This is a genomic window from Jejubacter calystegiae (assembly GCF_005671395.1).
In the GTDB taxonomy this organism is placed as follows: Bacteria; Pseudomonadota; Gammaproteobacteria; order Enterobacterales; family Enterobacteriaceae; genus Jejubacter; species Jejubacter calystegiae.
Genome location: NZ_CP040428.1, coordinates 230686 through 288356 on the forward strand (window position 1 = coordinate 230686; position 57671 = coordinate 288356).

A 57671-nucleotide genomic window follows, 5' to 3' on the forward strand; every position below is an offset into this window, starting at 1 on the left:
TCAAAAACCGCTTCATGCAGGGGGCACTCCACCTTGCCATCTTCAACGAATCCCTGGCTTAGCAGGGCATATGCGTGGGGGCAGACATCTTCCAGCGCGAAATATTCGCCATCGACCAGATACACCCCAATCTCTTTCCCCTCTACGCTGCCGCTAAAGGGAAAATCTTCCTGTACTTGTGCAACATCACACACGCCTATCCAGCTCATCGCGATCCTCCAGGCCCTTGTTTCATATATGAAACATTGTTTCTTATTTAATACAGCCAATATAAGAGTGAGGTTTTTCAGGTCAAGGGCCAATGTGATGAATTTGTTAAAAGAAATAAGGAATATCGCACAAGTGTGCAATTGATCACGAAAAATTGTTGGTATATGAAATTGTGATTTATTTTCTGTTTTGTGATGTCGCTTAGTTATATTTATTTTTTCCGCTATCAGATCCGCCCTGTCTATTGACAGTTTTTATTAAAACCCGCTAAACACAGAATATCCATGCGCTAATAACGGTTTAAAATATGAAACCACATAACACTTACCAACTGAAAAACAAAGCATTTTTCAAGATATTTCATTTCGTGTCGAAACTGTCACGATGACTTAAGGTTAATCTGCGGCTGTATCTGTCCAACAGGAGGGAATGCCAATGTTTTCCGCAAGATGGCAAGGCGTACTGGCATTACTTTTATTAATCGTGATCGCTTATGTGGACCGGGTAAATATTTCGGTGATGATTCTTAACCCCGAATTCGCCGCCCACTTCCAGCTTAATGATAACAGGATGTTACAGGGAATGTTAATGACGCTGTTCCTGCTGGGCTACGGTTTTTCCGCCCTGTTATTAACACCTCTAATGGAAAGTAAAATGCATTATCGTCAGGGGCTGCTGGTCAGTATCCTGATCTGGGCAATTATTTGCGCTGTCTCGCCATTACTGGGCTCGCTGATGGGGCTGCTGGTCGCTCGTCTGCTGCTTGGCGTGGCCGAAGGGCCGCTGTTTTCCATGAAAACCCGCTATATCAGCGATCGCTTCGCCACCAACGAACTGGGCAAGCCAAACGCCGTAAGCGCCCTGGGTATCTCTCTGGGCCTGGCGGTGGGCTTTCCGCTGATTACCTGGCTGATGCAGCATCTGGGCTGGACCGGCTCCTTTTATGTTCTGGCACTGCTCAACCTGATTATCGGCGGTGGTCTGGTGTGGGGCTTTCTGCCGCCGCCGCCGGCCCTGCGTCGTCTGAACCGTCTGCGCTTTCGCACCACTTTTCTGCTTGCCTGGCGTACTCCGCTGCTGGGTTGGATCCTGCTGGTAGAGATCGCCACTCTCAGTTATCTGTGGGGCAACAGCGCCTGGCTACCGGCCTGGCTGCGCGACGAACATCACTTTTCACTCCAGGCCACCGGCCTGCTGGCGGCGCTGCCGTTTTTGCTAAGCCTGGGCGCCAAATTTCTGGGCGGCGTGCTGCTGGATAAACTGCCGCCGGACAGGGCTCCCCTGCTGTTTATCGTCGGCGGCGCCACTACGGCCTGTGCGGTAAGCGGGCTCATGCTGAGCCACCAGCCTGGCTGGCTGGCCTTCTGGATGCTGACGGCAAATGCCTGCTGGGGAATTCAGGGGGCGGCGATTCCGGTGGTGGTACAACAGCGTGCGCCATCGGAAGCGGTAGGCAGCGCCTACGGCATTATTAACGGCATCGGCAATCTATGCGCCGCCTTTATTCCAATGCTAATGGGAGGGGTGATGGGCTGGATGGGGTCGGTCAGCGCCGGTTTTTCGGTGCTGGTCGCGTCACAGTTGATAACGCTGGCGGCGGGGACCATGCTGCTGGTGAAAATGCGCCGTTCGGCGGCGCTGATGGCGTAATACTCCCTCACCCCCGTCCCTCTCCCAAAGGGAGAGGGACGGGGGTGAGGGAAAGGGTAATTACTGCCCTTTCTTCGACGCCTGCAGATAGAGCATCTCCAGCGCCAGAGTTGCGGCAGCCAGCGCGGTGATCTCCGATTGATCGTAGGCTGGCGCCACTTCCACCAGATCCATCCCCACGATATTCAGATCTTTAAGCCCGCGCACCAGCTTCAGCGCGCGATCGGTGGTCAGGCCGCCAATCACCGGCGTGCCGGTACCCGGCGCGTGGGCGGGATCCAGACAGTCGATATCAAAGGTCAGATAGACCGGCATATCGCCCACGATCTGCTTCACCTGGGCCAGTACGTCATCCACGCTGCGATCGTTCACCTGCGGGGCATCCAGCACCGTAAAGCCATTGTCTTTATCGAATTCGGTACGGATACCGATCTGCACGGAACGGGTCGGATCGATCAGACCCTCTTTCGGTGCGGTATAGAACATAGTGCCGTGGTCAAACTCGCTGCCGTTGCCGTAGGTATCGGTATGGGCATCGAAGTGCACCAGCGCCATTTTGCCAAAGTGTTTCGCGTGAGCGCGCAGCAGCGGCAGCGTCACAAAGTGGTCGCCACCGAAGGAAAGCATACGTTTACCGGCCGCCAGCAGCTTTTCAGCGTGAGCCTGGAGGTTTTCGCTCATGTTGCGGGCATCGCCGAAGGCGTAAACCAGGTCACCGCAGTCCACGACATTCAGGCGCTCGCGCATATCGAAGTCCCACGGGAAACGGTTACCTTCCCAGGCCAGTTGGGTGGAGATCTGGCGGATCGCCGCAGGCCCGTGACGGCCACCGGCCCGACCGGAAGTCGCCATATCGAAGGGAACGCCGGTAATCACCCACTCTGCATCGCTGTCGTAAGGCTGGAAGTTCAGCGGTAAACGTAAAAAACCAAAGGCATTGGATACCAGGGAGTTGTCAAACTGATGGCCTAAGGTGCTCATGATTTTTCCTCTCGGATAGGTAAAAAAAATCCCTTCCTCGTCGTTAGACCCGACGAGGAAGGGATTGAATATTTATCTTTGCCCTCGAATTATGGCCGCATTCGTCCGACTGTTCAACAGGCAGATAGCCCGCGGCGCGTCGGTGAAGCAAAGAGTGTGAGCCAGCGAAAAATTATCCCTGACTCGCCACGTTTTATTCATCTTCCAGATAGGTGTAGCCATATAGTCCGGCTTCGAACTCTTCCAGGAACTGCTGCTGTAGTGCATCGTCAAGACCGGTCTGTTTCACCTGATCCCGGAAGCGGGTCAGCAGCGTATCAGGGTCCAGTTGCACGTAGCGCAGCATATCCGCCACCGTATCGCCCTCGTCGGAAAGCTCTACGGTCACGTTGCCTTCGGCATCCACAAACACATCCACCGCTTCGGTATCGCCGAACAGGTTATGCATATTGCCGAGGATCTCCTGATAGGCGCCTACCATAAAGAAGCCCAGCAGCGGCGGATTTTCCGGATCGTAATCCGGCAGCGGCATAGTGGTGGCTATCCCGTCGCCGTCCACATAGTGGTCGATGGCGCCATCGGAATCGCAGGTAATATCCAGCAGCACGGCACGGCGGCTGGGGGCATGATTCAGCCCTTCCAGCGGCAGCACCGGGAACAACTGGTCGATCCCCCAGGCATCCGGCATCGACTGGAACAGCGAGAAGTTGACGTAAAGCTTATCCGCCATCCGCTCCTGTAATTCATCGATAATCGGACGATGAGCGCGGTTCTGCGGATCGAGCTGTTTCTGGATCTCATGGCACATGTTGAGATACAGCTGCTCGGCCCAGGCGCGCTGGCTCAGATCGAAGCTGCCGGACGAATACCCGGTGTGGATATCGTGCAGATCCATCTGACTGTCGTGCAGCCATTCGCGCAGCGAACGGCGGTTAGCCGGTTCGTGCATCTCCTGCCAGGTTTCCCACATGCTTTGCAGGGCCCGGGGCGCATCCGGCTCCGGCGCCTGAGGCACGGTATATTCGTTGCGCTCGACCCCGATAATATTAGAGACCAGCACGGTATGGTGGGCGGTCACGGCGCGGCCGGATTCGGTAATCACCGTCGGATGCGGCAGGCCGTGCTCTTCGCAGGCGTCGCCAATGGCCCAGATAATGTTGTTGGCGTATTCGTTCAGTCCGTAGTTCACCGAGCAGTCGGACTGCGAGCGGGTACCTTCATAATCCACGCCCAGACCGCCGCCAACATCGAAGCACTGGATATTAACGCCCAGCTTATGCAGCTCCACATAGAAGCGCGCCGACTCACGCACCCCGGTGGCGATATCGCGGATGTTCGCCATCTGGCTGCCCAGGTGGAAGTGCAGCAGTTGCAGGCTTTCCAGACGCCCCGCTGCGCGCAGCGTTTCGACCAGTTGCAGAACCTGGGTGGCCGCCAGCCCGAATTTGGACTTCTCGCCGCCGGAAGACTGCCATTTACCGGATCCCTGAGAGGCCAGGCGCGCACGTACCCCCAGGCGCGGCACCACATTCAGGCGCTCCGCCTCTTCCAGTACCATGGCGATCTCGGTCATCTTTTCGATAACCAGATAGACTTTATGGCCCATCTTTTCGCCGATCAGCGCCAGGCGGATATATTCGCGATCCTTATAGCCGTTACAGACAATCACCGAACGGGTCATACCGGCGTTAGCCAGTACCGCCATCAGTTCTGCCTTAGAACCGGCCTCCAGCCCCAGCGGTTCGCCGGAGTGGATCAGCGATTCAATCACCCGGCGATGCTGGTTGACCTTGATCGGATAGACCAGAAAATAGTCGCCGTGATAGCCGTAAGATTCCCGGGCGCGCTTAAAGGCTGCGTTAATGGAACGCAGCCGGTGCTGCAGGATCTGGGGAAAGCAGAACAGCGCGGGCAGACGCTGCCCTTTCGCTTCGCGCTCCTTCACCAGACGGGCAAGATCGACCCGCGCCTGCGGAATATCAGGATCCGGGCAGACGCTGATATGGCCCAGTTCATTGACGTCGTAATAATTATTGCCCCACCAGGCAATATTGTAGGTACGCAGCATCCTGCTAGCCTCCTGGGAACTCATTGCCACCTCCTGCATTGAACGGAGTGTGCCCTGTTCGCCTGCTGACGAACCCGAAACAAAAGAAATGTCGTCAGACATTGCGAACCTCAGTGTTGCTGATAAGTGTATAACTATATGCCGCTACTGCGGAAAATAGCGTTCCATCGACATCAGGCCGTCGCCAGCCGTTAGGGGTAAACGATCCCATATTTATCATCGTTAAAGACACCGGAACATCACGAGAAAACCCCGAAAAAACGGAGCGACCTTAATTATGAATTCCAGCCAAACCGGCTCGGGAGTCCTGAGAAGCGCCGGTATGGGGTAACCGACCAGAAAAATGCGGAAGGGAAATATAGGGTGGCGTTATCGCGGCACGCTGGGCGCAAATCATATGCAGGAAACGGTGGTTCATCTGTCGTATCACCTCCTCGCCTTCGCCTGGCGATAAAGTCTCACATCATGCTTTACGCTATATGCCGCGTAGCGGCGATTTATACCGATATCAGCGCCAAAAAGCAAAGCAAAAATAGCCGGAAAATCTCCCCATTTAGGGTTAAACCGTAGGGATAAATGTTTAACACAATGTGTCCATCTTCAAAAATGACTGGAAAAGCGCGGAGGGAATAACCTAGAATAGCCGTCCAGAAGTTAATCCATCTATACTGATTAACACACAGACTTCCTGTGGATTACCTGCGCAAGCCTCCTGACACAGCACATTGCGCTGTTCGGACCTCATTACGCAGCAGTCTAATCTCAACGAATCGATCTTAGGGTGAAGAAATCATGGCAAAACACCTTTTTACGTCCGAGTCTGTATCAGAAGGGCATCCCGATAAAATTGCTGACCAAATCTCCGATGCGGTGCTGGACGCCATTCTGGAGCAGGATCCTAAAGCACGCGTGGCCTGCGAGACTTACGTAAAAACCGGTATGGTGCTGGTCGGCGGTGAAATCACCACCAGCGCCTGGGTGGATATCGAAGAGATCACCCGTAATACGGTGCGCGATATCGGCTATATCCATTCTGATATGGGTTTCGACGCTAACTCATGCGCGGTACTGAGCGCCATCGGCAAGCAGTCTCCGGACATCAATCAGGGCGTTGACCGCAGCTCACCGCTGGAACAGGGCGCTGGCGACCAGGGTCTGATGTTTGGTTATGCCACCAACGAAACCGATGTTCTGATGCCGGCACCGGTGACCTATGCCCACCGTCTGGTACAGCGTCAGGCTGAAGTGCGTAAAAACGGCACCCTGCCGTGGCTGCGCCCGGACGCCAAAAGCCAGGTCACTTTCCAGTACGACGACGGCAAAATCGTCGGCATCGATGCCGTGGTGCTTTCCACCCAGCACGCCGAGGATATTTCTCAGGCCGATCTGCACGATGCGGTGATGGATGAGGTAATCAAGCCGATTCTGCCGACTGAATGGCTGAACGAATCCACCAAATACTTTATTAACCCGACAGGCCGTTTTGTTATCGGCGGCCCGATGGGCGACTGCGGCCTGACCGGTCGTAAGATTATTGTCGATACCTACGGCGGCATGGCCCGCCACGGCGGCGGCGCCTTCTCCGGTAAGGATCCGTCCAAGGTTGACCGCTCTGCAGCTTATGCGGCGCGCTATGTGGCGAAAAACATCGTCGCTGCCGGTCTGGCGGATCGCTGTGAGATTCAGGTTTCCTACGCTATCGGCGTGGCGGAACCGACCTCCATCATGGTGGAAACCTTCGGTACCGAGAAAGTGCCGACCGAACAGCTGACCCTGTTGGTTCGTGAGTTCTTCGATCTGCGCCCGTACGGCCTGATTCAGATGCTGGATCTGCTGCACCCGATCTACCGTGAAACCGCTGCTTACGGTCACTTTGGTCGCGAACACTTCCCGTGGGAAAAAACCGACAAAGCGGCTCAGCTGCGTGAAGCTGCCGGTCTGAAGTAATTCTTCAGCCTGTCGAATCCGGGGTCAGCACTGTGCTGGCCCTTTTTTTGTTTCATCAACTTCAGATAGCCTGAATCTATTCCTTCCCACCAGATAACTCTACGCTGAATAATAAACACCCTGTTTATTAATAAGCACCGTTTACCTTTTTTGAAATCTTATTATCCTTTATTGCTGTGAAATAAAGATTCCTCCTAACATTTATCGCGATCTCAGGATCTTTTTACGGTTCTGTGCAATAATGATCTGTACATCAAGTTTTCCGGGTACCTACATCATAACAAAAGCTCACAGAGACCTTTATTATAAAAATGGAAATAAAACACTTAAAGGAAAAGCTACGCCTGCGTTGCGAACAGGTAAAAGCGCTGCCGAACTTTTATGAGGCCATCAGTCTGCATTACCAAATAAATCAGGAGATTTATTGCAAGCAACCGTTATTCTATAAAATCATTCTTCAGGAAACGCGATTTAACATCGTGCTGGCAACCTGCTGTCTGGTATATGGTCATCAGGCATCGTCAATTTCCCAGATAAAAGAATTATGCGCTCACTATAAAATTGCCAGCCCGAATAGCGTGATTGCTATTGTTAGCCTGCTGAAAGTCAGTGGCCGGTTACGTACCTTCAGGGATAGCCAGGACAGGCGCAAACTACTGATTGAGCCTACGGATAAAGGGTTGAGCGATCTGAAGCACTATATGGAGAGCACCTTCCGGCCCCTTGCCCTGCTGTGCCCCGACCACAACTTCTCCTCTTCCCTGCTCGATCGCAAGCAGCAGCGGCGCGACTTCTTTAACCGAGCCGCCGACTATCTGTTCCGCGGTATCGTCTATAAAAATATGCTGCCAGAAGCCTGCCTGTTTCTGGATAAAGATGCCGGAAGAATGATTATGCTGGAGCTGTATAGCGAAGCGCGCCGCCAAACCCAGGAGCCCAGCGTCATTATCCGCTGCTCCCTGAAAGCACTGGCCCGTAAATTTTCAGTTTCCCGCACGCATATTCGCCGCCTGATCCAGGCTGCCGCAGAGCAAGAATTGCTGAGCGAGTTACCCTCGGGCGATATTTTACTCCACCCCGCCTATTTCACGCTGGTAGAAGAGTATATGGGATTCTATTTTTCATGGGCGTTCTACTATTTAAATATCGAGCCAGAATCGATTCATTCAGGGACCGCCGGCGAACCGCCGCGGCCCTGAACGGAAATTAACGTTCGCGCAGTGCCTCCTGAGCTTTATTCAACGGCTTCAGCAGATAATCCAGAATCGTTTTACTCCCGGTTTTAATATCTACCGTGGAGATCATCCCCGGGAATATCGGAAACTTATCATCGTCCTTGTTGGTCAGATAATTGTTATCAGTCAGGATATAAACCCGGTAGTAGTAAATATCGCGTTTCACCTCATCCTGAATGGTATCGGGGGAAATCATCGTCACCTTCCCTTTCAGGCCGCCGTAGATGGAGTAGTCATAGGCGGTGATCTTGACCATTGCCTGCTGGCCGGGATGAACAAAGGCAACGTCCCGCGGCGAGATCTTCGCCTCAATCACCAACTGGTCGTCCAGCGGCACCAGGCTCATCAGCTTACCGTTAGGCGGAATCACGCCCCCCACCGTGGTGACTTCAATATTTTTCACAATGCCGCGCACCGGCGCGGTAAAGGTCAGCCGGGTCAGGGAGTCGGCACGACCGCGCATCACCGAACGCTGGGTTTCAATTTCAGCATTGGCTTTCGCCAGCTCTTCGCGGGCCCGTACGTAGTACTGGTTATGCATTTCGGTGATCTTATTCTCCAGCTCGTTCTTCTGACGCTGGAGCCGCAATACTTCGACCTGGCTGGCTGCCCCTTCCTTCACCAGCGGTATCGTCATGGTCAGTTCACGCTGAACCAGAGCCACGCCCTGGTTCAGCCCGGCCAGCCCCTTTTCCAGGCTGTCGCGTCGGGACTTCCACAGCGCCGTCTCCTGACGTATCAACTCAGAATCGCCTTCCAGCTCCTGAGGGAACACTGGTTCACTATTACTCACCTCGGCATTCAGACGCGCGGCTGTGGCCAGGGCGGCATTCAGCCGCGATACGCTTTCCAGTACGCTCGATTCAGCCCTGGTACGATCCAGTTGCGCCAGCACCTGGCCGCGCTCCACCAGATCCCCTTCCCGTACCGACAGTTTATGGACGATCCCACCTTCCAGCGACTGAATCACCTGCTCATGGGACGACGGCACCACCTTGCCGCTGCCGGTCGTGACCTCATCCAAATGAAACAGGCTGGCCCAGCTCAGGAAGGCCACCAACAGCGCGGCCAGCAACCAGATAATCAACGACGAGCGCGGCAGACGCTTTTCCCGCAGGTTAGATGTTGTATTCATACGCCCTCCTCCATGATGGCTTCAGTCTGCGCCCGGGTCATCGCCGCCGCCTGTTTCGATACCGGCGCCGGTACGTTCAGCCCCGACTATTTAAGCACCACATCCCGTGGCCCATCCATGACCACGCGTCCGCCATCCATCACGATAATCCGCTCGACCAGCGCCAGAATCGACAGGCGATGGGTGGAGACCACCAGAGTACGGCTGGGGCCCAGCCACTGCTGCAAATGGGCGATAAAGCGTTTCTCGCTGATCTCATCCAGCCAGGCCGTGGGCTCGTCCAGCAGCAGAATATTGGGACGCGCAATCAGCGCCCTTGCCAGCAGCAACGCCTGGCGCTGTCCCCCCGACAGCCCGGCCCCCCCTTCGGCAATGGCGTAGTTCAGCCCCTCTTTCTGCTTGCGTACAAACTCATCGGCGCCGCTGATCAAAAGCGCCTGGTAGATCTCCTCATCGCTGGCCAGCGGCCGCCCCAGGGTAATGTTGTCGCGAATAGAACCAAAGAACAGGCGCGCCTGCTGGCTCAGTAGCTGCATATCGCGGCGCACATCCTGAGGATCCAGTCGCGACAGGCCGGTGTTATCCAGCAGAATCTGCCCCTGCTGCGGTATCTGCATTCCCGCCAGTAACTGAAGCAGCGTGCTCTTACCGGCGCCGTTGCGGCCCAGAATCGCAATACGTTCACCGGCCTTAATTTCCAGCCCCGCAATGGTGACATCGTTCACCTTTGCCTCTTCGTCGTAGTAGAAACCGACGTTCTTCAACTGGTAGTGGCCGCGCAAATGAGCCTTGTGAACCCGCTTACCGTGACCCGGATCGTCGATTGGCCGCTGCATCAGATCGTCCAACCCTTTGCGGGCCACCTTCGCCGACTGCCAGCGCGACAAAATGCCGGAGATTTGCGACAGCGGCGCGATGGTGCGCGAAGCGAGAATCGAGGTTCCCACCAGCGCGCCGGTGGTCATATCGCCGTCGATCACCAGATAGCAGCCCACCAGCAGCACCACGGCATAGACGATGGACTGTACCTCCTGGGTCCAGGTCAGCAGCATGCTGGTGATCCAGCGCTGCTTCATCGCCACCGAGGCGGCCACATCGTTGGTATGGTTCCACTGGTTCTGGAAGCGCTGCTCGGCGCGCTGCAGTTTGATGTCCTCAATGCCCTGCACCGCCTCGACCAGGGTGGCGTTGCGAATCGCCGACTCGCGCATCCCTTCGCTGGAAAGTCGCGCCAGCGCCCGCTGCACCAGTAACCCGGGGATCAACAACAGCGGAATCGCCAGCAGCACCACAAACACCAGCGGCCCTCCGATCATCCACAGAATAAAGACGAACAGCAGGAAGAACGGCAGGTCGGACAGCGCGCTGATGGTGGTGGAGGTAATCAGATCGCGCACCGCTTCCAGCTCGCGAATCTGGGAAATAAACGAACCGGTAGATTTCGGCCTGGCGCCGTTGCGGATGCGCAGCGCGTGGGCAAACACCCGTTCGGAAATTCGCAGATCGGCCCGTTTGCCCACCACGTCAGAAACGTGGGTGCGCAGCATTCGCATCATAAATTCGAACAGAATCGCCAGCATCACGCCGCCGAACAGCACCCACAGGGTGGGCTGCGACTGGGCGGGCACCACGCGGTCGTAAACCTGCATCGAAAACAGCATCCCGGCCAGCGCCAGCACGTTAGCCACCATCGCCGCCAGCATAATATCGCCGTAACGCCGCCAGTCCTTCAGCGCCAGAGACCAGAACCAGTTCTTCTGCCATGGCTTCACGTAGTCGTCTACCCGGGCATCGGGAATGGATTCCAGCGGGCGCAGCACCAGCAACGCCTTCAGGCGTGACACCAGTTCCGCGCGCGGCATGGTGGTTTCCAAACCGCCATCGCCGCTAAACTGCAACACGACGTTCTGGTCGCCGTCCATGCGGGTCAGCACCGCAATCTGCCCCTCGCTGAATTCCGCCACCAGCGGCAGACGCCAGGGGTCAATCAGCGAAACATCGGGCGGTACGCTATGGGCGCCAAGCCCCAGCTGGCGCGCCATCTCTTCCAGCACCTGATGGTGCGGCAGATGGCTTTCGTGACTGATGGCGACGCGCACATGCTCTTCTGAATAATCGAGCCGGTAATGGCGGGCGATATTCAGCATCGCCTCCAGCCAGGGCTCGTAACGGGGGGATGTTGTACTCATTTTTCACTTCCTGTGAACAGACATGGCCGATTCTGCGGCAATAGCGCCTTCCCGAAAGAGGCGCCGGATGATGACAGATCAATACCAAAATCAGTCTGTAGTTATCAGGCTTAAGGTAAATCTTATAAAAGACCCGCCCAGGGGCGGGCCTTTTATCGGGTTACACCAACTGCAACTGGTGGTTAGCCAAAAGCGTAGCCAGATCGGTCTGTACGCCGTTCAGGGTAATCACGGCGTTGGGGTCAAAGTGGCCGCCCGTTCCGTCGCGATCGATCCGAATTTCGGTGTTACTGCCGTTCTGCACCACCTGGATGTAGTCGCTGATGTTGCCCGCGCTGGCATCCAGGGTGGCAACGCCGTTGACGTAAGTCGCCGAACCGCTACCGTTATAGCCGCTGTCGGCCAGTAGCTCGCGCAGATCGATGCGATCGGTATCCGCCGTGCCTTCCCAGGTCCCCACGGTAAAGCCGTTCACCACATCACTACCATTACCGCCGGTGGCATCGTTCGCGTTCAGCAGTTTGTAGAGCAGTGTGTCCTGACCGCCGTTACCGATATTAAAGGTGTCGTTACCGCCGCGACCTTCGAAGGTGTTATCACCGCTGCTGCCGGTAAAGGTGTCATTGCCGCCGCCACCGGCGATGCCCTCAATATTGACGAAGGTCGCCTTGCCGAAGCCGGTATCCTGCTGCGCATCGCTGCTCAGGTCGATGGTCAGCGCCGAATTCCCCGCCAGCCTGTAGTCGACGATGTCCATACCGCCATCGGCGCTCCAGACGTTGGCGTCAGACACCACCTTGCTACCGCCACCGCCGTTGTAAACGTGGGTACCCGCGGTGGCATACAGGGTATCGTTATAGCCGGTGCCCAGAATGCCCACGCTGTTGGTACCGTCGCTGGCTGCCTGGGCACTGTCGGATGCCGCCGCGCCATCTTCCGCCGTCAACGCATAGGCGTGGTTCTTCTCGACCGCCTTCAGCCCGCCCCAGCTGGCGTTGACGTTTTCGATATCGTTGGTCACACCGGAAGAGTCCAGGGTCACCGAAGCGATACCGCCGTAATCATTGCCGTTCGCCAGCAGCACCGCGCTGTAGGACTTATCGGCATCCAGTCCGTAGAAGTAGACCAGCGCCGAAGAGTCGTTCATGTTGACGCCGCCCTGCGGGTTGATCACCTGGGAGCCGACCACCTTGCCGGTCGCCTCATCCACCAGCAGCACCGTGTTGCCGTAAAAGCTGTTTATACCGTTAGCATCGGTGATACGCAGGATAATGCTGGTGCCGTCGTTGATAACGCTGGTGTTCTCGACATACTCCGTGGCGCCGCCAGCGGCGCGGAACATCACCAGATCGCGATCGCCATCGTAGTCCAGATCCAGCGCCAGGGCGCCAGTGGCGAAGTTTCGGGTACCGTTGTTGGCATTGGTAATGAGAGTGCTGGATGACCAGTTCACCTGCCCGGTGGCGCTGTTCACCCCGTTATTCAGCCACAGCAGACCAACGTTAGCCGCGTTGTTGGTCGCGGTATTCCCTGCAGCACCGGCAATTTCGATCAGATCCATCCTGCCGTCGCCGTTCCAGTCCACCGCCAGCGAGGTCATACTGTTAACGTTGTCGCCCAGGCTCTGGAGGTTAGAAGCAGTCCCCGCACCGTTTGTGGCCGCAGTTAAGTTCCCGCTTCCGTCGTTATACAAAACGGTACTGGCAGGACTATAGGTTCCTCCCTGTTTTGTCATGCCCCCCAGGAACAGATCCATATAGCCATCACCGTTCAGATCGGCCCAGGTCATGGTGGTGTAGTAGTTATCTACACCGGAATCACCCCAGAATACGTTAGTGACGATCTGGGTATTGGTCAGCGTGTAGTTGCCATTGCTGTCCTCACCGTTGCTGACCACCACCAGACGGTTCAAAGAGGTACTGGAACCGCCTCCCGACGTTCTGTTGGTACCCACCGTCCCGTGGTAAACAATATCGACATAACCGTCGTTATTCAGATCCACGCCGGAAACTTCACGATCCGGCGTGGCGTTACCGGTATTGGTGGCCGCCACGCCATCCTGACTGGTAGCCGTTTCCACATAGGCTCCGGTCTTATCAAAACCGGTAATGGTGCCATCGGTATTCATCACTATCTGTGAATCATAGCCACCGCGCACATTTGCATCGTTAGGCGTTTCATCACCGTATACCAAGTCGACATAACCATCGCCATTAATATCAATGCCCATAAAACCGCCATACCATGCATAGGCATTACCATTGACATCGTCACTCTGGCCAGCCACGCCGCTAGCCCCCACCTGGAAGGCGGTCCAGGTACCGTCCTCGTTATATTTAAAGGACTGCTGACCGTTAATATAGCTGGTATCCGCCCCCATCAGATCCATCAAACCATCGCGATCGAAGTCGATAAATGACGACTGTTGCTGGGTATCCGTCCCTTTAACCGACACCGAACTAAAAGAGCCCAAAGTCGAAGAGTTGGTGCCGTCCTGGGTAAAGATCGTCGAGTTACTGAGGATCCGCCAGGTACCGTCTTCGCCGATGGTCAGCGCGGTACCGGTATCGTCAGAAGAGGCAGCCGTCGCGGTAAAGGCGATCTCCGGGGTCGGGGAAACCGTCAGTTCGCTGGTGCTATCATCTGCGGTAACCCTGGTGCCATCCGCAGCATACAGCGCTGCCTGTACTTCATAGCTTTTGATGTCCAGCGCGTCGCTATCCGGAATCTGCACATACCAGGTGCTGTTATTGGGATCGATCACCACCGCGCCGGTGCGTGAGCTGTAGGTCACGTTATTAATCGTGACCTCCATGTATTCGCCATCCAGCATCCGGAAGTCGATGGTGCCAGAGACGATCGGCGTGGTGTCCAGGGTATCCTGAGCGTTGACGATCAGCGGCAGATCCACCGTGAAGCTGAATTCCGGGGAGCGGCTGCCTTCGTTGCCTGCGGCATCCACCACCACTGCCTGGTAAGCCGGGGTATCGCCATCGCTGGCGGGTTCAGTCAGCGCAAAGCTCCACTCGGTACCGTTCACCGCCGCTTCGCCCAGCAGCACGCCATCGGCGGTGTAGATGCGTACGATTTCGCCGTAGCCCAGCGCCTCGCCCAGGGTGCCATGCAGCACCGGCGTACGCTCGTCGGTGGTGGTGCCTGCGCCGAAGCGGCCGCGAGAAGCCCCGACATCGTCGCTGTATTGCACGATAGTCGCCAGATTGTCCGGCGGCGTGGTATCCACGGTGACCTGCTGGCTGGTGGTCGCGCTCACGTTGCCGGCCTGGTCCACCACCCGCATCTGGTAAGTGTAAACATCGTCCGCCAGTTCGCGGGTATCGGTGTAGCGCCAGCGGGTGCCGGAAACCTCGACGTCCACCCAGGTTTTACCGCCATCGATACTGATCTGGACATGGTCACCCTGCGCCGGTTCGGCCCCCAGGGTACCGTTCAGCGTCAGGGTCTTATCGCTGGTGATAAAATCGCTGTCGCTAAAGCCGGTGTCTTCCGAGATGCTGTCCACATTGACCGTAATAGCCGCATCCGGCGCGGTGGTGTCCACCGTGACCGTCTGCCGCACCGTCGAGCCCACGTTACCGGCATCGTCCACCACCCGCACCCAGTAGTCGTGGCTGCCCTCTTCCAGGACACGGGTATCGTTGTAGTACCAGCTATTGCCGACGGTAGTCACCGCCAGCCAGCTATTACCGCCGTCCAGGCTTATCTGGACATATTCGCCTTCAATCAGTGATGCCGCCAGCGAACCATGAATCGTCAGGGTCGTATCGCGGGTGACAAAGTCGCTGGCGCTCAATCCGGTGTCATCGCTGATGCTGTCGATGGTCACGGCAGTGGTCGGCGCGCGGGTATCCACCGTCACCACCTGGCTGGTGGTGGCGCTGATATTGCCCGCGTCGTCGATCACCCGCAACTGGTAGTTGTAGTCGCCGTCCGCCAGTTCACGGCCATCGACGTAGGTCCACTCCTGACCGCTGACGTCAACATCTATCCAGGTTTTGCCGCCGTCCAGGCTGACCTGAGCGTGTTCGCCTTGTGAAAGCGCGGCCCCCAGTTTCCCCTTCAGGATGATGCTGTTATCGCTGGTGATAAAGTCATCGCTCGCCAGACCGGTATCCCGGGAAACGCTGTCCACGCTGATGGCGGCGGCTTGCGGTGCCACGGTATCCACAACTACATCCTGACTGTCGGTGGCGCCGACGTTACCGGCGTTATCCACCACCCGCACCTGATAATTCCAGGTACCGTCATCTAACTGACGACCGTCTTCGTAGCGCCAGCTGGTACCGGTCACGGTCAGATCGATCCAGGTGGTACCGCCATCCAGACTAATCTGCGCTTTTTCTCCACTGCCCAGCGTCGCACCCAGCGAACCTTCTACCGTCACCGGTGTGGTGCGGGTAATAAAGTCGGTCGCGCTCAGGCCGCTGTCGCTTTGTAGCGCATCGATGCTGATGGTCATCGACGGCGCATCCAGATCCACTGTGATACTGCGATCGTCGTGGGAGGTATTGCCAATCAGGTTATCCACTTCGGCATAGACCACCCAGGCGCTGCCGTCCGCCAGTGCGGCCACGTCGGCGCTGCCAACGGTGGCGCTCCAGCTACCGTCCGGCTTCACCGTCGCGGTATAGCTCTTACCGTTCAGGGTGACCGTCACCGTCTGACCCACCGCGCCGCCGGAAGTCCCGCTGATAACCAGCGCCGCGCCATGTTCGGCGGCATTGATAATGTCATCCTGGGCGATGGTATCGATGGTAATAGAAGGTACTTCACCGCTCAGGGCAAACTCGTGGCTTCCGGAACCGCCGTTACCGGCTTTATCCGTCACCTTCGCGCTCAGGGTATAGCGACCATCCTGCAGGCCGTTGAAATCTTCTGCCGACAGCGTAATGGACCAGTTACCGCCTTCGCCCACCGTGGCGGTATAGTCGTTTCCGTTAAAGGTCACGATGATGGTCTGCCCGGCTTCTGCCGTGGTGGTACCGCTCACGGTTTGTCCGGTCAGTTGCTCGGCGGCGTTAACCACGTCATCGGTCGCCACCGGGCTAAAGGTGATGGTCGGCGCGGTCAGATCCAGACTCAGGGAGCCGGACTGGGTCACGCTGTTGCCCGCCTTATCCGTTACCGTGGCGCTAAAGCCGTGATTACCGTCGGCCATACCATTAAAGTCGGTTGCCGGAACCGTGACCGACCAGATGCCGCCTTCGCCCACAGTCGCGGTATAGGTGCGGTTATTAAAGCTCACCGTCACCACCTGCCCGACTTCCGCTGTGGTAGTGCCGCTGATGCTCTGTCCGGCCTGCTGTTCAGCAATATTAATCACGTTGTCGCTGGCCACCGCGTTAAAGGTCAGGGTCGGCGCCAGGGTATCCACCGTTAGCGTGGCGCTCTGGCTGGTGCTGTTACCGGCCTTATCGCTCACGCTTGCGGTAACGTTCAGCGCCCCTTCGGCAAGTAACGCCAGGTCCTCTACCGGCACATTCAGCGTCCAGCTACCGTCTATCAGAACGGTGGTGGTATAGCTCGCCTCGCCCAGGGTAACGGTGACGGTCTGGCCCGGCTCAGCACTGCTGGTGCCGCGAATAGTCAGCGGCTGCTGCTGTTCCAGCGCGTTGAGCATATTGTCGGTCGAGATAGCCGCCAGGGTGATCACCGGCGCACTGGTATCTACGGTGATGGCATGACTGGCCGAAGCGCTGTTACCCACCGTATCCTGGGCCGAAACGATCACGCTGTAGCTGCCGCCGTCTGCCAGCGCGGCCACATCCTCTGCCGGAATGGTCAGGCTCCACGCGCCGCTATCGCCAACGGTAACGCTGTAATCCTTACCGTTCAGATTGACGCTAATCGCCGCGCCGCTCTTCAGCCCGTGGCTACCGCCGCTGATGGTCAGTTCGCCGCCCGCTTCCGTAGCGTTAATCACATCATCACCCGCGACAGTATTCACGCTCAGGCTAATTTCGGTCGTGCTGACCACCAGATCATGGCTCTGGCTCGCACTGTTGCCCGCGCTGTTTACCACGGTAGCGTTCAGGGTCAGGGTACCGTCCTCAAGGGCGGCGATAACCTCTGCCGGTACGCCGACGCTCCAGTGACCGGCGGCATCCACCGTGGTGGTCCAGCTGCGATCGCCCAGGGTGAGCGTTACCTTATCGCCGGTATTCGCGCCGGTGACGCTGCCGCTGATAATCTGCGCCTGGTCGTGCTCGACCCGGTTGATCACATCATCCCCCGCCACCTTATTAAAGGTCAGGGTCGGCGCCTGAGTATCCAGAATCACCTGGGTACTGGCGTTGGTGGTGTTACCGGCCTTGTCGCTGACGCTTGCCTGTATCGGATGGCTGGCATCGGCCAGCAGCGTCAGGTCACTGCCAGGCAGCTCCAGACTCCAGCTACCATCGGCCTGTACCCTGGCCTGGTACTGCTTACCGCCCAGGGTTAGGGTTACCGTCTGACCGGCTTCGGCATCGCTGGTGCCCTTCACGGTCACCCCCGCGCCCGCCTCGGAGGCGTTAATCAGGTTATCCCCGGCAATGGTATCGATGGTCAGGCCCGGCAACTGAGTATCGACCCGATATTCGTGGCCTGCCTGGGCACTGTTGCCTGCCTGATTGGTGACGCTGACCTGCACGCTGGCGGTGCCTTCCGGCAGCTTCGCCAGATCCGCCGCCGCAACCTCCAGACTCCAGGCGCCGCCGTCCTCCACCTTGGCGGTGTACGTCTTGCCGCCAAAGGTGATGGTGACGGTACGGCCCGCTTCCACATTGCTGGTGGTGCCGGAGAGCGTCAGGGCTTCGCCGCGCTCCACGGCGTTCAGCACGTCATCCGCAGTGACGCTGTCGATGGTGATTGCCACGACATCCAGATCCACCGTCACCTGGTGGCTGATTTCCACCGGGTTACCGGCGCTGCTTTGCGCACTGGCATCAATCACCAGCTTGCCTTCCGGCCACTGGGCCACATCTGCGGCCTCCACCCCGGTCTGCCAGCTGCCATCGGCCCTGACGGTAGCCGTATAGGTCTTGCCGTGAATGGTCAGGGTCACGCTGGCACCGGCGCTCAGCCCTTCGCTGGTTCCGCTGATCACCAGCGCCTGGTGATGTTCGATGCTGTTAACGATATCGTCGCCGGAAACGGTGTTGATACGCAGCCCCGGAATATTCGCGTCGATGGCGATATCCCGCTCCGCGCCGCCGCTGTTGCCGTGGCCGTTGGTGACGCTGGCGCTGATGGTCAGCTCACCGTCACCCAGCGCTTTCAGCATTTCTGTGGTCAGTTCCAGCTTCCAGCTCAGGTCGTCCTGAACCTTCACCTCGTAGCTCTTACCGCCTATCATCACGGTGACGGTATCGCCGGAGGCCGCGCCGCTGACCTTACCTGTCAGGGTCTGGCCCGCCGCCAGTTCGGCGGCGTTAATGATGTTATCGGCGGTGACAGAATCGATAGTCACCTGCGGCCTGGCGGTATCCACCGTCAGGCTGCCGCTGGCATTCACGCTGTTGCCCACACCGTTGGTGGCCGTGGCGGTCAGGGTGTAGCCCGCCTCGCCCAGACCGGCCAGGTCAGCCACCGGCACTTCCGTGCGCCAGTTTCCGCTGTCATCCACGGTAGCGCTGTAGCGCTTACCATTCAGCATGACCGTCACCACCGTACCTGCCGCCAGGTGAGCGCTGGCGCCGCTCAGTACCAGCGGCTGGCCCTTCTCGGTGGCGTTCAGAATGCCGTCGCCCGCCAGGGTATCGAAGCTCAGCGAGGGCAGACCGGTGTCCACCGTTACGTTATGACTGGCGCTGCCGCTATTGCCTGCGGCGTCGGTTACCGTCACGTCGATGCTGACCTTTCCGTCCTGCAAGGCGCTGACCACATCCGCCGGTACGCCCAGGCTCCAGTTGCCCGCCGCATCCACCACCGTGGTCCAGCTGTGGTCGCCCAGGGTTACGGTCACTTTGTCGCCGGTGTTCGCGCCGGTAACGCTGCCGCTGATAATCTGCGCCTGACCGTGTTCAGTTTGGTTAATCACGTCATCGCCCGCCACCGTATTGATGGTCACCACCGGAATGGTGGCGTCCACGGTCATGGCGCGCTCTGCGCTGGACGGGTTACCGGCTTTATCGGTGACGCTGGCGTTCAGGGTGATGTTGCCGTCTTTCAGCGCTGCCAGATCTGCCGCCGGGATATCCAGCGTCCATTTACCGTCGGCATTGACTGTTGTGGTGTACGGCTTGCCGTTCAGGCTAACGGTCACCGTCTGCCCGGCTTCCGCCGTGGTTGTCCCGCTGACGGTCAGGGGCTGGCCCTGCTCGGCGGCGTTCAGCTCATCGTCGCCCGCCAGGGCGTTAATGGTGATGCCCGGGGCCTGGGTATCGACCCGATATTCGTGGCCTGCCTGGGCGCCGTTACCCGCGTTATTGGTGACGCTGACCTGCACGCTGGCGGTGCCTTCCGGCAGCTTCGCCAGATCCGCCGCAGCCACTTCCAGGCTCCAGCCGCCGCCGTCCTCCACTTTGGCGGTGTACGTCTTGCCGCCAAAGGTGATAGTGACGGTACGGCCCGCTTCCACATTGCTGGTGGTGCCGGAGAGCGTCAGGGCTTCGCCGCGCTCGGCGGCGTTCAGCACGTCATCCGCAGTGACGCTGTCGATGGTGATTGCCACGACATCCAGATCCACCGTCACCTGGTGGCTGATTTCCACCGGGTTACCGGCGCTGCTTTGCGCGCTGGCATCAATCACCAGTTTGCCTTCCGGCCACTGGGCCACATCTGCGGCCTCCACCCCGGTCTGCCAGCTGCCATCAGCTTTGACGGTAGCCGTATAGGTCTTGCTGTGAATGGTCAGGGTCACGCTGGCACCGGCGCTCAGCCCTTCGCTGGTTCCGCTGATCACCAGCGCCTGGTGATGTTCGATGCTGTTAACGATATCGTCGCCGGAAACGGTGTTGATACGCAGCCCCGGAATATTCGCGTCGATGGCGATATCCCGCTCCGCGCCGCCGCTGTTGCCGTGGCCGTTGGTGACGCTGGCGCTGATGGTCAGCTCACCGTCACCCAGCGCTTTCAGCATTTCTGTGGTCAGTTCCAGCTTCCAGCTCAGGTCGTCCTGAACCTTCACCTCGTGGCTCTTGCCGCCCATCATCACGGTGACGGTATCATTGGGCGCCGCGCCCCTGACCTGACCGGTCAGGGTCTGGCCCGCCGTCAGTTCGGCGGCGTTAATGATGTTATCGGCCGTCAGCGAGTCGATGGTCACCTGCGGCCTGGCGGTATCCACCGTCAGGCTGCCGCTGGCATTCACGCTGTTGCCCACGCCGTTGGTGGCCGTGGCGGTCAGGGTGTAGCCCGCCTCGCCCAGACCGGCCAGGTCAGCCACCGGCACTTCCGTGCGCCAGTTTCCGCTGTCATCCACGGTAGCGCTGTAGCCCTTACCATTCAGCATGACCGTCACCACCGTACCTGCCGCCAGGTGAGCGCTGGCGCCGCTCAGTACCAGCGGCTGGCCCTTCTCGGTGGCGTTCAGAATGCCGTCGCCCGCCAGGGTATCGAAGCTCAGCGAGGGCAGACCGGTGTCCACCGTTACGTTATGACTGGCGCTGCCGCTATTGCCTGCGGCGTCGGTTACCGTCACGTCGATGCTGACCTTTCCGTCCTGCAAGGCGCTGACCACATCCGCCGGTACGCCCAGGCTCCAGTTGCCCGCCGCATCCACCACCGTGGTCCAGCTGTGGTCGCCCAGGGTTACGGTCACTTTGTCGCCGGTATTCGCACCGGTGACGCTGCCGCTGATAATCTGCGCCTGACCGTGTTCAGTCCGGTTAATCACGTCATCGCCCGCCACCGTATTGATGGTCACCACCGGAATGGTGGCGTCCACGGTCATGGCGCGATCTGCGGTGGCCGGGTTACCGGCTTTATCGGTGACGCTGGCGTTCAGGGTGATGTTGCCGTCATTCAGATTCGCCAGGTCAGCCGCCGGAATATTCAGGCTCCAGCTACCGTCCGCCCGGACCGTAGCGCTGTAGGTTTCACCATTCAGGCTGACGGTCACCGTCTGACCTGCTTCCGCCGTGGTTGTCCCGCTGACGGTCAGGGGCTGACCCTGTTCGGCGGCGTTCAGCACATCGTCGCCCGCCAGGGCGTTAATGGTGATGCCCGGCGCCTGAGTATCCACCCGATATTCGTGGCCCACCGATGCGCTGTTGCCTGCCTGACTGGTGACGCTGACCTGTACGCTGGCTCTACCTTCCGGCAGCTTCGCCAGATCCGCTGCCGCAACCTCCAGACTCCAGGCGCCGCCGTCCTCCACTTCGGTGGTGTACGTCTTGCCGCCAAAGGTGATAGTGACGGTACGGCCCGCTTCCACATTGCTGGTGGTGCCGGAGAGCGTCAGGGCTTCGCCGCACTCGGCGGCGTTCAGTACGTCATCCGCGGTGACGCTGTTAATGGCGATCGCCACGATATCCAGATCCACCGTCACCTGATGGTCGATCGCCACCGGGTTACCGGCACTGCTTTGCGCGCTGGCATCAATCACCAGTTTACCTGCCGGCCACTGAGCCACGTCTGTGGCCTCCACCCCGGTCTGCCAGCTACCATCGGCCCTGACAGTGGCCGTATAGGTTTTACCGTTAATGGTCAGAGTGACGCTGGCACCGGTGCTCATCCCTTCGCTGCTGCCGCTGATGACCAGCGCCTGGCCGTGCTCAATGCTGTTAACGATATCGTCGCCGGAAACGGTGTTGATACGCAGTCCCGGAAGGTTGGCATCGATGGTAATTTCGTGGCTGGTGCTACCGGTATTGTTGCTGGCATTGGTAACGCTGGCACTAATAGCCAGGTCACCATTCCCCAGTGCGGTCAACATCTCCGGGGTCAGCGCCAGCTTCCAGCTCAGGTCGTCCTGAACCTTGACCTCGTGGCTCTTGCCGCCAATCATCACAGTGACGGTATCGCCGGAGGCCGCGCCGGTCACTTTACCGGTCAGGGTCTGGCCCGCCGCCAGTTCGGCAGCGTTGATAATGTCATCCCCGGCGACCGTATCGAAAACCACGCCCGGCAGTTGGGAATCCACCCCCAGGGTATGGCTGGCGTTACCCGTGTTGCCGACGCTATCGGTGGCAGAAACGCTCACCTGGTAGAAAGCCTCGCCCAGCGCCGTCAGATCGTCAGCGGGTACCGTCACGCTCCAGTTGCCGCTGCTATCGGTGGTGCCGATATAGTTTTTACCGTTGAGCGTCACCGTGACGGTGGTATTTGCGGCCAGTCCGTCAGAGCCGCCGCTAATGGTCAGCGGCTGCCCTTTTTCCGCCTCATTCAGAATATTGTCACCAGTGATGGTGCCGATCGAAAGCGTCGGTGCCGCGGTATCTACGGTGAAATCACGGGATTCGCTACTGCTGTTGCCTGCCGAATCGGTCACGGAAACGGTCACGCGGTAGCCATTATCCTCAAGCGCAGACACCGCCGTATCCGGGATCCCCACGCTCCACTTACCCGCCTCATCCACAGTGGTAACCCAGCTATTGCTGCCGATAGTCACGGTGACCACATCGCCGGTGGCCGCCCCTTTAACGCCGCCGCTGATAATCAGCGCCTGACCGTGTTCGGTCTGGTTGATCACATCATCCGCCGTAATGCTGTTGATGGTGATAACCGGTACGGTGGCATCGACCTGCAGCTCGCTCTGAGTCTGAACCGGGTTACCCGCCTTGTCAGAAACGCTGGCGCTGACCGTCACCTGGCCGTCGTCCAGGTTCGCCAGATCTGTCGCCGGGATATCCAGCGTCCATTTGCCGTCGGCATTGACCGTCGTGGTGTACGGCTTACCGTTCAGGATGACGGTAACCTCCTGCCCGGCTTCCGCCGTGGTTGTCCCGCTCACGGTCAGGGACAGGCCTTTTTCGGCGGCGTTCAGGATGTTATCACCCGCCAGGGTATCGATGGTGATGCCCGGCGCCTGGGTATCGACCCGATATTCGTGGCCTGCCGAAGCACCGTTACCCGCGTTATTGGTGACGCTCACCTGCACGCTGGCGGTGCCTTCCGGCAGCTTCGCCAGATCCGCCGCAGCCACTTCCATGCTCCAGCCGCCGCCGTCCTCCACTTTGGCGGTGTACGTCTTGCCGCCAAAGGTGATGGTGACGGTACGGCCCGCCTCCACATTGCTGGTGGTGCCGGAGAGCGTCAGAATTTCGCCGCACTCGGCGGCATTCAGCACATCATCGGCGGTGACGCTATTGATAGTGATCGCCACGACATCCAGATCCACCGTCACCTGATGGCCGATCGCCACCGGATTACCGGCGCTGCTTTGCGCGCTGGCATCAATCACCAGTTTACCTGCCGGCCACTGCGCCACATCTGCGGCGTCCACCCCGGTCTGCCAGCTACCATCGGCCCTGACGGTGGCCGTATAGGTTTTACCGTTAATGGTCAGAGTGACGGCAGCACCGGCACTCAGCCCTTCGCTGCTGCCGCTGATCACCAGCGCCTGGCCGTGCTCGATGCTGTTAACGATATCGTCGCCGGAAACGGTGTTGATACGCAGCCCCGGAATGTTGGCATCGATGGCGATATCCCGCTCCGCGCCGCCGGTGTTACCGTGGCCGTTGGTGATGCTGGCCGTAATGGTCAGCGCACCATCGCCCAGCGCCGTCAGCATCTCCGGGGTCAGCGCCAGCTTCCAGCTCAGGTCGCCCTGAACCTTCACCTCATAGTTTTTGCCGCCAATCATAATGGTGACGGTATCATTGGGCGCCGCACCGCTGACCTGACCGGTCAGGGTGTGGCCTGCCGCCAGTTCAGCGGCGTTAATAATGTTATCGGCGGTGACAGGGTCGATAGTCACCTGCGGCCGGGCGCTGTCCACCTGTACCGTGCGATCGGCGCTGTTGCTGTTGCCGTAGCCATCGGTGACGCTGGCGGTCAGGGTATAGCTCGCTTCGCCCAGCGCCCCCAGCGCCGATGCGGGCAGAGTGACGCTCCAGACCCCGTTATCGCCGGTGGTGGCGCTGTAGCTGACGCCGTTAAGCATCAGGGTGATGATAGTGCCGGAAGGCTGGTTGCTGGTGCCGGTAACCGCCAGTTCGCCGCCTTTTTCCAGGGCGTTAATCACGTCATCGCCCGCGATAGCATCGATAGCGATCGAGGGGGCGGAGAGCTCCACCTTAAAGTCGTGGCTGCCCTCACCCTGGTTACCGGCTTTATCGGTCAGACTCGCCGTCAGGGTGTAGTCCTGCCCCGTCAGCAGACCGACATCCGCCGCCGGAATCCCCAGGCTCCAGCTGCCGTCGGCATCCAGGGTTGTGATATAGGTTTTGCCGTTCAGGGTAATGGTGATGCGATCGCCAGCCTGAGCGTTGGTGCTGCTGCCGGTAATCACCAGCGCCTGATCCTGTTCGGCCTGGTTAATCACGTTATCTGCAGTGATGTTATGGATGGTCACGGTGGGGACGCTGCCATCGACCAGCAGCTCGCTGGCCGCCGACGTCGGGTTACCGGCTTTATCGGTGACGCTGGCGTTCAGGGTGATGTTGCCGTCTTTCAGCGCTGCCAGATCTGCCGCCGGGATATCCAGCGTCCATTTACTGTCGGCATTGACTGTTGTGGTGTACGGCTTGCCGTTCAGGCTAACGGTCACCGTCTGCCCGGCTTCCGCCGTGGTTGTTCCACTGACGGTCAGGGGCAGCCCCTGTTCGGCGGCGTTCAGGATATTATCCCCCGCCAGGGTCTCGATGGTGATGCCCGGGGCCTGGGTATCGACCCGATATTCGTGGCCTGCCTGGGCATCATTGCCCGCGTTATTGGTCACGCTAACCTGTACGCTGGCCGTGCCTTCCGGCAGCTTCGCCAGATCCGCCGCTGCCACTTCCAGGCTCCAGCCGCCGCCGTCCTCCACTTTGGCGGTGTACGTCTTGCCACCAAAGGTGATGGTGACGGTACGACCCGCTTCCACATTGCTGGTGGTGCCGGTGAGCGTCAGGGCTTCGCCGCGCTCGGCGGCGTTCAGCACATCATCCGCAGTAACGCTGTCGATGGTGATTGCCACGACATCCAGATCCACCGTCACCTGGTGGCTGATTTCCACCGGGTTACCGGCGCTGCTTTGCGCGCTGGCATCAATCACCAGTTTGCCTTCCGGCCACTGGGCCACATCTGCGGCCTCCACCCCGGTCTGCCAGCTGCCATCAGCTTTGACGGTAGCCGTATAGGTCTTGCCGTGAATGGTCAGGGTCACGCTGGCACCGGCGCTCAGCCCTTCGCTGGTTCCGCTGATCACCAGCGCCTGGTTGTGCTCGATACTGTTAACGATATCGTCGCCGGAGACGGTGTTGATACGCAGCCCCGGAATGTTGGCATCGATGGCGATATCCCGCTCCGCGCCGCCGCTGTTGCCGTGGCCGTTGGTGACGCTGGCGCTGATAGTCAGCTCACCGTCACCCAGCGCTTTCAGTATTTCCGGGCTCAGTTCCAGCTTCCAGCTCAGGTCGTCCTGAACCTTCACCTCGTAGCTCTTACCGCCCATCATCACGGTGACGGTATCGCCGGAGGCCGCGCCGCTGACCTTACCGGTCAGCATCTGGCCCGCCGCCAGTTCGGCAGCGTTAATGATGTTGTCGGCGGTGACAGAGTCGATAGTCACCTGCGGCCGGGCGCTGTCCACCTGTACCGCGCGATCGGCGCTGTTGCTGTTACCGTAAACGTCGGTGACGCTGGCGGTCAGGGTGTAGTTCGCTTCGCCCAGCGCTCCCAGTGCCGATGCGGGCAGCGTAACGCTCCAGACCCCGTTATCGCCGGTGGTGGCAGTATATCTAACGCCGTTAAGCATCAGGGTGATGGTAGTGCCGGACGGCTGGTTGCTGGTGCCGGTGACCGCCAGCTCGCCGCCTTTTTCCAGGCCGTTAATCACGTCATCGCCCGCGATAGCGTCGATAGCGATGGCCGGAAGCTGAGTGTTGACCGTGAAGCCGCGATCCTGAGTGCCGGTATTGCCTGCCGCATCGGTGACCGACACGGAAAGGGTATAGCTGCCGTCTTCCAGAGCCTCGATCGCCGACGCCGGGAGCCCCAGGCTCCAGTTGCCGCTGGCATCCAGCACCGTGGTCCAGCTATTTTCGCCCAGCGTGACGGTGACTTTATCGCCCGCCGCCGCGCCGCTAACGCGACCGCTGACCATCTGGGTCTGAGCCTGTTCGCTCTGGTTAATGACATTATCGATGGCGAAATCATTGATCGCGATCTCCGGACGGGTGGCGTCCACCAGCATCGATCCCACAGTGGTGGATTCGTTACCCGCTTTATCGCTTACCGTCGCGCTTATGGTGACGTTGCCATCTTTCAGCGCCGCCAGATCGGTGTCCGGAACCTCCAGGCTCCATTTGCCATCAGCCTGAACAATGGCGGTATAGGGTTTACCATTCAGGGTGACGGTCACCGTCTGCCCGGCTTCCGCCGTGCTGGTGCCGCTGACGGTCAGGGGCAGGCCTTTTTCTGCGGCGTTAAGAATATTGTCACCCGCCAGGGTATCGATGGTCAGCCCCGGCGCCTGGGTATCTACCCGGTAGTCGTGGCTGTCGGAAGCCGCATTGCCCGCTTTGTTGCTGACGCTGGCCTGCACGCTGGCATCGCCATCCGCCAGGGTTCTGAGATCTGCCGCCGAAACCTCCAGACGCCAGACGCCACCCTCCTGTACCTGAGTGGTATAAGTACGGCTGCCAAAGGTCAGAGTGACGGTCTGCCCGACTTCAACGTTACCGGTAGTGCCGGAAAGCGTCAGGTTCAGTCCCTTCTCCGCGGCGTTAATCACGTCATCCGTCGCCAGGGTATTGATGGCGATGCTGACTTCCGCTACTTCCACCGTGACGGGTCGTTGAGCGCTGGCCTGGTTTCCGGCGCTGCTGGCGCCGCTGGCGCTGACGGTCAGCCCTCCCTGCGGCCACCGGGAGACGTCAACGGCCGGTATCCCTGCCTGCCAGTTGCCATCTTCCATCACAATCGCGCTGTAGCTCTTATCGTTGATCACCAGCGTCACGCTGGAGCCCGCTTTCAGGCCGCTGCTGTTACCGCTGACGATCAGGTTCTGCCCGCTCTCGGTGCTGTTGATGATATCGTCGCCCGCCACGGTATTGATGGTGATGGTCGGTATGGCGGTATCCACAGTCAGTTCGCGATCGGCCGATACCGGGTTACCGGCTTTATCCGCCACCCTGGCATTGACCGTGAAGTTACCGTCGGAAAGATCTGCCAGATCGGTCGCCTCAACCTTCAGGCTCCAGCGCCCATCGGCGTTTACGGTGGCGGTATACGACTTATCGTTAAGAGTAACAGTAACCATCTGCCCGGCCTCCGCCGTGCTGGTACCGCTAATCGTCAGAGGCTGGCCCTGCTCTGGCGCATTCAGGACATCGTCCACCGCCAGCGCGTTGATGGTAAGCGTTGGCGCTGCGCTGTCGATAATCACCTGATGACCGGCCTGGGCGCTGTTGCCGTTAACGCTGGTGACGCTCACGCTAATTTCCGCGCGTCCGTCCATCAGGCCATCCATTGCAGTGGCCGGTACATCCAGCAGCCAGCTGCCATCATCCTGAACTTTGGCGCTCCAGCGCTGCCCCGCAAAGCTCACCACCACGCTCTGCCCCGGCTCCACGCCCTGGGTCATACCACTCAGAGTCAGTATCGCCCCTTTTTCCGCGGCGTTAATCACGTCATCCAGGCTGACCGTATTAATGGTAATGGCTACTTCGTTAAGGTCGACGGTGACCGTCTGCTCAAACCCTGCCGGGTTACTGGCTACGTCCTGCGCGCTGGCGCGAATAACCACATCGCCAGCGGGCCAGTCCGCCAGCTCACGGGCGGATACCCCAATTCGCCAGTTACCGCTGGCGTCAACGGCAGTGATATAGCTCTTGCCATTAGCGATAACGGTTACCGTAGTTCCTTCCGCCAGGTGTTCGCTGGTACCGGTAATGGTCAGATCCTGCTGCCGCTCAATGGCGTTCACCACATCATCGCCGGAGACGGTATTGATGCGGATCCCCGGCAGTTGGGCAGTAATACTGATATTCAACGCCCCGTTACCGGTGTTGTGATGGCCGTTGGTCACCGAAGCCTCAACGGTCAGTGCGCCGTCGCCCAGCGACGACAGCGCACTGGCAGGCAGTTCCAGGCTCCAGGTCAGATTGTCCTCTACCTTCGCCTCATAGCTATTGTTGCCAATCCTGATGGTGACGATATCGCCAGCCGCCGCGCCAGTCACCCGGCCGCTTAAGGTCTGCACCTGCGCCAGCTCGCTGGCGTTCAGCTGGTTATCGCCCGCAAAGGTGTTGATAATCACCGTCGGCAGTACCGTATCCACCAGTACAGAGGCGCTGGCCGAGCCCGGGTTCCCGGCTTCATCCGCGCCGCTGACCGTTACGGTATACAGGGTGTTCGCCAGTTTCAGCACATCTTCGACCGGCACCTGAAGCTGCCACTGACCGCCGCTGACGGTGGCCTGGTAGCTCTGATTATTGAGCGTTACAGTGACGGCGCTGCCGTCCGGCAGGTTACTGGTGCCGCTCAGGCTCAGGGGCTGCTGCGCTTCCTGCGCATTCAGCACGCTGTCCTGACTGATGGGATCTACCGTGAAAGTGGGGCCATCGCTGTTCAGGGTTACCATGCTGCTGGCGCTGCCGCTATTGCCTGCCGCGTTAGTCACGGAAACCGAAACCGGCAGCTGGTGAAGCCGGGTAAAATCATTCAGCAGGCTGGGGGAAACCGCCACGCTCCAGCTACCGTCAGCCTGTACGATGGTACTAAGGCTGTGTTCGCCGAGCTTCACCACCACTGTATCACCGGCAGACGCGCCGGTAACGCGACCGGAGAGCATCTGGGTAGTCGCCAGTTCGCGGCCGTTCAGCACGTTATCACCGCCAATGGCATTCAGGGTAACGACCGGCGTGGACGTATCCACGGTAAAGCTGCCCTGAGCGCTGCTCTGGTTGCCTGCTTTATCGCTGACGCTGGCGCTAATGCTGTGCTTACCCTCAGACAGGGCCGCGGCGCTGGTGGCATCCAGGGTAACACTCCAGCGCCCGTCGCTACCGACAGTCGCACTCCAGCTTTTGCCATTCAGACTGACCGTTACGGTCTGACCCGGCTCCGCATCGCTGCGGCCGGTCAGAATCAGCGATTCGCCCTTTTCCTGGGCGTTGACCACGCCGTCGGCAGTCACGGGGTCGATCGTCAGGGTCGGTGCCCGGGTATCCACGCTCAGTGCCTGTGAGCTGCTGATGGTATTACCGGTGATGTCCTTACCGGTCACGCTGACCGTCCAGTTCCCGTCGCCCAGCGCCAGAGCGTCCGCTGCTGGCACCTTAACGTTCCAGACGCCGCTATCTCCCACGGTGGCGCTGTAGCTTTTACCGTTTAGGGTCACGGTCAGGACGCTGCCGCTGGCGAACTGGCTGCTGCTGCCGGACAGGGTAAAGCCCGCCGCCTGCTCGGCGCCGTTTACCACGTTATCTGTTGCCGTGGCGTTAAGGGTGATTACCGCCTCTTTAGTGGAGACGGTCAGGGTGATGTCGCCTGCTTTGGTGCTATCGTTGCCGTCTATCTGCACCACCGACCAGGTATGGGTGCCGTCGCTCTGGGTCGGCAGCAGGACGCTCCAGGTGCCGTCTTTCCCGACCATGGCGCTGGCGATGGTGCTACCGCTGGCATCCTTGATCTGGATGGTGGCTCCCGGCTGTCCGGTACCGCTAAAGGTCGGAGTGGCATCGTCGGTTATCGCCTTAGCGGCCAGCAGCCCCTGACGATCGCCCTGTTTATCGGAAACCGTAAAGGTCGGCGTGATGCTTTCCACCTCTTTGGTGTTATCGATAACCTCGGTGCGGGTATGGTCGTCGCCGTCGTGAGCAAGCAGCGCGCCTATGGCTCCTCCGCCCAGCGCTGCTCCGGCGATCCAGCCCCAGGGCGTATCGCCTTCAAACAGGCTGCTTTCCAGGAAGGGTTCGATGCTGTCGATAGCAGTGGCCTGAGGCGTCAGGGTGAACGGAGTCAGCCCCTGGCCCTGGCCGATATCGGCAAAGGAGATATGAGTCAGACCCTGATCATCGGCAAAGACCAGCACCGATTGCCGATCCTCCGATTCCAGGTCACCGATAAAATAGCCGTTACAGCGAATCACGCTGCCATCCTGCATATAAATCAGCAGATCGTTCCCCACACGTTCATAACGAACAACCTCTGTGGGAGAGGCGTGGATTTGAATAACGCTCGGTGCAGAAATAGAAACCGACAGGTTACCTTCAGCGTTTAAAACCGTTTTTTCCGCACTCTTACGAATAATGACATCAACGATCTTACTCACTATCTTATCTCCTTGCGTATATCCGTCCTGGATATATTTATCTTTTTTTGCGCAATGGGTGCCTCTGAGGCAATATCCACATTCCTTTAATTCCATTCCATGCAGGATGATTATCCTAAGTCTGGTAGCTGGTTTGCTGTGTTCTTCTGAATTCCCGCTAAAGGTAAAAGCGTATCGAGCGCCGCAGCATAATTAATTGCCGCCGCCCAGCCGTCATAATCGGCAGTAATACGTGAAGACGATGCCTGCCAGATATCCTGTTCCACGCTCAGCAGATCGCTAAGACTGCGGTGGCTAAGCTTATATTCGCTTTTATAGAGTTGACGGGTGCGCAGCGCATTTTCCAACTGCTGGCGCCCGGCCTGTTCACGGCCCTGAGCGCCCTGCCATTCCGCCAGCGCGACCGACGCTTTTTGCAGCACGTCGAACTTCGCCTGATTCACTTTAGAGAGCGCTTTCTGGCGCTCGCCTTGTGCCTGACGAACCCGGGCTGAGACGGCCCCACCCTGATACAGTGGAGCATCAACGCTTATTTGTACCTGGTCGTCCCAGTAGTTGCGGTTATCGGTCTGGTAGCGGGTGCGCCCGCCTTTCAGGCTGACCGTTGGCCAGCGATCGGACTTCGCCCGGCTGATCCCATAGCGGGAAGAGACTTCCAGAGACTCTGCGGCCAGTACCGAAGGAATACGTGAGTATTGGATGTTATCAAGCGGGGTCTGGTCATGAGCCAGCGCTGTCGGCATGGCGGAATACTGGCTGGCTTCCATCCCCGTCAGCACCCCCAGTCTGGCGCGGGCGCTACGCAGCGCGGCGCGATACTGCTGTTGGGTGGAGCGCATACCGGCAATGCGGGTTTCAGCCAGTAACGCGTCTGAACGAGAGCTCAGACCGGCGTCCGCGCGCAGGCTTACCATACGCAGAACATCCTGCAACGCATTGATATGCTGCTCCGCTGCCGCGTTGAGCTCGTCATAACGCTTCACCTCCGCATAGGCCAGCGCGGTCTCTTCCGCCACGCTGGTTAGCGTTGACATTAACTGGTAGCGATAGCTTTCCCGCTGGTTCTTCCGCTGATCGATGGCGTTGTTGGTTTTGCCAAAGTCGTAGATCAGCTGAGTCAGCGTTAGCCCCCAGACGGCAGAGCTGTTGAGCGAACCGCTGGAGTCCGTGCTTTCACTGTGTCCGGCGCTGCCACTCAGGGAAACCTGAGGGAACCAGGCGCTGCGCGCCTCATCAATCTGTGCCTGACCAATACCCAACTGCGCAGCCTGCTCGCCCACCGAAGGGTCGCGATCGAACGCAAACAGAATGCTCTCTTTTAACGTGACTGAACTGACGCGGGCCACGCCCGGGCCGCTGGCCCATTGCGGCAATGGTGCGGCAAAACCCGGAAGGGAAATCACAAGTACCAGCACAACCATCCTTGTTACAATGAAGCGTCCCATATACTCTCATCCCTATTACTGATACTGCTTACCCGATTTTGCAGTCATTCCTGAAGCGCCTTTTCTTTCGCCTTAGCTAATTTTGCTAAGAACTAAGAAATAACCAGGTTTCATTCCGAATAAGCGCCAGGCAGCGTTAACTCATCAGATCGCAATAAAGGCTAAGATTTGCTAACAAAAAAAATAGCCAAACGAATGTTGGAATAAGAAACTCCATTTAAAACACCAGTGGAATTCTAATTTCCAGACGGCAAGCCTTACAGGCTGCGCGCCCCACCAGGAATATTCTGCAAATTAACAGAAATTTCCCACTTACGATACGGCGCAACGTTAAATAATGGTTAAAACAAAGTGCAAATAATGCGATTACTTCAGAAAACTGACGAAATTTAAAGACAAGGCTCGTCCTAAAATCCTTATTCCATAAAGGGATAGCGCCTGATATGGGATGGACATTTTTGGGTTAATTACTGACGATATTTAACGCAAAGATTTTCAAATTTTTGTCGGGCAATTTTAACTTTGCCCTCTCTGTAGCACAGGATTGCTGCGGATAAGCAGAGCCTGGCCAATAACAAATCTTACTGACCTTTAAATTGTAATCGATTACACCCAATCCTGTTACTGACTCCCATCCTGACCTCTATCGGCCAGAAAAAACAGATGTCAAAGATTACATTCCCCTTCAGCATCATCCGAAATATTTCTTTCCTTAGGGAAAAAACTTAAATCAACCTTATGAAAATAAAGAATAATTACATACTGACATTTATTGACATTTATGTAACCGATTACACCTTCGTGATTGAAATCACATATTTTCACCTTCCCATTACCTACCCTTAACCCGTTACCTGATTAATCCAACCGGAGGGCGCTATGCCTGACAATAAAAAACAGCGGCACTCAAACAAAGTCATGACATTCTTTGTTTGCTTCCTTGCCGCACTGGCAGGTTTGCTGTTCGGGCTTGATATCGGCGTTATCGCCGGCGCCCTGCCGTTTATCTCTCAGGAGTTCCAGATAACTGCACACCAGCAGGAGTGGGTGGTCAGTTCAATGATGTTTGGCGCGGCAGTCGGCGCCGTGGGCAGCGGCTGGCTCTCTTTCCGCCTTGGGCGCAAATATAGTCTGATGATCGGCGCCGTGCTGTTTGTTATCGGCTCTCTGGCTTCAGCGCTGGCGCCAAACGTAGAGGTGCTGACCGTCTCCCGCGTTCTGCTGGGGCTGGCGGTGGGCGTCGCATCCTATACCGCGCCGCTCTATCTGTCCGAAATCGCGCCGGAGCGTATTCGCGGCAGTATGATTTCCATGTACCAGTTGATGATCACTATCGGTATTCTGGGCGCCTATCTTTCCGATACCGCCTTTAGCTATTCCGGCGAATGGCGCTGGATGCTGGGCGTCATCACCATTCCGGCGGCGCTATTGCTGATAGGTGTCTTCTTTCTGCCGGATAGCCCGCGCTGGTTTGCCGCGAAGCGCCGCTTTCACGACGCCGAGCGGGTGCTGACCCGCCTGCGTGATACCGGCGAAGAGGCCAGACGCGAGCTGGATGAGATCCGTGAGAGTCTTAAGGTGAAACAGAGCGGCTGGGCGCTGTTTAAAGAGAATCGTAATTTCCGCCGCGCAGTGTTTCTGGGCGTACTGCTCCAGGTGATGCAGCAGTTCACCGGGATGAACGTCATTATGTATTACGCGCCGAAGATTTTTGAGCTGGCGGGCTACAGCAACACGACCGAACAGATGTGGGGCACCGTGATTGTCGGCCTGACCAACGTGCTGGCCACCTTTATCGCCATCGGTCTGGTGGATCGCTGGGGCCGTAAACCGACCCTGATTCTGGGCTTCCTGGTGATGGCTATCGGTATGGGAACCCTGGGTACCATGATGAATGTGGGTATCGCCTCACCGTCTGCCCAGTACTTTGCGGTTGCGATGCTACTGATGTTTATCGTCGGCTTCGCCATGAGTGCCGGTCCGCTGATCTGGGTGCTGTGCTCGGAGATCCAGCCGCTGAAGGGGCGCGATTTCGGTATTACCTGCTCCACCGCCACCAACTGGATCGCCAATATGATCGTCGGGGCCACCTTCCTGACCATGCTCAACAGCCTGGGCAACGCCAACACCTTCTGGGTCTACGCGGGTCTGAACCTGTTCTTTATTATCCTGACCCTGGCGCTGGTGCCTGAAACCAAGCATATCTCTCTGGAGCATATCGAGCGTAACCTGATGAAAGGCCGCCCGCTGCGTGAGATCGGCGCCAGCGAATAATTGCGCTTTCAGCAGGAAAGGACGCGGCGGGGAGTGATTCCCGCCGCGTTTTTTTAAGGGTTAGCGTGACGATTTTGAAGACCTAAATCAGCAGAATATGATGATGTGATGGACCATTCACTTGCACCCACCGCCCAGCCCCACTATGCTCTGGCCCCATGAAAACCCCTCGCCTCCCCATCGCTCTACAACAGGCCGTTATGCGGTGCCTGCGGGAAAAATTACATCTGGCTAACCAGCGTCTGGGTCGCGACTATCCGGAACCCAGGGTGCTCTGGAACCAGCGCGGCACCTCGGCCGGAACGGCCTGGCTGGAGCAGTATGAGATCCGCCTGAACCCTGTATTGCTGATGGAAAACCAGCAGGCGTTTATTGATGAAGTGGTGCCCCACGAACTGGCGCATCTGCTGGTGTGGAAACGCTTTGGCCGGGTGGCCCCTCACGGCAAAGAGTGGAAGTGGATGATGGAGCAGGTGCTGGAGGTACCGGCCCGCCGCACTCACGCTTTTTCGACGCAGTCTCTGCCGCGTAAGACCTTTCCTTATCACTGCGGCTGCCAGCCGCACCAGCTTACCGTACGCCGCCATAACCGGGTGCTGCGCGGCGAAGCCGAATACCGCTGCGTACACTGCGGCCAGCTCTTACGTCCTGCGCCCTCAGCGGACTGATTTTCTGGAAATTTACCGATCTTACTGATTGCAACAAAGCGATGTCTGTTTCAGGATCCGTGCTCGTTTTGACACGGAGTTGAAGATGTATCGCAATATCGCTTTCGCGGCCGCCGCTGTCGCGCTCGGCACCGCCCTGTGGAGCGGCGCCAGCCAGGCGGCTATTACCAGTTTCACTAAGGCGAAAGCCGCCAGCGTAAAACTGAATGCTGACGCCCCCGGCACCTTCTATTGCGGGTGTAAAATCACCTGGAAAGGCAAAAAAGGCGAGCCGGATCTGGCCTCCTGCGGCTACCAGGTACGTAAGAATCAAAACCGCGCCTCACGCATTGAGTGGGAACACGTCATGCCCGCCTGGGAGTTCGGCCATCAGCGCCAGTGCTGGCAGAATGGCGGACGTAAGAACTGCAATAAAGACCCGGTGTACCGCAAGATAGAAACCGATCTGCATAACCTGCAGCCCGCCATCGGGGAAGTGAACGGCGATCGCAATAATTTCCAGTACAGTCAGTGGAATGGCGGCGAAGGCCAGTACGGCCAGTGCGCCATGAAAGTGGATTTTAAAGGTAAACGCGCTGAACCACCGCAGCAGGCTCGGGGCGCTATCGCCCGAACTTACTTCTATATGCGCGATACTTATCATATGCGCCTGTCGCGCCAGCAGACCCGGCTTTTCGAAGCCTGGGACAGGCTTTACCCCGTGACAACATGGGAGTGCGAGCGCGATGCGCGTATCGCCAGAATTCAGGGCAATCATAACCCCTGGGTGCTGAAAGCTTGCCAGCGGCAAAATGGCTAACCTACACTAGCAGCCAATTGTTAAACTGCGCGGCACCTTTGCGCGCACCTGCCAAACCGGACTGGAAACCCTATGCGTATACCCCGCATTTATCATCCTGAGCCTCTTCAGATCGACACAGAAATTGCCCTCAGCGACGATGCCGCTGGCCACGTGGGCCGGGTACTGCGCATGGGAGCGGGCCAGGCGCTGCAGTTGTTCGACGGCAGCAACCAGGTTTTTAACGCCACTATCACCGAAGCAGGCAAAAAGCGGGTAAGCGTTCAGGTGATTGACGCCACGACTGACGATCGCGAATCGCCCCTGAATTTGCATCTGGGTCAGGTGATGTCCCGGGGCGAAAAGATGGAATTCACCATACAGAAATCCATCGAACTGGGAGTAAATACCATTACCCCCCTGTTTTCGGAGCGCTGCGGGGTTAAACTCGATGAAGAGAGACTCGGGAAAAAACTTCAGCAGTGGCGTAAGATCGCTATCGCCGCCTGTGAACAGTGCGGCCGTAACCGGCTACCGGAGATCCGGCCCGCCATGACGCTTGAAGCCTGGTGCGTAGAGCCGGAAGAGGGTCTGAGACTTAACCTTCACCCGCGCGCCAGCCACAGTATCAATACCCTTCCTCTGCCCGTACAGCGTCTGCGGTTGCTAATTGGCCCGGAGGGAGGGCTATCAGCGGATGAGATAGCCATGACCGCGCGCCACGGCTTTACCGACATTCTGCTGGGCCCACGCGTTTTGCGTACAGAGACTACAGCACTGACTGCCATAACCGCACTTCAGGTCCGGTTCGGCGACCTGGGCTAAGGAGAAAATAATGATCAAGCTCGGCATCGTGATGGACCCCATCGCAACCATCAATATTAAGAAAGACACCAGCTTCGCTATGCTGCTGGAAGCCCAGCGCCGCGGCTATGAGCTGCACTATATGGAGATGAACGATCTCTTTCTGATCAATGGCGAAGCCCGCGCCCGTACCCGTAAGCTGAGCGTAGAGCAAAACTATGAGGCCTGGTATCAGTTTGGGGACGAGCAGGAGATTGGACTGGGCGAACTCGACGTGATCCTGATGCGTAAGGATCCGCCGTTCGACACCGAATTTATCTATGCCACCTACGCCCTGGAGCGCGCAGAAGAGCAGGGTACGCTCATCGTCAACAAGCCCCAGAGCCTGCGCGACTGCAACGAAAAGCTCTACACCGCCTGGTTCGCCGACCTGACGCCAGATACCCTGGTGACCCGCAGCCTGGCACAGATTAAAGCTTTCTGGCAAAAACATGGCGATATCATCCTTAAGCCTCTGGACGGCATGGGAGGCGCTTCCATCTTCCGGGTTAAAGAGGGCGATCCTAACCTGCCGGTGATTGTGGAAACCCTGACCGAACACGGCAGCCGTTACTGCATGGCACAGAACTACCTGCCCGCAATTAAAGATGGCGATAAGCGCGTGCTGGTGGTGGATGGCGAGCCGGTGCCTTACTGCCTGGCCCGTATTCCCCAGGGCGGCGAAACCCGCGGCAATCTGGCCGCTGGTGGCCGCGGCGAACCGCGCCCGCTCACCGAAAGCGACTGGGCCATTGCCCGCCGCGTGGCGCCAGAACTAAAAGCAAAGGGGCTAATTTTCGTGGGCCTGGATATCATTGGCGATCGCCTGACTGAAATTAACGTCACCAGCCCGACCTGCGTGCGCGAAATCGAAGCCGAATTCCCTGTTTCCATTACCGGAATGTTAATGGACGCCATTGAAAAGCGTCTGGCAAAATAAGATGCTGTAGGGCGCGCTGCTGGCGCGCCCTGTGTGTCATACCGGCCATGGCGCTTTTTGATAACGACGGGACATCGACTCCGTTCTAACCGGATATAAACGACTGACAATGAATTTACAGCACCACTTTCTTATTGCCATGCCTGGTCTGCAGGATCCCATGTTCAAACGTGCCGTGGTTTATATCTGCGAGCATAACGACGATGGGGCGATGGGCATTATTATCAATAAACCGCTGGAAAACCTGAACGTTGGGGAAGTTCTGGAAAAGCTGGAGATCGTGCCGGAACCGCGCGATCCGGCCATTCGTCTTGACCGCCCTGTGTTCCTTGGTGGCCCGCTGGCGGAGGATCGCGGCTTTATTCTGCACAGCCCGCCAGATATGTTCACCTCCAGCATTCTGATTAGCGACGCAACGGTTATCACCACTTCCCGTGACGTGCTGGAAACTCTGGGCACCCCGAAGCAGCCGAAGCAGTCGCTGGTTGCGCTGGGCTACTCCTCCTGGGAAAAAGGACAACTGGAAAGCGAGATTCTGGATAACGCCTGGCTGACGGCCCCGGCGGATCCCGCCCTGTTATTCCAGACCCCCATCGCCGATCGCTGGCGCGATGCGGCAAAGCTGATCGGCGTGGATATCTTCACCATGCCAGGCGTTGCGGGACACGCCTGATGGCTTCAGGAACCCTGCTGGCTTTCGACTTCGGCACCAAAAGCATCGGCGTGGCCGTAGGGCAAAGCATTACCGGCACCGCCCGCCCGCTGGGGGCGCTAAAGGCCCGGGACGGCATTCCCGACTGGGCGGCGCTGGAGCGCCTGCTTAAGGAGTGGCAGCCCGACGAGGTGATTGTCGGCCTGCCGCTTAATATGGACGGCAGCGAACAACCGCTGACCGCCCGGGCGCGCAAATTCGCCAACCGGCTTCATGGCCGCTTCGGCGTTCCGGTAACGCTCCACGACGAGCGGCTCACCACCGTAGAGGCCCGTGCGGACCTGTTCAGTCACGGCGGTTACCGGGCGCTGGATAAAGGCAGCGTCGATTCCGCCTCGGCAGTAGTGATTCTGGAAAGCTGGTTCGAACGGCAGGACTGAAAAGCGTTATGCGGCGACCAGACTCAGAATGAGTCCCATACCTGCATAAAAAAATAAGGGCACAGCGTATTATTACGCCGTGCCCTTTACCTTTATGGCTGATTAAAGCATTACAGGATGGTTACGTGAATGCGATCTTCGATCTGCACCTCCGATTGCCCACTGCTCTGATAGGTCTGATAAACGGTGCCATCGATGGTGACGGTACCATTATCGTGCCAGTTTTCAGCGCCGCCGGTTAACTCGACGTTACCGTTTTCTCCGGTAACGGTGAGTGTGGCTTGCCCACCATTTTCGTCGTTGGCCAGTGTGTTGAGCTGCTGGCTATTTACTGTCAGCGTGCTATTGCCGTCAGACATATCCAGGGCGTGCCCCTCCTTCAGTACAGAGGTCAGACTCGCCAGATCGATCGTCTGATGATCGCCATCAAGCACATAAGGATGATGATTATCGCCTTCATCGTTAAAAGCCCAGGCAGAAGGAACGGCATTCGGGAAGGGATGCTTGTTATAAATCACAGAGACCGAACCGCAATTAACGTCGGGATTATTTTCCCCGCCCGGAATTCCGTCAGCACCATTCGCCCCGACGATAATATCAGGGCGACCATCTCCATTGATATCTGCAACGTCAAAATCGGATCCGAATCGACCGTTGACGACGCTCCCCCAGTGAACCTCTGCCAGGTTATTTTCCAGCAATTGATCAATACGAACTTCATTGTTTGAATCAAGAAGTTTATTGATATCATCTATATGGCCACCATAAACGACATATACAGCACCAACACTTTGACCTTCGCTATTCGTCGCTAAAGGATCGCTAATAATCAGATCGGGAATACCATCCCCATCGATATCATGTCCTCCCAAAATACGACTGCCAAAACTTTGAGCACCATTATGGATTTTATCCGTGGCGTTCTCTGCTTTTAAACCCGTAATACCAAAACCACTATCACTGGCCATATGAGACTGCGCTGTAGTGCCAACGGTCAATGCCCCATTATTGCCAATGGTAGCACCACCCTTAATGATCCAAACTTTTCCGACGCCGCTATCCAGAGGCGAAGCAATGGCGAAATCATAAGCGGCATCACCGTTGTGGTAAAAATCGCCTAACGCGGCAGTCACTTTATCACTCGGTTGCCACTCCCAGGTGGTACCACCACCTTCGAGGATGGCATCAGGGCTTGGATTACCCAGCTGCGCGCCAGTACTGATATTACTGATTTTGACTATCTGTTCAGGCGACAGATCGCTTACCGATATAGAATCGTTAAACCCGTTTTCGCTACCATACAGAAGATAGGCGGCCCCATTTAGCTGCCCATTAACGTTGGCATAGCTATCAAGAATGAGCAGATCATCAAAACCATCACCGTTAACGTCACCGAGGTTAATAGAATTAGTGCCAAAGTTATAATTCATATCTCCCGCAGCGGCGTCTTCATGGTGAATATACCCGTACTCTCCTTCCGCAAGTCCTGATTTCTCATCGGGTACCCAGGTTCCACCGGGACCTTCTGCCGTGGCGGTAAGTTTGATATTCCCCCAGTCGCTATTTGGCTTATCTTTATTGCCATACAGAACAAAGACACCACCTCGTTCATCGGTAGCACCGCTGATATCGCCAATCAGAAGATCGTCGATACCATCGCCATTATAATCATAGGCAGAAACGTTATAACCAAACCAGCCATTGTCACCAGAATTGATAACGAAACCCAGCTCGGGATGCAGACCTTTATCTATATCATTAAGGTCGATATTTCCTGAAATATCGTCGCCTCCCCAAATAACATAAACTTTATCATTAATATGGGAACCAATAATAAGCTCCGGCTTTCCATCACCATTCAGGTCGGCTTTGGTGATAGTGTGAGCCATGCGATCGCTTTCAACGCCCCCCACCTGGCCATTACTCGCCCCCGTACCTGAATTATAAATTCGGACACCGGCTTCCGGATGCTCATCAAGCAACGCTTTGATATTGCCATACTGCGACATCATTTCGCTATAACCACCGCGAATAACATAAACAATGCCGCTATCGTTGCTGACGCCGTAAGAGTCAAAGGGGGCGCTAATCGCAATATCGTCACCACCAGAACCGCTAAAGTCACCGACATTCTCCACGACGGTACCAAAGTGAACAGCACCAGCGCCCTTACCGTTTACATTTCCCTCATCATATCCATATAAAGGGGCCTCAGGATTAATGGTGACCGTCGCGCTATTACTTCCAGCACTGATATTTCCGGCCGCATCGGTGGCCGTCGCCGTCAGGGTATGCTCACCGTCCGCCAGGGCTTGATCGTCCGGCACCGTAAAGTTCCAGTGACCGTCGGCGTCTGCCGTGGTGGTGCCCAGTACGTTATCGCCGTCCCGGATCGTCACGGTGCTTCCCGCTTCTGCGGTACCGTTCAGCGTCGGGGTTTCGTTACCTGTCAGCGCGGGGCCAGTGAGGGTCGGCGCTTCCGGCGCAACACTGTCCACGCCAATCGCCACACCCTGGCTCTTACCGCTGGTGTTTCCTGCCGCATCGGTGGCCGTCGCCGTCAGGGTATGACTGCCGTCCGCCAGGGCTTTATCGTCCGGCACCGTAAACTGCCAGTGACCGTCGGCGTCTGCCGTGGTGGTGCCCAGTACGTTGTCGCCGTCCCGGATTGTCACGGTGCTTCCCGCCTCTGCGGTACCGCTCAGTGCCGGGGTTTTATCGTGAGTCGCTGCCGGACCGGTGAGGGTCGGCGCTTCCGGTGCAGCGCTGTCCACGCCGATGGCCACAGCTCCACTCGTAGCGCTGGTGTTTCCTGCCGCATCGGTGGCCGTCGCCGTCAGGGTATGGCTGCCGTCCGCCAGGGCTTTATCGTCCGGCACCGTAAAGTTCCAGTGACCGTCAGCGTCTGCCGTGGTGGTGCCCAGCACGCTGTCACCGTCCCGGATCGTCACGGTGCATCCCGCTTCTGCGGTACCGCTCAGTGCCGGGGTTTTATCGTGAGTCGCTGCCGGACCGGTAATGGTCGGCGCTTCCGGTGCAATGCTGTCCACGCCAATCGCCACAGCCCCACTCGTAGCGCTGGTGTTTCCTGCCGCATCGGTGGCCGTCGCCGTCAGGGTATGGCTGCCGTCCGCCAGGGCTTTATCGTCCGGCACCGTAAACTGCCAGTGACCGTCGGCGTCTGCCGTGGTGGTGCCCAGTACGTTATCGCCGTCCCGGATCGTCACGGTGCTTCCCGCTTCTGCGGTACCGCTCAGTGCCGGGGTTTTATCGTGAGTCGCTGCCGGACCGGTGAGGGTCGGCGTTTCCGGCATGACGCTATTCACACCGACGTACACACCGTCGCTCGTACTACTGGTGTTCCCGGCCGCATCGGTGGCCGTCGCCGTCAGGGTATAGTCGCCGTCCGCCAGCGCCTTGTCGTCCGGCACCGTAAACTGCCAGTGACCGTCGGCGTCTGCCGTGGTGGTGCCCAGTACACTGTCGCCGTCCCGGATCGTCACGGTGCTTCCCGCTTCTGCGGTACCGCTCAGCGTGGGAGTGGTGTCACCGGTGATTAGAGGATGGGTGAGAATGGTCGGCGCTTCCGGCGCAGCGCTGTCCACGCCGATGGCCACAGCCCCACTCGTAGCGCTGGTGTTTCCTGTCGCATCGGTGGCCGTCGCCGTCAGGGTATGGCTGCCGTCCGCCAGGGCTTTATCGTCCGGCACCGTAAACTGCCAGTGACCGCCGGCGTCTGCCGTGGTGGTGCCCAGCACGTTGTCGCCGTCCCGGATTGTCACGGTGCTTCCCGCCTCTGCGGTACCGCTCAGTGCCGGGGTTTTATCGTGAGTCGCTGCCGGACCGGTAATAGTCGGGGCCTCCGGCGCAATGCTGTCCACGCCGATGGCCACAGCCCCACTCGTAGCGCTGGTGTTTCCGGCCGCATCGGTGGCCGTCGCCGTCAGGGTATGGCTGCCGTCCGCCAGCGACTTGTCGTCCGGTACCGTAAACTGCCAGTGACCGCCGGCGTCTGCCGTGGTGGTGCCCAGCACGTTGTCGCCGTCCCGGATTGTCACGCTGCTTCCCGCCTCTGCGGTACCGCTCAGTGCCGGGGTTTTATCGTGAGTCGCTGCCGGACCGGTAATAGTCGGGGCCTCCGGCGCAATGCTGTCCACGCCGATGGCCACAGCCCCACTCGTAGCGCTGGTGTTTCCGGCCGCATCGGTGGCCGTCGCCGTCAGGGTATGGCTGCCGTCCGCCAGGACTTTATCGTCCGGCACCGTAAAGTTCCAGTGACCGTCGGCGTCTGCCGTGGTGGTGCCCAGCACGCTGTCGCCGTCCCGGATCGTCACGGTGCTTCCCGCTTCCGCCGTTCCGTTCAGCGTCGGGGTTTCGTTACCTGTCAGCGCGGGGCCAGTGAGGGCCGGCGCTTCCGGCGCAACACTGTCCACGCCAATCGCCACACCCTGGCTCCTGCCGCTGGTGTTTCCGGCCGCATCGGTGGCCGTCGCCGTCAGGGTATGGCTGCCGTCCGCCAGCGCCTTATCACCGGGAACCGTAAACTGCCAGTGCCCCTCAGAATCTGCTGTGGTAGTGCCCAGCACACTGTCGCCGTCCCGGATCGTCACGGTGCTTCCCGCTTCCGCGGTACCGCTCAGCGCCGGTGTAATATCACCAGATTCAGCAGAGACGATAATAGTCGGTGTACCCGGTGATGCAGTATCCCCGTTATTATCGACACCGTCTTTCCCCTGCGAATAACTATTATTGCCAGCATCACTGTGACCGCCATTATGGTGACTTTGTGCCGCTGCAATACCAACCCCGCCGGCAATGGCCGCTAAACCGCCAAGAGCAGCCAACCCGCTGGTCCCTAAAATCCCCCCCAACAGCCCGTCATGATCATGACTGTCATTCTCTTTAACAGAATTATCGGTTGAGCCTTCACTCTCTATTGACGCAGCAGCGACTGGTTCATCGGATAACAGAACTGTAGAGGATTCGCCATCCGTTAAACTCGCTGCAAGTGAGGAATCACCGGAAGAAATATAGCTATAACGATCCCCCTGGTCATCCATGGCATAAATATTAGAAGGAGGCTCTTTTAAAAAATAATCTTCAATAATGGCCACCGGATGGTCAATATCTTCAGAAAAAATCTCCAAAGCTGCGCCATGGCGAACAAACCGCAGGTTTTTTATTACCTCAGCATCCTCTCCACTTTTTAGAATGATATCACCCTTCTCAGGAGCATGAATTATCAACCGGGTTAACGGTTCGATTTTAACTATAGTGTTATTTTTACTATCAGAAATATATTTCAAACTGGTCAATTTATTTCCTGTGAGTGATGTTACCGTCATAATTACGCCCTGGACTGTGTTATTTCGCCGCCTGGTTACAAGAGATATGCGTCACGCACTACACAATACAGGAACATATAGCACGTATCTCCCCCAATAAAATACCCACTGCAAAGTGGTGAATAAAATCCTAATAAAAAAACAAACAAAGGCATATGCTACCAAATTGATATATGAATGATAAAAACCTGATGCATCACCCACCGCAAGAAACGAAATCGGCAAGAACACACGCAACATATTGAAAATAAAGCAAAATTAAATTATAAGCTTTTATCACAACTGAATATGAACTCGATTATAGATATCACAACCGCTTTTACTTTAACATCTCTCCCATATTCATGGCCAAATAATAAAGCCAGTTCTGGCAAGCTATCTCATACATGAAGAAAGAAGTTTTTATTTAATTAAGGAAATTGATACTTTTTTGCATTTCAATACTGACAGAATTCATCCTGTTGGTAAGTATAGCGAAATTAATGACATCATAGATTGAATGGATTTATTATGAAAGAAATCAACAACCTTGTATCTTCCAATGATACAGGGAAAGATACTCTATTATGTTCTGTCATCTGGTTAGCCAACCGACATGGCAAAACCTCAAGCCAGGATGTATTATATGCAGGCTTACCTAAAGGTAATAAACTCACACCAGAAATTGCTGTAAGAATGCTTGAGCAGGTTGGTATTCATGCGGGATGGGTAGAAAGGCAGGTGTTAACGCTGTCGGATAATCTTTTTCCTGTTATTATTGCAAACAAATCAGGTCAGTACTCTATTCTATTGCAAAGAGAGAACACCGATAAATATACACTACTGAATCCTGCCACAGAGGAACTGGTACATATCTCAGCAGATGAACTGGTTAAACAGTACGCCGGGTTTTTATTACTTTCAAAAGTAAAATTATATCAAAGCGCCCGGTCCGAAGATGATATTCTGCCGAATGTTGACAAATCGGGCCACTGGCTTTTTGCTAATCTCTGGCGTTATCGTCAATATTTTTATAGCGCGGCGCTGGCCGCCGTGCTGGCCAACGTACTGACACTGTCGACGACGTTCTTTACTATGAATGTCTATGATCGGGTCGTACCTACTGCAGCTTATTCTACGCTCTGGTCATTAGCCATTGGTGTATTGATCGCCATTAGTTTTGAATTTACTTCCCGACAGATCAGAACCTATCTTGTCGATGTCGCCGGAAAAAAGGCCGATCTGTTGGTTGGCTCCAGGCTATTTCGTAAGACACTATCAATCCGTATGGAATGCAAACCAGGTTCCGCGGGTTCTTTCGCTAATCAGTTACGCGAATTTGAGTCGGTAAGGGATTTCATCTCATCAGCAACGCTGGCCACCCTGTCCGACCTGCCTTTTTGCCTGCTTTTTCTCGGCGTTATGTTCATGATTGGCGGTCAGTTGGCCATTATTCCTCTGCTGGCAATTCCGGTCATTATTATCGCAGGCATCGCCATCCAGTGGCCCCTGTCGCGCTGTATGAAAGAAAACATCAGCGAGATTTCACAGAAGCAGGGACTGGTTATCGAGACTATCGTCGGACTGGAGACGCTTAAGGCTTCAAAAGGCGAAGGGGTGATGCAAAAACGCTGGGACGATTTCAGCGCTCTGGCGGCCGCCTCCTCAATGAAAACGCGTTATCTTTCCAACCTGACCAGTAACTTTGTTAGCTATGTCCAGCAGATATGTACCGTCCTGACCGTGGTATGGGGCGTTTATCTCATTCATGCGGGTGATATGACAATGGGCGCACTGGTTGGCATGGTGATTCTCTCTGGTCGTTTACTATCACCATTGGCCGCTGTTGTGGGCCTGGCTATTCGCTTTCAACAGGCTAAAACCGCACTACAGTCATTAAATCAGCTGATGAAACTACCCAGCGAGCGGGATAAGCAGGCGCAGTTTTTACCGGTACCGCCGCTAAAGGGCGACCTTCAAATGAGAAAAGTCAGCTTTCATTACCCTAAAACCGGTCCTCAGGATCCACCGCGGATATTACATCCGCTGGACCTACAATTCCGTCCTGGCGAGCGGGTCGCCATTCTGGGAAATATTGGCAGCGGAAAATCCACGCTGTTAAAGATTCTGGCTCGCCTTTATATACCAACCGAAGGACAGATGACCATGGATGGACTGGATGTAAACCAGATTGATCCGGCTGACTGGCGTTCCGTATGCGGATATGTCTGCCAGGAAAGTCGTTTATTTCAGGGTACCCTTCGACAAAATATAACCATAGGAAATCCTGCCGTCAGCACTGAACATTTTCTGAAGGTGACGCAAATGACCGGGATTGATGTGATTGCCCAGCGCCATCCGGCAGGGTATGACATGCCGATAGGGGAAATGGGCCAGGGTCTTTCAGGCGGCCAACAGCAACAAATCTCACTGGCCAGATGTTTACTACTGAACCCTGAAATTTTATTGATGGATGAGCCAACCAGCTCAATGGATGCAGCATCAGAAGCTCGCTTTATTAAGCAACTTAAAGACATTACGCAGAATAAAACGCTGATTATTGTGACACATAGAACGGCAGTTCTGAGTATCGTCGATCGCATTATTGTATTGGATCAAGGAAAAATTATTGCCGATGGCCCCAAAGCTCTCATTCTGGCGAGATTGAATCACCTACAGCATCCTCTTGCCGCCGTAAATAAACAGCCCAGGGAGGCAGTAAATGCATAATAAAATAACGCCGCAGACCAGACTGCAAGCGACAGATATGCAATTTCTGGACGATTTACATAGTGCAATTATTATGCAAAAAACGCCCAAAAGTTCCCTGGTCCTGTGGCTGATGCTGGTCATCGTTATCACCATTCTGTGTTGGGCACATTTTGCTATCGTTGAGGAGATAACAAAAGGTGATGCCAAAGTTATTCCCGCCAGCCATGAACAGGTCATTGAAAGTTTTGAAGATGGCACACTAGAAAAGCTCTTTGTAAAAGAAGGCGATCTGGTCGATAAAGGTCAGCCGCTGATCAAACTGGACACTACCCGGGCAGAAGCCAGCTATCAGGAAGAACTCTCAAAGGTGTACGGTTTAAAAGGGGCAATTTCCCGGGCTCGCGCAGAAGCCTACGATCTGCCGCTGGAATTTCCGGCAGAAATAAAAAACTTCCACACCATAGTCCAGGATGAAACTAAAGCCTGGCATACGCGACGTAAGCTGCTAAATGAGAGCATTAATGCCCTGTCACATAATCTTCGTCTGGCAGAAAAGGAAGTAAGCCTTTCCGATCCTCTGGCGAAACAGGGCCTGATTTCTGATATGGAGATCCTTCGCCTGCGTCGTCAGGCCAATGATTTTCGCTTACAGATTGCCGACCGCATCAACAAGTATCATTCAGATGCCAATAGTGAGTTAACCCGTCTCGAATCTGAGTTAGCTCAGGCCGAAGCACGCCTGATTGGGCGTAAAGATGTCATTAAACAATCCCTGATTACGGCACCGGTTAGAGGGACAATTAATAGTATTAATGCTACGACGATCGATGGTGTTATTTCACGTGGTAAACAGCTTATGTCACTGATTCCATCTGAAGATAATCTACTGTTGGAAACCAAGATCAAACCATCTGAGGTGGCATTTTTACGTCCCGGTCTCCCGGCAACGGTAAAAATATCAGCCTATGACTTCTCTATTTATGGAGGACTGGATGGAATTGTCGAAAGCATTAGTCCCGACACGATAATTGATGAAGCTAAAGCACGCTCGGGCCGCGAGGATTCCACATATTATCGGGTATATATCAGAACTTATGGTTCTAATCTGAAAGTCAAAGGTAAAGAATTCCCTATCATTCCGGGAATGACAGCGAATGTAGAGATAAAAATCGGAGAGAAAACGATTCTATCCTACCTTCTCAAACCTGTATTAAAAGCACGCGAAGCATTCCGGGAAAGATAACAGTATGAAAATCAAATTAATCACCGCAGTTTTACTGGCGGTAACTCTGAACTGTACTGCATCAGCTGGAAAAAATGGATTCAGGTATCAGGATAATACGCTACATCATACAACTCGTGCTTATTTAGAGGAGGCCATTAAAAAATCCTTATCTCATAGCCCGGAAATCACAACAGCGAGCGCCGACAAAGATGCAGCACATTATGATATCGAACAGGTAAAAGGACAGCGTTGGCCACAGGTACAATTAGGAACGACGGCGCCTGTTGCCTCCTTTGGCGGCGGCAATCACACCGGACAACGACACCTGAACGACAGTAATCTGGCAATCAATGTCAGCACAACCATTTTTGATTGGGGGAAAAATCACGAGAGCATTCAAAGCGCTACACAATCAGCCAATGCCTCTATGTATCAGTATGATTATACGAAACAGCAGATAGCTTATAATACGGTTCTTGAACTTATTGATCTTAGCCGTTACAAACAGAGCCAGAACATTACGCAACAATATGTAGAGCGTATGCGCGAACTTGTTAATATGCTGGTTAAAATTACCCAGATTGATGCCGGGAGATATAGTGAATTGGTGCAGGCCAGAGCCAGACTTCTGGCTGCTGAAGCCACCATGCAAAGAGTCACGGAGCAATTAAGGCAATCTGAAATTAAACTGTCCAGGTTAACAGGCACAACGGTAACTCTGCCTGAAAATATCGACTGGAGAATGGATTTCATTTCATCATCATTGGTTATAAGCCGCCTGACTGAGCACCCGGAATTATTAAGGGCTAAGGCTGAAGCGAACGCCGCAGAGCATCAAAGCGCTGCGATTAAAGCAAGCAGCCTGCCACAAATTAACTGGGTGATATCTAAAAATACGGCCAAAGACAGTTATGGCAATGATGAGCAATGGTATACCGGACTGAATATTCAGTGGAATGTCTTTTCCGGCGGTTCAGAAAAAGCAATGATTCAGGCGGCTTCAGCACGGGCCGTTGCCAGTAAGTCACAATCTGCGCAGACGCGAATGGATATGGAATATCAAATAAATAACCTGATTCAGAGTCGGGACTCGGCGCAGACTCAAACGCGTGAATATAAAAAGCTCAGTAGAGAAACGGGTGCCGTGAGCAAAATTTACTACGAGCAATGGTTACATCTGGGAAAAAGAACATTACTGGATGTGCTAACCGCCGAGAATGATCGATATAATAACCAAATCGCAGCAGTGGCTACCGAACATGACGTTTACAGCGCTAATGTTAAGCTGATCGCAACTGCCGGTATGATATTTGAGTGGCTCCCCGTAAACACCCGGTGAGCATCCTTACCATGTCAACCTGTCTCAAAAGCTTATGCGGCGACCAGCCGCATATGCAGTAACGGAAAAGGGCGACCTTCGCCATCCCGCTCTGAGCGGCCCACCACTTCAAACCCCATATGGCGGTAAAAGTCGCAGGCCTGCGGGTTCTGTTCATTAACGTCCAGTTCCTGAACGCCGCATACTTCCACGCCGTAACACAGCAGCGTTTTTCCAATCCCCTGCCCCCGGGCTTCGGGCGCGACAAACAGCATCTCCAGTCGATCGTCGCCAGCCCCCATAAATCCCAGCGGGATATTCTGTTCATTAAGATAAGCAAATACCTGAAGCGCAGGCATATAACAGTCACGCACCAGCGGGCGCAGGGTTTCGATTTCACCTTCCGGCAAAAAATGGTGCGTGGCTCTGACCGAAGCTTCCCACACATCGACAAGGGCCGGAAACAGTTGGGGCGTGGCGCGGATAATGTGATTCATCATGATTTCCGTATTAAGTTTAAAGCGGGTTCACCAGACAACCTACCAGTTGCTTAAGCTGCGCCAGTCGGCTGGCGACTTCATCATCAGAAATATGCCACATACCGGCCAGCGCCAGCGCGGCGCTGTGAGCCCCCAGAGGCTGGGCCATAGAGACCTCGCCGTCGTCGTGATGCCACACCACATACCCCTGCTCGCGCTGCCGGGCGATGGCAGGCTGTACCTGGGCATACTGCTCCGGCGTCAGACGCTCGCGCAGCCTGTCGTCGCTCTCCGTTGCCAGCAAACTCATGCCGATGACCGAACGCCATGCAGGCAGCATTTCAAAACCGGCCAGCGCCTGACTAACCCGGGCGCCGGGCTCCGAATGGTAAAGGTAGATCACCTGATCTTCCCACAGTACCCCCAGCGCCACCACCACGTCGGCGGGCGCGTGGCGTTCCAGCAGGGGCAGCGCATGGGAAAAGAGCGCGGAGCCGCGAATCGCCTGAGCCGCCAGCGCGTGAATTCCCGGCCCCGGCAGATAGCGGCGCTGCTCATCCTGCTGGGTCAGGCCGATGGCGGCCATGGTCATTAACAGCCGGTTGACGCGGGTGGGATTGAGCCCCATCAGTCGGGCCAGCTCACGACAGCCGACGGCCCGGCCGCAGGAGACCAGGTATTGCAGACAGCGAATACCGTCAATCAGACTCTGGTTGGGTTGAGATGACATAACAGGCCCGGTCGAGAAAAAAACGATTCTATCGCCGGTGCCAGCAAAAGCAAACTCCGGCAGGCGGCAGTGCAACCGCCCGCCGAAGGCTTAGCGATGGCGCAGCGGCGTGCCCGCCGTTTCCCGCGCCTTGAGTATCGTCACAAAGGTGATCAGCGCAGCTCCCATGACGTAGAAAGCGGGAGCGACATTACTGCCGGTACTCTGAATGAGCCAGCTCGAGAACCAGGGCGTGATACCGCCAAAGAAGGCAACGGTCAGGTTATAGGCCACCGACATGCCGCCATAGCGAATACGGGTCGGAAACAGTTCCGCCATAGCCGCGCTACAGGCGCCGTCGAAGGCGGCAATGCACACTCCCAGTACCAGCATCGCCATCAGCGCCGAGGCCACATCCCCCTGACTCATCCAGACCAGCGCAGGCCAGGTCAGCAAAATAAAGCCGCCGCAGCCCGCCAGCATCAGCGGCTTACGGCCATATTTGTCCGAAAGCAGTCCCATCACCGGCACCAGAATGGCAATCGCCAGCAGGCCGGTGGTGGTAATGGAGTACGAAGCTATCTTCGAATAGTTCAGGTTCTGAATCAGATAGCTGGGCATAAAGGCCTGCAACACCCAGTGCCCCACCGCCTTAATGGCGACAAAGCCAACGCAGAACAACAGCGCCCGCCACTCGCTGCGCAATGCGGTGCGCAGAGGATTTTTCTCGACCTCGCCGGACTGTTCAATCGCTTTAAAGACCGGCGTATCCTCAAGGTTGGTTCGTAGCCACAGCCCCACCAGCCCCAACGGCCCGGCAATCAGGAAAGGAATGCGCCAGCCCCAGTTGTGCATGGCTTCATCCCCCAGGGTGGCGGTCATCAGCAGCACCAGACCGCTACCGGCCACAAAGGCCATAAAGCCGAAGTTGTCCACCCAACAGGTAAAGAAGCCGCGCCGCCGGTCCGGCGCATATTCCGCCAGGAAAGTGGTGGCCCCCGCGCTCTCGCCGCCGGCGGCAAAGCCCTGAGTCAGACGGGCCAGTACCAGCAATACTGTCGCGAGCGTGCCCGCCTGGTGCCAGGTGGGCAGTACGCCAATCACAAAGGTAGAGACCGAAGTCAGCAGGATCACGGTGGAGAGCACCCGCTTGCGCCCGATCCTGTCCCCCAGCGAACCAAACCAGAGCCCGCCCAGCGGACGCATAATAAATCCAGCCCCGAATACCGCGAAGGCCATTAGCAGCCCGGACTGCGGATCGCCTGCGTGAAAAAATTGCTGGCCGATAATAAAAGCCAGGGTGCCATACAGACCGAAGTCAAACCATTCAACAAAGTGGCCGATGCCGGTGGCCAGTAAAACCCGGCGCAGCTCCGGCGCCCCGACCTGCCTTCCCGACGGTGCGGTCGCCGCGCTGGCTTCCGGCGCCGCTGCGGGTTTACTCAGAATCTTTTCCATCGTTTTCTCCCGGATTTTACTGCCTGTCAAAAGAGAGGCTTCACATTAACCCTGCCCGGCTTCCCGGCGCAGACGCGCGGCCTCTTCCAGCATAGTCAGGAAGCCATAGCGAGGCTGGTAGCCCAGCAGCGCCTTCATTTTCTGGTTGCTGGTGATAAAGCGCACCGCTGGCCCCGGCATGGCGACATTGACCACCGGTAACTCCATGATTCGCGCCATTTCCGGCACGGCCTTGTCAAACTCCACCACATCATCCGGCCCCAGATTAAAGATCTGATTCGCAGCCGCCGGATGGTCCAGCGCCAGTATCACGCCCGCCGCGGTATCGCGAACGTCGGCGATATGCATCATGTAGGGCAGGCCGTCCGCTTCGCCGTGCTGGATAATCATCTTGTCCAGCCCATCCGCCCCCTGTTCCCGCTCAAGACGGTCGGCCAGCGCGCTATTGCCGAAGTCTCGCTGCTGGCGAATTTTGCCGCGCAGAAAGAAGCGCGGGCCGGAAAAGAAGCTGCTTTCGTCCAGAATTTCGGTCACCGCCTGGGTATGCGGAAAACGCAGGATGACGGTTTCCAGCCCCTGACGCTGCCAGAACTGCACCAGCTCTTCACCCAGGAGTTTGGTCAGGCCGTAAAAAGAGATGGGATTACGCGGGTGATCTTCGGTTACCGGCAGGCTGTGAGCGCGAACTTCCGGATAAACCTCGCCGCTGCTGGCAAACACAAAACGCGCTATCCGCTGATTTTTTGCAGCCTCCAGCAGTAGGCGGGTGGCAGTAACATTGGCATGGAACATGGCATCGTTATCTTTCGGATGCCACGACATCAGCGCCCCGGTATGCACCACAACATCGGCCCCGGCGATAATTTCCTGCACCCTGGCCGGGCAGTCAAAACGGCATTCGATATGCCGGTATCCGGGCTGTGTCAGGCGCGCCGGTTGCAGATCCACACCAGTAACCTGGTCGCCGCGCGCCAGCAACTGCGCAGCAATGCAGGATCCTATTCTCCCGGCGGCGCCGGTTATCACAATGTTTGCCATGGTTACCCCCCCCCTTATTTGTGTCTATAACAGATACACTCAAGCCAAAAAATAACCAACCATGAATTAACTTAACTGTGACGAAAATCGTAATAAAAAATAATTGCATGATTTTAAACAATAAAAATAATCACCTTTTTGCAGACCCTGAGGATTGATTTATTTTTATCCTGGTCGTAAATTGTTTCTATAAAAGATACATAATGCTTACTACTCATCAGACAACAGGATCAACGGCCATGCACATTTACCCGCAGACAGACAGCCGCCATTTCCCCCACAATGAAATCCACTGCGATCTTCTGGTTGCCGGTGGCGGACTGGCGGGACTGTGCGCCGCACTGGCCGCCGCCCGTGACGGGCTGAAAGTTACCCTGGTACAGGACAGGCCAGTGCTGGGCGGTAACGCTTCCAGCGAAGTACGCCTGTGGGCTAACGGCGCCAGTTCCCATATGGGCAACAACAACCGCTGGGCCCGGGAAGGCGGCATTATGGGAGAGATCCTTGAAGAGAATGTCTGGCGTAACAAAGAGGGCAACCCGGTCATTTTCGACCTGCTGCTGCTGGACCTGGCGCAGCGCCAGTCAGGCCTGACGCTGTTACTGAATACCGCGCTGTTCGAAGTCGACAGCCAGGATGGGCGGATCGCCTCGGTACGCGGCTTTAACGCCATTAACGAAACCTTTTACCAGATTCACGCCTCGCAGTTTTGCGATGCCACCGGCGACGGCGTGCTGGGCTATCTGGCCGGTGCCGAATACCGTCTCGGCGCGGAAGAGCTTGATGAGCTGGACGAAAAGATGGCACCCGGTGAGCACTTCGGTCACCAGCTTGGCCATTCGATCTACTTCTACACCAAACGCACCGGCCAGCCGGTTCGCTTCATTCCCCCCAGCTTTGCGCTGGACGACATTACCGCCATTCCACGCTACAAGCGGCTGACATCCACCCTGAACGGCTGCGATCTGTGGTGGCTGGAATGGGGAGGAAGGCTGGACACCGTACACGACAGCGAGACAATCAAATGGGAGCTGTGGAAGATAGTCTGGGGCGTCTGGGATCATATCAAGAACTCCGGCGAGTTCCCGGATGCCGACGATCTGACCATCGAATGGGTGGGCACCATTCCCGGCAAGCGCGAAAGCCGACGCTTTATGGGGGACTACCTGCTGTGTCAGCAGGACATTATCGAACAGCGCGACCATTATGACGCCGTGGCCTACGGCGGCTGGTCCATCGATCTGCACCCGGCGGATGGCGTATACAGCAGCCACGACGGCTGCCGCCAGTTCCACAGCAAGGGCACCTACACCATTCCCTGGCGCAGCCTGTACAGTAAATCCATCGACAATCTGCTGCTGACCGGGCGCCTGATCTCCGCCACCCACGTAGCCTTTGGCAGCGCCCGGGTGATGTGCACCTGCGGCGTACTGGGTGAAGTGGTGGGCCGCGCCGCAGCGCTATGCCACCAGCACCGGCTTACTCCCCGCCAGCTGGCGCAGCCACAGCAGATCCCCCTGCTCCAGCAGCGTCTGCTGCACAGCGGATGCTATATCCCCCGCCAGCGCCTGGAAGACCCGGCCCTGGGGGCTGCCGTGAGCGTCAGTAGCGAATATCAACCCGGGCAACTGGCCGCCAGCGGAGAATGGCAGCCGCTCAATGAACGTATGGCGTTACTGCTGCCGCTGCGCGCCGGAGAAAGCCTGCCGGAGATCGGCCTGCTGTTACGCGCCACTCGGCCGCAGCGCCTGCGGGTACGGCTGATGGAAAGCGTTCGTACCGGTAACTACACCCCGGACTGCGAAGTGGCAAGCCAGTGGCTGGAGGTCTCGGGACCGGAACAGCGCTACAGCCTCGTGTTCCCGTACCGCAGCGAGCGCGACCAGTATCTTTTTATCGCCCTGGAAGACGAACCGCAGATCGAGATAGCCCTGACCGACCAACAGCTTCCGGGCGTGATGACGGTGTTTAACAGCCTGAATCCCCGGGTGGCGAAGCATACCCGCCAGGTGGCAGACGGCGACTACGGCGTGGATGAGTTCGACTTCTGGCTGCCGCGCCGACGCCCGCATCAGATCTTACCTGCGCTGACCTTTACGCCAGCGCTGCGCTGCTATCCGCCGGAAAACCTGGTTAACGGCGCACTGCGTCCGGAACAGCAGAGCAACGGCTGGGTGCCGGATCCGCAGGATCTTCACCCAACCATCGAATGGCGCTGGCCCCAGCCCTGCCGGATCGATGCCATGACGCTGCTGTTCGATAACGACTTCGATAACGCGATGGAAACGGTGCAGATGGGCCATCACTGCGTGGTATCCCCCCACTGTGTGACCCACTACCGACTGCTGGCGGACGGTGAACCCCTGCTGGAAGTCACGGAAAACCACCTTTCCGTGTGCGAGCATCGCTTTGCGCAACCCATTGAGGTCAGCCGCATCACTCTGGAGGTACTCGCCAGCGCTGGAGCGCTACCGGTGGTGTATGGGTTGCATATTACGGCGGGAATGGAAGCGTAGCGGCAATCACCCCCTGCTCCCTCCTCTGCGCCATGCTCTGGTTAAAGGTCTGCATACCGTACTGCTTCCCGGTATGCAGCACCGTGGGAAGCTGGTGCAGCTTGCCTTCGCGTATCAGGCTGGCGACGGCGGGGATATTGATCATCAGTTCAAACAGCGCCACTCGCCCGCCATCCCGGGCGGCAACCAGCTTCTGGGCCAGCACCGCCCGCAGGCTACCGGCCAGTTGCGAACGAACCCGCCCCTGCTCTGCGGCGGAGAAACCATCCAGCAGCCGCTCGATGGCCTGTGGCGCACCACGGGTATGTAACGTCGCAAGTACCAGGTGGCCGGTTTCGGCGGCGGTCAGCGCCAGGCGAATGCTCTGCTCATCGCGCAGCTCCCCCAGCAGAATAACATCGGGATCCTCGCGCAGCGCCGCTCGCAGACCGGCGCTAAAGTCCGGACAGTGTTCCCCTATTTCTCGCTGCTGCACCAGGCTACGTCTTGAGCGATGAATAAATTCGATGGGATCTTCCAGAGTCAGAATATGGCGCGCATGGTGGCTATTAATATGATCCACCATAGCGGCCAGGGTGGTGGACTTACCACTGCCGGTAGCGCCGGTCACCAGCAGCAGCCCACCGTCGCTTTCCAGCAATGCCGGGATCGATGGCGGCACGTCAAGCTGTGCCAGCTGCGGCGCATTCTCCGGCAGTAGCCTCAACGCCAGCGACACGCCATCGCACTGGCGAAAAGCGCTGGCGCGCAGCCGCCGCCCGTCCTTCAGCGTTACCGCAAAATCCAGCTGTCCGCAGCTATCGAACTGCGCCCGCTGAACCGGGCTCAGCCACATCTGTAGCAGGCTTTCCGGCTCCGGCGCGCCGCCGGGTAGCTCTTCCAGCCCCCCCTGGCGTCGCCAGCGGGCAGGCTGACGCGCGCACAGGTGTAGATCCGAGACGTAATGCTTTACACTATGGGCCACTATTTGGGTCACGATTTCTTCCATGTTATGACATCCCAGGCATCAATGAACGACATTGCCCACAACCTGGCACAGGTTCAGCGCAAAATCTCCGACTCTGCCGAGCGTTGCGGGCGGTCTCCAGAAGAAGTTACGCTGCTTGCAGTCAGCAAAACCAAACCTGCGAGCGCTATCGAACAAGCCGTCGCCGCCGGTCAGCGAGCCTTTGGCGAGAACTACGTTCAGGAAGGGGTGGAGAAGATTCTCCATTTCAATGCGTGCGGTGCTAACAATCTGATATGGCACTTTATCGGTCCGCTCCAGTCCAACAAAAGCCGCCTGGTGGCCGAACACTTCGACTGGTGCCACACCGTGGATCGCCTGCGTATCGCAACCCGACTGAACGACCAGCGTCCGGCAGAGATGGCGCCGCTGAACGTGCTGATTCAGGTCAACATCAGTGACGAACAGAGTAAATCCGGTATTGCGTTGGAAGAGCTGGACGCCCTGGCAGCCCAGGTCGCACAACTGCCGCGCCTGACGCTGCGCGGGCTGATGGCGATTCCGGCGCCGGAAAGTGACTGGCAGCGCCAGTTTGCCGTGGCGAGCCAAATGGCTGTAGCATTTACGCGGCTAAAAGAGCGATATTCCACCGTGGATACGCTATCGCTGGGCATGACCGATGACATGGACGCGGCTATCGCGGCTGGTAGCACCATGGTGCGCATTGGAACCGCCATTTTCGGCGCGCGGGACTATTCCTCGCGCCAGCCACAATAATTACAGAGGAACACCATGCTGACGTTGACTTTCATTGTCAAAACGCTGATCGACCTGTATGTCATGGTACTGCTGCTGCGCATCTGGATGCAGTGGTCGCGCTGCGATTTTTATAACCCTTTTTCACAGTTCATTGTCAAAGTTACCCAGCCGATTATCGGGCCGCTGCGCCGCATTATTCCGGCGATGGGCCCTATCGATAGCGCCTCGCTGCTGCTGGCCTTCCTGCTGACCACGCTGAAGTACCCTATTCTGTTGTTGATTCAGACCGGTAGCCTGTCACTGGATCCGATGAATCTGCTGGTGGGGCTGCTGTCGCTGCTTAAATCAGCCGGTACTCTGGTGTTCTGGATG

Annotated in this window: 29 protein-coding genes (2 of these 29 only partly in view); 16 read left to right on the top strand and 13 right to left on the bottom strand. The window is 57.0% G+C overall.

Annotation, left to right across the window (positions count from 1 at the left end; all coding sequences use genetic code 11):
* On the bottom strand, window positions 1-209 hold the 5' portion of the coding sequence (locus tag FEM41_RS00995) for a Rieske (2Fe-2S) protein (protein ID WP_138093507.1). It extends 115 nt beyond the left edge of the window; only the first 209 of its 324 coding nucleotides appear in the window; its start codon is at window positions 207-209; the stop codon falls past the left edge of the window.
* A gap of 436 nt (window positions 210-645) precedes the next feature.
* Between FEM41_RS00995 and FEM41_RS01000 the strand changes: the two genes are divergently transcribed.
* Window positions 646-1860 (top strand): MFS transporter, encoded by a 1215-nt coding sequence (locus tag FEM41_RS01000; protein WP_138093510.1) that lies wholly within the window; start codon window positions 646-648, stop codon window positions 1858-1860.
* 60 nt (window positions 1861-1920) lie between these two features.
* Here FEM41_RS01000 and speB read toward each other — a convergent pair whose 3' ends face one another.
* Complete coding sequence (gene speB, locus FEM41_RS01005; RefSeq protein ID WP_138093513.1) at window positions 1921-2841, bottom strand: agmatinase; 921 nt, start codon at window positions 2839-2841, stop codon at window positions 1921-1923.
* 193 nt (window positions 2842-3034) lie between these two features.
* A complete protein-coding gene (speA, locus tag FEM41_RS01010; protein WP_138093517.1) occupies window positions 3035-5011 on the bottom strand; it encodes a biosynthetic arginine decarboxylase in 1977 nt (658 codons plus the stop codon).
* 690 nt (window positions 5012-5701) lie between these two features.
* Between speA and metK the strand changes: the two genes are divergently transcribed.
* Both metK and FEM41_RS01020 read left to right on the top strand, forming a co-directional pair.
* Window positions 5702-6856: a methionine adenosyltransferase gene (metK, locus tag FEM41_RS01015; RefSeq protein ID WP_138093520.1), complete on the top strand. Its 1155-nt coding sequence runs from the start codon at window positions 5702-5704 to the stop codon at window positions 6854-6856.
* A gap of 578 nt (window positions 6857-7434) precedes the next feature.
* Complete coding sequence (locus FEM41_RS01020; RefSeq protein WP_138093523.1) at window positions 7435-8055, top strand: hypothetical protein; 621 nt, start codon at window positions 7435-7437, stop codon at window positions 8053-8055.
* A 7-nt stretch (window positions 8056-8062) separates the two neighbouring features.
* Here FEM41_RS01020 and FEM41_RS01025 read toward each other — a convergent pair whose 3' ends face one another.
* From FEM41_RS01025 to FEM41_RS01040, 4 genes are all read right to left on the bottom strand, one after another.
* The gene (locus tag FEM41_RS01025; protein WP_138093526.1) at window positions 8063-9226 is read right to left on the bottom strand and encodes an HlyD family type I secretion periplasmic adaptor subunit; all 1164 of its coding nucleotides are present in this window, start codon (window positions 9224-9226) and stop codon (window positions 8063-8065) included.
* An 86-nt stretch (window positions 9227-9312) separates the two neighbouring features.
* Window positions 9313-11415, bottom strand: a complete 2103-nt coding sequence (locus FEM41_RS01030; protein ID WP_138093529.1) for a type I secretion system permease/ATPase — start codon at window positions 11413-11415, stop codon at window positions 9313-9315.
* 160 nt (window positions 11416-11575) lie between these two features.
* Window positions 11576-30775 carry an Ig-like domain-containing protein gene (locus tag FEM41_RS01035; protein ID WP_138093532.1) on the bottom strand — a complete coding sequence of 6400 codons (19200 nt, stop codon included), beginning with the start codon at window positions 30773-30775 and terminating at the stop codon, window positions 11576-11578.
* A gap of 110 nt (window positions 30776-30885) precedes the next feature.
* Entirely contained in the window at window positions 30886-32196 is a 1311-nt protein-coding gene (locus FEM41_RS01040) for a TolC family outer membrane protein (RefSeq protein ID WP_241666604.1), read from the bottom strand.
* A 903-nt stretch (window positions 32197-33099) separates the two neighbouring features.
* On the opposite strand from FEM41_RS01040, the gene FEM41_RS01045 reads away from it, so the two are divergent.
* The 7 genes from FEM41_RS01045 (at window position 33100) to ruvX (ending at window position 38815) form a co-directional block, all read left to right on the top strand.
* The gene (locus FEM41_RS01045; RefSeq protein ID WP_138093537.1) at window positions 33100-34494 is read left to right on the top strand and encodes a sugar porter family MFS transporter; all 1395 of its coding nucleotides are present in this window, start codon (window positions 33100-33102) and stop codon (window positions 34492-34494) included.
* A gap of 158 nt (window positions 34495-34652) precedes the next feature.
* Window positions 34653-35162 (top strand): SprT family zinc-dependent metalloprotease, encoded by a 510-nt coding sequence (locus tag FEM41_RS01050; RefSeq protein ID WP_138093541.1) that lies wholly within the window; start codon window positions 34653-34655, stop codon window positions 35160-35162.
* A gap of 85 nt (window positions 35163-35247) precedes the next feature.
* Window positions 35248-35961 carry a deoxyribonuclease I gene (gene endA, locus FEM41_RS01055; protein ID WP_138093544.1) on the top strand — a complete coding sequence of 238 codons (714 nt, stop codon included), beginning with the start codon at window positions 35248-35250 and terminating at the stop codon, window positions 35959-35961.
* Between the two features lie 72 nt (window positions 35962-36033).
* Window positions 36034-36765, top strand: coding sequence for a 16S rRNA (uracil(1498)-N(3))-methyltransferase (rsmE, locus tag FEM41_RS01060; RefSeq protein ID WP_138093547.1), 732 nt, complete (start codon window positions 36034-36036; stop codon window positions 36763-36765).
* A gap of 10 nt (window positions 36766-36775) precedes the next feature.
* Window positions 36776-37723 carry a glutathione synthase gene (gene gshB, locus FEM41_RS01065; RefSeq protein ID WP_138093550.1) on the top strand — a complete coding sequence of 316 codons (948 nt, stop codon included), beginning with the start codon at window positions 36776-36778 and terminating at the stop codon, window positions 37721-37723.
* A 109-nt stretch (window positions 37724-37832) separates the two neighbouring features.
* The gene (locus FEM41_RS01070) at window positions 37833-38396 is read left to right on the top strand and encodes a YqgE/AlgH family protein (protein ID WP_138093553.1); all 564 of its coding nucleotides are present in this window, start codon (window positions 37833-37835) and stop codon (window positions 38394-38396) included.
* The gene (gene ruvX / locus FEM41_RS01075; RefSeq protein ID WP_138093556.1) at window positions 38396-38815 is read left to right on the top strand and encodes a Holliday junction resolvase RuvX; all 420 of its coding nucleotides are present in this window, start codon (window positions 38396-38398) and stop codon (window positions 38813-38815) included. The genes FEM41_RS01070 and ruvX overlap by 1 nt, the downstream gene beginning before the upstream one ends.
* A 110-nt stretch (window positions 38816-38925) precedes the next feature.
* On the opposite strand, the gene FEM41_RS01080 is transcribed toward ruvX, so the two are convergent.
* The gene (locus FEM41_RS01080) at window positions 38926-43659 is read right to left on the bottom strand and encodes an Ig-like domain-containing protein (protein ID WP_168198748.1); all 4734 of its coding nucleotides are present in this window, start codon (window positions 43657-43659) and stop codon (window positions 38926-38928) included.
* A 1011-nt stretch (window positions 43660-44670) separates the two neighbouring features.
* Between FEM41_RS01080 and FEM41_RS01085 the strand changes: the two genes are divergently transcribed.
* From FEM41_RS01085 to FEM41_RS01095, 3 genes are read left to right on the top strand one after another with little or no spacing between them, the layout of a single operon-like run.
* Window positions 44671-46869: a type I secretion system permease/ATPase gene (locus FEM41_RS01085; RefSeq protein ID WP_138093562.1), complete on the top strand. Its 2199-nt coding sequence runs from the start codon at window positions 44671-44673 to the stop codon at window positions 46867-46869.
* Window positions 46862-48094, top strand: a complete 1233-nt coding sequence (locus FEM41_RS01090; RefSeq protein ID WP_138093565.1) for a beta-barrel domain-containing protein — start codon at window positions 46862-46864, stop codon at window positions 48092-48094. The genes FEM41_RS01085 and FEM41_RS01090 overlap by 8 nt, the downstream gene beginning before the upstream one ends.
* A gap of 4 nt (window positions 48095-48098) precedes the next feature.
* Window positions 48099-49415 carry a TolC family protein gene (locus tag FEM41_RS01095; RefSeq protein WP_138093568.1) on the top strand — a complete coding sequence of 439 codons (1317 nt, stop codon included), beginning with the start codon at window positions 48099-48101 and terminating at the stop codon, window positions 49413-49415.
* A 32-nt stretch (window positions 49416-49447) separates the two neighbouring features.
* On the opposite strand, the gene FEM41_RS01100 is transcribed toward FEM41_RS01095, so the two are convergent.
* The 4 genes from FEM41_RS01100 to FEM41_RS01115 form a co-directional block, all read right to left on the bottom strand.
* On the bottom strand, window positions 49448-49891 hold the full coding sequence (locus FEM41_RS01100; protein WP_138099073.1) for a GNAT family N-acetyltransferase: 444 nt from the start codon (window positions 49889-49891) through the stop codon (window positions 49448-49450).
* Between the two features lie 19 nt (window positions 49892-49910).
* Window positions 49911-50603: an IclR family transcriptional regulator gene (locus FEM41_RS01105; RefSeq protein ID WP_138093571.1), complete on the bottom strand. Its 693-nt coding sequence runs from the start codon at window positions 50601-50603 to the stop codon at window positions 49911-49913.
* A gap of 90 nt (window positions 50604-50693) precedes the next feature.
* On the bottom strand, window positions 50694-52040 hold the full coding sequence (locus FEM41_RS01110) for an MFS transporter (RefSeq protein WP_138093574.1): 1347 nt from the start codon (window positions 52038-52040) through the stop codon (window positions 50694-50696).
* 45 nt (window positions 52041-52085) lie between these two features.
* Complete coding sequence (locus FEM41_RS01115; protein WP_138093577.1) at window positions 52086-53078, bottom strand: NAD-dependent epimerase/dehydratase family protein; 993 nt, start codon at window positions 53076-53078, stop codon at window positions 52086-52088.
* 239 nt (window positions 53079-53317) lie between these two features.
* Here FEM41_RS01115 and FEM41_RS01120 point away from each other — a divergent pair, with 239 nt between their 5' ends.
* On the top strand, window positions 53318-55594 hold the full coding sequence (locus tag FEM41_RS01120) for an FAD-dependent oxidoreductase (RefSeq protein ID WP_138093580.1): 2277 nt from the start codon (window positions 53318-53320) through the stop codon (window positions 55592-55594).
* Here the strand turns inward: FEM41_RS01120 and FEM41_RS01125 are convergent.
* Entirely contained in the window at window positions 55572-56582 is a 1011-nt protein-coding gene (locus tag FEM41_RS01125; protein WP_138093583.1) for a type IV pilus twitching motility protein PilT, read from the bottom strand. The genes FEM41_RS01120 and FEM41_RS01125 overlap by 23 nt on opposite strands.
* A gap of 21 nt (window positions 56583-56603) precedes the next feature.
* On the opposite strand from FEM41_RS01125, the gene FEM41_RS01130 reads away from it, so the two are divergent.
* Together FEM41_RS01130 and FEM41_RS01135 are read left to right on the top strand one after the other, a co-directional pair.
* On the top strand, window positions 56604-57317 hold the full coding sequence (locus FEM41_RS01130) for a YggS family pyridoxal phosphate-dependent enzyme (protein WP_138093586.1): 714 nt from the start codon (window positions 56604-56606) through the stop codon (window positions 57315-57317).
* A gap of 15 nt (window positions 57318-57332) precedes the next feature.
* Window positions 57333-57671, top strand: partial view of a YggT family protein gene (locus FEM41_RS01135; protein ID WP_138093589.1) — the 5' portion only. 216 nt of this gene lie beyond the right edge of the window; the window shows 339 of its 555 coding nt (coding positions 1-339); the start codon lies at window positions 57333-57335; the stop codon falls past the right edge of the window.

Excerpts from the sequence above, each read along its gene's own strand:
- FEM41_RS01000 (WP_138093510.1), top strand. The coding sequence starts at position 646 with ATGTTTTCCGCAAGATGGCAAGGCGTACTGGCATTACTTTTATTAATC.
- speB (WP_138093513.1), bottom strand. The coding sequence starts at position 2,841 with ATGAGCACCTTAGGCCATCAGTTTGACAACTCCCTGGTATCCAATGCC.
- speA (WP_138093517.1), bottom strand. The coding sequence starts at position 5,011 with ATGTCTGACGACATTTCTTTTGTTTCGGGTTCGTCAGCAGGCGAACAG.
- metK (WP_138093520.1), top strand. The coding sequence starts at position 5,702 with ATGGCAAAACACCTTTTTACGTCCGAGTCTGTATCAGAAGGGCATCCC.
- FEM41_RS01025 (WP_138093526.1), bottom strand. The coding sequence starts at position 9,226 with ATGAATACAACATCTAACCTGCGGGAAAAGCGTCTGCCGCGCTCGTCG.
- FEM41_RS01030 (WP_138093529.1), bottom strand. The coding sequence starts at position 11,415 with ATGAGTACAACATCCCCCCGTTACGAGCCCTGGCTGGAGGCGATGCTG.
- FEM41_RS01040 (WP_241666604.1), bottom strand. The coding sequence starts at position 32,196 with ATGGTTGTGCTGGTACTTGTGATTTCCCTTCCGGGTTTTGCCGCACCA.
- FEM41_RS01045 (WP_138093537.1), top strand. The coding sequence starts at position 33,100 with ATGCCTGACAATAAAAAACAGCGGCACTCAAACAAAGTCATGACATTC.
- FEM41_RS01050 (WP_138093541.1), top strand. The coding sequence starts at position 34,653 with ATGAAAACCCCTCGCCTCCCCATCGCTCTACAACAGGCCGTTATGCGG.
- endA (WP_138093544.1), top strand. The coding sequence starts at position 35,248 with ATGTATCGCAATATCGCTTTCGCGGCCGCCGCTGTCGCGCTCGGCACC.
- rsmE (WP_138093547.1), top strand. The coding sequence starts at position 36,034 with ATGCGTATACCCCGCATTTATCATCCTGAGCCTCTTCAGATCGACACA.
- gshB (WP_138093550.1), top strand. The coding sequence starts at position 36,776 with ATGATCAAGCTCGGCATCGTGATGGACCCCATCGCAACCATCAATATT.
- FEM41_RS01070 (WP_138093553.1), top strand. The coding sequence starts at position 37,833 with ATGAATTTACAGCACCACTTTCTTATTGCCATGCCTGGTCTGCAGGAT.
- ruvX (WP_138093556.1), top strand. The coding sequence starts at position 38,396 with ATGGCTTCAGGAACCCTGCTGGCTTTCGACTTCGGCACCAAAAGCATC.
- FEM41_RS01085 (WP_138093562.1), top strand. The coding sequence starts at position 44,671 with ATGAAAGAAATCAACAACCTTGTATCTTCCAATGATACAGGGAAAGAT.
- FEM41_RS01090 (WP_138093565.1), top strand. The coding sequence starts at position 46,862 with ATGCATAATAAAATAACGCCGCAGACCAGACTGCAAGCGACAGATATG.
- FEM41_RS01095 (WP_138093568.1), top strand. The coding sequence starts at position 48,099 with ATGAAAATCAAATTAATCACCGCAGTTTTACTGGCGGTAACTCTGAAC.
- FEM41_RS01100 (WP_138099073.1), bottom strand. The coding sequence starts at position 49,891 with ATGAATCACATTATCCGCGCCACGCCCCAACTGTTTCCGGCCCTTGTC.
- FEM41_RS01105 (WP_138093571.1), bottom strand. The coding sequence starts at position 50,603 with ATGTCATCTCAACCCAACCAGAGTCTGATTGACGGTATTCGCTGTCTG.
- FEM41_RS01110 (WP_138093574.1), bottom strand. The coding sequence starts at position 52,040 with ATGGAAAAGATTCTGAGTAAACCCGCAGCGGCGCCGGAAGCCAGCGCG.
- FEM41_RS01115 (WP_138093577.1), bottom strand. The coding sequence starts at position 53,078 with ATGGCAAACATTGTGATAACCGGCGCCGCCGGGAGAATAGGATCCTGC.
- FEM41_RS01120 (WP_138093580.1), top strand. The coding sequence starts at position 53,318 with ATGCACATTTACCCGCAGACAGACAGCCGCCATTTCCCCCACAATGAA.
- FEM41_RS01125 (WP_138093583.1), bottom strand. The coding sequence starts at position 56,582 with ATGGAAGAAATCGTGACCCAAATAGTGGCCCATAGTGTAAAGCATTAC.
- FEM41_RS01130 (WP_138093586.1), top strand. The coding sequence starts at position 56,604 with ATGAACGACATTGCCCACAACCTGGCACAGGTTCAGCGCAAAATCTCC.